General features: G+C 66.7%; 45 protein-coding genes and 1 pseudogene (2 of these 46 only partly in view). 19 read left to right on the forward strand and 27 right to left on the reverse strand.

Annotation, left to right across the window (positions count from 1 at the left end; all coding sequences use genetic code 11):
* The 6 genes from AC1DX5_RS01090 to AC1DX5_RS01115 all read right to left on the reverse strand — a co-directional run.
* On the reverse strand, positions 1-1,517 hold the beginning of the coding sequence (locus tag AC1DX5_RS01090; RefSeq protein ID WP_478013802.1) for an efflux RND transporter permease subunit. 1,561 nt of this gene lie to the left of the window's left edge; only the first 1,517 of its 3,078 coding nucleotides appear in the window; its start codon is at positions 1,515-1,517; its stop codon lies beyond the left edge, outside the window.
* On the reverse strand, positions 1,514-2,551 hold the full coding sequence (locus tag AC1DX5_RS01095) for an efflux RND transporter periplasmic adaptor subunit (protein ID WP_478013803.1): 1,038 nt from the start codon (positions 2,549-2,551) through the stop codon (positions 1,514-1,516). Before AC1DX5_RS01095 ends, AC1DX5_RS01090 begins: the two co-directional genes overlap by 4 nt.
* Entirely contained in the window at positions 2,548-3,894 is a 1,347-nt protein-coding gene (locus AC1DX5_RS01100) for a TolC family protein (RefSeq protein ID WP_478013804.1), read from the reverse strand. The genes AC1DX5_RS01095 and AC1DX5_RS01100 overlap by 4 nt, the downstream gene beginning before the upstream one ends.
* Complete coding sequence (locus AC1DX5_RS01105) at positions 3,891-5,234, reverse strand: HAMP domain-containing sensor histidine kinase (protein ID WP_478013805.1); 1,344 nt, start codon at positions 5,232-5,234, stop codon at positions 3,891-3,893. Before AC1DX5_RS01105 ends, AC1DX5_RS01100 begins: the two co-directional genes overlap by 4 nt.
* Complete coding sequence (locus tag AC1DX5_RS01110; RefSeq protein ID WP_465173871.1) at positions 5,227-5,904, reverse strand: response regulator transcription factor; 678 nt, start codon at positions 5,902-5,904, stop codon at positions 5,227-5,229. Before AC1DX5_RS01110 ends, AC1DX5_RS01105 begins: the two co-directional genes overlap by 8 nt.
* Before the next feature lie 107 nt (positions 5,905-6,011).
* Positions 6,012-7,073: a YncE family protein gene (locus AC1DX5_RS01115; RefSeq protein WP_478013806.1), complete on the reverse strand. Its 1,062-nt coding sequence runs from the start codon at positions 7,071-7,073 to the stop codon at positions 6,012-6,014.
* Positions 7,074-7,420: 347 nt separating this feature from the next.
* Here AC1DX5_RS01115 and AC1DX5_RS01120 point away from each other — a divergent pair, with 347 nt between their 5' ends.
* Positions 7,421-8,500 (forward strand): ComEC/Rec2 family competence protein, encoded by a 1,080-nt coding sequence (locus AC1DX5_RS01120; protein WP_478013807.1) that lies wholly within the window; start codon positions 7,421-7,423, stop codon positions 8,498-8,500.
* Positions 8,501-8,628: 128 nt separating this feature from the next.
* Here AC1DX5_RS01120 and AC1DX5_RS01125 read toward each other — a convergent pair whose 3' ends face one another.
* The gene (locus AC1DX5_RS01125) at positions 8,629-9,876 is read right to left on the reverse strand and encodes a mandelate racemase/muconate lactonizing enzyme family protein (protein WP_478013808.1); all 1,248 of its coding nucleotides are present in this window, start codon (positions 9,874-9,876) and stop codon (positions 8,629-8,631) included.
* 307 nt (positions 9,877-10,183) lie between these two features.
* Between AC1DX5_RS01125 and AC1DX5_RS01130 the strand changes: the two genes are divergently transcribed.
* From AC1DX5_RS01130 to AC1DX5_RS01150, 5 genes and pseudogenes are all read left to right on the forward strand, one after another.
* Positions 10,184-12,934, forward strand: a complete 2,751-nt coding sequence (locus tag AC1DX5_RS01130) for a TonB-dependent receptor domain-containing protein (RefSeq protein WP_478013809.1) — start codon at positions 10,184-10,186, stop codon at positions 12,932-12,934.
* A 131-nt stretch (positions 12,935-13,065) separates the two neighbouring features.
* The gene (locus AC1DX5_RS01135) at positions 13,066-15,714 is read left to right on the forward strand and encodes an outer membrane protein assembly factor BamB family protein (RefSeq protein WP_478013810.1); all 2,649 of its coding nucleotides are present in this window, start codon (positions 13,066-13,068) and stop codon (positions 15,712-15,714) included.
* Between the two features lie 98 nt (positions 15,715-15,812).
* The gene (locus AC1DX5_RS01140) at positions 15,813-16,688 is read left to right on the forward strand and encodes an amidohydrolase family protein (RefSeq protein WP_478013811.1); all 876 of its coding nucleotides are present in this window, start codon (positions 15,813-15,815) and stop codon (positions 16,686-16,688) included.
* Positions 16,689-17,402: 714 nt separating this feature from the next.
* The gene (locus AC1DX5_RS01145; RefSeq protein WP_478013812.1) at positions 17,403-17,846 is read left to right on the forward strand and encodes a hypothetical protein; all 444 of its coding nucleotides are present in this window, start codon (positions 17,403-17,405) and stop codon (positions 17,844-17,846) included.
* Positions 17,847-17,988: 142 nt separating this feature from the next.
* Positions 17,989-18,267: pseudogene (locus tag AC1DX5_RS01150) on the forward strand (hypothetical protein); the annotation flags it as partial.
* A gap of 102 nt (positions 18,268-18,369) precedes the next feature.
* Here AC1DX5_RS01150 and AC1DX5_RS01155 read toward each other — a convergent pair.
* The 8 genes from AC1DX5_RS01155 to AC1DX5_RS01190 form a co-directional block, all read right to left on the reverse strand.
* Positions 18,370-19,776 (reverse strand): M20/M25/M40 family metallo-hydrolase, encoded by a 1,407-nt coding sequence (locus AC1DX5_RS01155; RefSeq protein WP_478013813.1) that lies wholly within the window; start codon positions 19,774-19,776, stop codon positions 18,370-18,372.
* Positions 19,777-20,066: 290 nt separating this feature from the next.
* Positions 20,067-20,378: a hypothetical protein gene (locus tag AC1DX5_RS01160; RefSeq protein ID WP_478013814.1), complete on the reverse strand. Its 312-nt coding sequence runs from the start codon at positions 20,376-20,378 to the stop codon at positions 20,067-20,069.
* A gap of 261 nt (positions 20,379-20,639) precedes the next feature.
* On the reverse strand, positions 20,640-21,905 hold the full coding sequence (locus AC1DX5_RS01165; RefSeq protein ID WP_478013815.1) for an MFS transporter: 1,266 nt from the start codon (positions 21,903-21,905) through the stop codon (positions 20,640-20,642).
* 102 nt (positions 21,906-22,007) lie between these two features.
* The gene (locus AC1DX5_RS01170) at positions 22,008-22,868 is read right to left on the reverse strand and encodes an IclR family transcriptional regulator (RefSeq protein WP_465171939.1); all 861 of its coding nucleotides are present in this window, start codon (positions 22,866-22,868) and stop codon (positions 22,008-22,010) included.
* A gap of 54 nt (positions 22,869-22,922) precedes the next feature.
* The gene (locus AC1DX5_RS01175) at positions 22,923-23,837 is read right to left on the reverse strand and encodes an NHL repeat-containing protein (RefSeq protein WP_478013816.1); all 915 of its coding nucleotides are present in this window, start codon (positions 23,835-23,837) and stop codon (positions 22,923-22,925) included.
* A complete protein-coding gene (gene dmpG, locus AC1DX5_RS01180; protein ID WP_465175760.1) occupies positions 23,837-24,895 on the reverse strand; it encodes a 4-hydroxy-2-oxovalerate aldolase in 1,059 nt (352 codons plus the stop codon). The genes AC1DX5_RS01175 and dmpG overlap by 1 nt, the downstream gene beginning before the upstream one ends.
* Positions 24,892-25,821 (reverse strand): acetaldehyde dehydrogenase (acetylating), encoded by a 930-nt coding sequence (locus AC1DX5_RS01185; protein WP_465171936.1) that lies wholly within the window; start codon positions 25,819-25,821, stop codon positions 24,892-24,894. Before AC1DX5_RS01185 ends, dmpG begins: the two co-directional genes overlap by 4 nt.
* Positions 25,822-25,887: 66 nt before the next feature.
* The gene (locus AC1DX5_RS01190; RefSeq protein WP_478013817.1) at positions 25,888-27,918 is read right to left on the reverse strand and encodes an outer membrane protein assembly factor BamB family protein; all 2,031 of its coding nucleotides are present in this window, start codon (positions 27,916-27,918) and stop codon (positions 25,888-25,890) included.
* Between the two features lie 321 nt (positions 27,919-28,239).
* Between AC1DX5_RS01190 and AC1DX5_RS01195 the strand changes: the two genes are divergently transcribed.
* On the forward strand, positions 28,240-28,566 hold the full coding sequence (locus AC1DX5_RS01195; protein WP_478013818.1) for a hypothetical protein: 327 nt from the start codon (positions 28,240-28,242) through the stop codon (positions 28,564-28,566).
* 123 nt (positions 28,567-28,689) lie between these two features.
* A complete protein-coding gene (locus tag AC1DX5_RS01200; protein ID WP_478013819.1) occupies positions 28,690-31,614 on the forward strand; it encodes a TonB-dependent receptor plug domain-containing protein in 2,925 nt (974 codons plus the stop codon).
* 522 nt (positions 31,615-32,136) lie between these two features.
* Here AC1DX5_RS01200 and AC1DX5_RS01205 read toward each other — a convergent pair.
* The 5 genes from AC1DX5_RS01205 to AC1DX5_RS01225 all read right to left on the reverse strand — a co-directional run bounded on the left by AC1DX5_RS01205 (position 32,137) and on the right by AC1DX5_RS01225 (position 38,604).
* Entirely contained in the window at positions 32,137-34,482 is a 2,346-nt protein-coding gene (locus AC1DX5_RS01205) for a membrane-bound PQQ-dependent dehydrogenase, glucose/quinate/shikimate family (protein WP_478013820.1), read from the reverse strand.
* An 81-nt stretch (positions 34,483-34,563) separates the two neighbouring features.
* On the reverse strand, positions 34,564-35,715 hold the full coding sequence (locus AC1DX5_RS01210) for an L-lactate dehydrogenase (protein ID WP_478013821.1): 1,152 nt from the start codon (positions 35,713-35,715) through the stop codon (positions 34,564-34,566).
* Between the two features lie 115 nt (positions 35,716-35,830).
* Complete coding sequence (locus AC1DX5_RS01215; protein ID WP_478013822.1) at positions 35,831-36,718, reverse strand: amidohydrolase family protein; 888 nt, start codon at positions 36,716-36,718, stop codon at positions 35,831-35,833.
* On the reverse strand, positions 36,715-37,764 hold the full coding sequence (locus tag AC1DX5_RS01220; RefSeq protein ID WP_478013823.1) for a 4-oxalomesaconate tautomerase: 1,050 nt from the start codon (positions 37,762-37,764) through the stop codon (positions 36,715-36,717). The genes AC1DX5_RS01215 and AC1DX5_RS01220 overlap by 4 nt, the downstream gene beginning before the upstream one ends.
* Positions 37,765-37,929: 165 nt before the next feature.
* The gene (locus AC1DX5_RS01225; RefSeq protein WP_478013824.1) at positions 37,930-38,604 is read right to left on the reverse strand and encodes a 4-carboxy-4-hydroxy-2-oxoadipate aldolase/oxaloacetate decarboxylase; all 675 of its coding nucleotides are present in this window, start codon (positions 38,602-38,604) and stop codon (positions 37,930-37,932) included.
* 98 nt (positions 38,605-38,702) lie between these two features.
* Here AC1DX5_RS01225 and AC1DX5_RS01230 point away from each other — a divergent pair, with 98 nt between their 5' ends.
* The 9 genes from AC1DX5_RS01230 to AC1DX5_RS01270 all read left to right on the forward strand — a co-directional run bounded on the left by AC1DX5_RS01230 (position 38,703) and on the right by AC1DX5_RS01270 (position 46,840).
* Positions 38,703-39,911 carry a LysR family transcriptional regulator gene (locus AC1DX5_RS01230; protein WP_465171927.1) on the forward strand — a complete coding sequence of 403 codons (1,209 nt, stop codon included), beginning with the start codon at positions 38,703-38,705 and terminating at the stop codon, positions 39,909-39,911.
* Positions 39,912-39,965: 54 nt separating this feature from the next.
* Positions 39,966-40,916, forward strand: a complete 951-nt coding sequence (locus AC1DX5_RS01235) for an NAD(P)-dependent oxidoreductase (protein WP_478013825.1) — start codon at positions 39,966-39,968, stop codon at positions 40,914-40,916.
* The gene (locus AC1DX5_RS01240; RefSeq protein ID WP_478013826.1) at positions 40,913-41,938 is read left to right on the forward strand and encodes an amidohydrolase family protein; all 1,026 of its coding nucleotides are present in this window, start codon (positions 40,913-40,915) and stop codon (positions 41,936-41,938) included. The genes AC1DX5_RS01235 and AC1DX5_RS01240 overlap by 4 nt, the downstream gene beginning before the upstream one ends.
* On the forward strand, positions 41,935-42,345 hold the full coding sequence (gene ligA / locus AC1DX5_RS01245; protein ID WP_478013827.1) for a protocatechuate 4,5-dioxygenase subunit alpha: 411 nt from the start codon (positions 41,935-41,937) through the stop codon (positions 42,343-42,345). Before AC1DX5_RS01240 ends, ligA begins: the two co-directional genes overlap by 4 nt.
* 1 nt (position 42,346) lies before the next feature.
* Entirely contained in the window at positions 42,347-43,186 is an 840-nt protein-coding gene (locus tag AC1DX5_RS01250; protein ID WP_478013828.1) for a class III extradiol dioxygenase subunit beta, read from the forward strand.
* A gap of 129 nt (positions 43,187-43,315) precedes the next feature.
* Positions 43,316-44,257 carry a Gfo/Idh/MocA family oxidoreductase gene (locus tag AC1DX5_RS01255; RefSeq protein ID WP_478013829.1) on the forward strand — a complete coding sequence of 314 codons (942 nt, stop codon included), beginning with the start codon at positions 43,316-43,318 and terminating at the stop codon, positions 44,255-44,257.
* 1 nt (position 44,258) lies between these two features.
* Positions 44,259-44,642 (forward strand): hypothetical protein, encoded by a 384-nt coding sequence (locus AC1DX5_RS01260; RefSeq protein WP_478013830.1) that lies wholly within the window; start codon positions 44,259-44,261, stop codon positions 44,640-44,642.
* Between the two features lie 18 nt (positions 44,643-44,660).
* Positions 44,661-45,830, forward strand: coding sequence for a 4-hydroxybenzoate 3-monooxygenase (gene pobA / locus AC1DX5_RS01265; protein ID WP_478013831.1), 1,170 nt, complete (start codon positions 44,661-44,663; stop codon positions 45,828-45,830).
* 2 nt (positions 45,831-45,832) lie between these two features.
* Positions 45,833-46,840 (forward strand): aldo/keto reductase, encoded by a 1,008-nt coding sequence (locus AC1DX5_RS01270; RefSeq protein WP_478013832.1) that lies wholly within the window; start codon positions 45,833-45,835, stop codon positions 46,838-46,840.
* 1 nt (position 46,841) lies between these two features.
* Here the strand turns inward: AC1DX5_RS01270 and AC1DX5_RS01275 are convergent, their stop codons facing one another.
* The 5 genes from AC1DX5_RS01275 to AC1DX5_RS01295 form a co-directional block, all read right to left on the reverse strand.
* The gene (locus AC1DX5_RS01275; RefSeq protein ID WP_465171918.1) at positions 46,842-47,240 is read right to left on the reverse strand and encodes a VOC family protein; all 399 of its coding nucleotides are present in this window, start codon (positions 47,238-47,240) and stop codon (positions 46,842-46,844) included.
* 4 nt (positions 47,241-47,244) lie between these two features.
* Positions 47,245-48,144, reverse strand: a complete 900-nt coding sequence (locus tag AC1DX5_RS01280; RefSeq protein WP_478013833.1) for a shikimate dehydrogenase — start codon at positions 48,142-48,144, stop codon at positions 47,245-47,247.
* Positions 48,145-48,231: 87 nt separating this feature from the next.
* Entirely contained in the window at positions 48,232-51,165 is a 2,934-nt protein-coding gene (locus tag AC1DX5_RS01285) for a TonB-dependent receptor domain-containing protein (protein WP_478013834.1), read from the reverse strand.
* Between the two features lie 98 nt (positions 51,166-51,263).
* Complete coding sequence (locus AC1DX5_RS01290; RefSeq protein WP_478013835.1) at positions 51,264-52,538, reverse strand: MFS transporter; 1,275 nt, start codon at positions 52,536-52,538, stop codon at positions 51,264-51,266.
* Between the two features lie 8 nt (positions 52,539-52,546).
* Positions 52,547-52,996, reverse strand: a complete 450-nt coding sequence (locus AC1DX5_RS01295; protein ID WP_465171914.1) for a type II 3-dehydroquinate dehydratase — start codon at positions 52,994-52,996, stop codon at positions 52,547-52,549.
* A 204-nt stretch (positions 52,997-53,200) separates the two neighbouring features.
* On the opposite strand from AC1DX5_RS01295, the gene AC1DX5_RS01300 reads away from it, so the two are divergent.
* Complete coding sequence (locus AC1DX5_RS01300) at positions 53,201-55,084, forward strand: pyrroloquinoline quinone-dependent dehydrogenase (RefSeq protein WP_478013836.1); 1,884 nt, start codon at positions 53,201-53,203, stop codon at positions 55,082-55,084.
* Positions 55,081-56,001: a ThuA domain-containing protein gene (locus tag AC1DX5_RS01305; protein WP_478013837.1), complete on the forward strand. Its 921-nt coding sequence runs from the start codon at positions 55,081-55,083 to the stop codon at positions 55,999-56,001. Before AC1DX5_RS01300 ends, AC1DX5_RS01305 begins: the two co-directional genes overlap by 4 nt.
* Before the next feature lie 142 nt (positions 56,002-56,143).
* Here the strand turns inward: AC1DX5_RS01305 and AC1DX5_RS01310 are convergent, their stop codons facing one another.
* Together AC1DX5_RS01310 and AC1DX5_RS01315 are read right to left on the reverse strand one after the other, a co-directional pair.
* Positions 56,144-57,139 carry an alpha/beta hydrolase fold domain-containing protein gene (locus tag AC1DX5_RS01310; RefSeq protein WP_478013838.1) on the reverse strand — a complete coding sequence of 332 codons (996 nt, stop codon included), beginning with the start codon at positions 57,137-57,139 and terminating at the stop codon, positions 56,144-56,146.
* Between the two features lie 442 nt (positions 57,140-57,581).
* Positions 57,582-57,671, reverse strand: the 3' end of a protein-coding gene (locus AC1DX5_RS01315) for a TetR/AcrR family transcriptional regulator (protein WP_478013839.1). It continues 555 nt past the right edge of the window; the window shows 90 of its 645 coding nt (coding positions 556-645); its start codon lies beyond the right edge, outside the window — the gene reads right to left on this strand; the stop codon is at positions 57,582-57,584.

Raw genomic sequence — 57,671 nt, forward strand, 5'->3', positions numbered from 1 at the left:
GCGCCGGTGAAGCGATCCGCCTTCTCGGCTGCCTCGGCATCCTTTTCGGTGAGCCAGCGATCGGCGATGATCGGCAGCACGAAGCGGGCATAAAGGAGCGAGACGACCAAAGCCGCGGTCATCGTCACCGCCAGCGCCTTGAAGAAGCCGCCGGTGACGCCCGAGATGAAGGCGAGCGGCAGGAACACGACGATCGTCGCCGCGGTCGAGCCGAACAGCGGCTTGGCCATTTCGCGCGCCGCCGCCAGCATCGACGGGCGCTCGTCCCTGTTCTCCGCTTCCTGCAGGCGCCGCATGAGATGCTCCAGCATCACCACCGCGTCGTCGACCACCAGGCCGACCGCCGCGGCCATGCCGCCGAGCGTCATCATGTTGAAGCTCATGTGCAGCGCGTAGAGCGCGAGGCAGGTCGCCGCGAGCACCGCCGGCAGCAGCGCCGCGGTGATGACCATCAGGCGCCAGCTGCGCAGGAACAGGAACAGCACCACGCCGGCCAGCACCGCACCGAGCAGGATGGCGTCGCGCACGGCATTGGCAGCACCCGTCACCAGTTCCGACTGGTCGTAGAAGACGCTGACCTTCACATCGGCGGGCAGCGACGCGCCCTTCAGCCGTTCATCGACCTGTTGCACCAGCTTCACCGCGTCGGCGGTGGGCGTCTGGCGGATATTGACCAGCACGGCGTCAGTGCCGTTCGAGGTGACCTTGGTCCAGGCGGGCGCGGGCGCGCGGCGGATCGTCGCGATCTGACCGAGCGTGGCGACGCCCGCGCCGGGGGTCGTGCCGGCCTTGACCGGGATCGCGGCGATATCGGCTTCGTTGACCAGCCGGTCCTCGACCAGAGCGAGGTAGAGCCGGTGGCGATCCTCGATCTTGCCGACCGCGGCCACGCTGTTCGCGCTGCCAAGCGCGGTGGTGACGTCGGTTATGGTCAGGCCGAGCGTCTGGAGCCGCGCCGGATCGACCTCGACCTCGACCTCGGGGGTCGAGCCGCCCAGCACGTCCACGCCCGCCACGCCGGGCACGGTCGACAGGATGGGCCGAAGCTTGAGCTGGGCGAGCTGCTCGAGCGACACGCCGTCGCGCTTGCTCGACGTCAGCGAGATGCCGAGCACGGGAAAGATCGTGGGGTCCGATCGGCGCACGCTGAAGCGCGTGCCCGCCGGCAGATCGGGCGCGATCGTCGCGAGCGCACCCTGCGTGGCGAGCGTCGCCGCGACCATGTCGTCGCCCCAGCCGAAGCTGATCGCGACCTCGGCCGAGCCGCGGCTGGTGGTCGATCGGATCTGGGTGACGCCGGGGATCGCGCGCAGCGCGATCTCGGCAGGACGGGTGATGTCGGCCGCCATCTGCGCCGCGTCGCGCTCGCCGGCATCGATCGAGACGACGACGCGCGGATAATCGATATGCGGGAACAGGGTGACGGGCAGCCGCGTCGCCGCGACCAGGCCGGCAAGCGTGACCAGGAAGACGCAGAGCCAGATCGACCGGCGATGGCGGTTCAGGACCTCTCTCACTTTGCCGCTCCGCCCTGTTCGGTGACTTTCATGCCGTCCTCGAGCGCGGTGCCGCCCTCCGTCACGACCTTCTCGCCGGGCTGAAGGCCCTTCAGGATCTGGATGCGATCGCCCGCCGAATTGCCGGGCGAAACGTCGCGGCTCTTCGCCACGCCGTTCTTCACGACGAACACATAGCTGCGGCCGCCGTCATCGAGCAGCGCCGCATAGGGGATGGTGATGCCGGTGCTGCTTGCACCGACCTGAAGCGTCGCGCGGAGCGGCTCGCCCGCGCCGAGATGCAGCGCGGCGGGAATGCGGACATAGACCGAGGCGAGTCGGGTGGTCGGATCGATTTGCGGATCGACGCCGACCACGGCCACCCTGGCGGGTGCGCTGCCGTTGATCGTATCGATGCTGATCGGCTGCCCGGGATGGACGCGCTGGGCAAGCACCGGATCCATGCCGAAACGCGCGCGCAGATCACCCTGCGCGGCGACGGTTGCGACGGTCGCGCCTGCCGCAAGCTGGTCGCCCGGCTTGGCGGTCAGGTTGCGCACGGTGCCGGCGATCGGCGCGCGCAGCGCCAGTGCGCCGCCCTTGATGCCCAGATTGGCGCGCGTCGCATTGGCGGTCGCGGCCGCTGCCCGGGCGGTCTCGACATCGGCGTCGCTGACCAGGCCGTCGGCGCGCAGCCGCCGTGCACGGGCATAGGCAGCCCCGGCCGCCGCCGCGTCGCTGCTTGCCTTGGCGATGTCGAGCCGGGTGGTCGGGCTCGGCCGCAGCAGCGCGATGGTCTGCCCGGCGCCTACCGCCGTGCCGGTCGGCGCGACGATCGAGGCGATGATCGCCTCGGCCGGTACCACGACCGACTGTTCGCCGCCGGGGCCGGCCTCGGTCGCGCCATAGACGCTGACGGTGTCGCTCGACGCGCCGGACTCGGCAATGCCGGTGCGGACCTGGGCGACGGCGTCGGGCGCGGCCGCTTCGGGCGCGGCGCCCCCGCCGCAACCGGCGAGCAGGATCAGGGGAATGAGCGGTGCGTAGAACTTCATTTGGTCCATCCTTCGGCGGGGCCGCCCGAGAGCAATTCGAGCGCGATGGTCTGCTCGGCGATCTGCTGGTCGAGCTGGCGGAGGGTGAGGCGACGGTCGCGCAGCGCCTGCGCGGCGGTATCGGCGGTGGCGGGGGCAAGGTCGCCGCGTTTCGCGGCACGCTCGGTGCTGGCGACGAAACGTTCCAGCGCGGGCATCTGCGCGATCAGTTCGGCCTGTTGCCGGCGCATGGTGACGAGCGCACCGATCGCGGCGTCGATCTCGGCGCGGGTCTGGAACAGCCGCGCGTCATATTCGGCACGGAGCTGCTCGCGGGTCGCCCTGGCGATGGCGATGCCGCCGCGATTGCGGTTCCACAGCGGCAAGGTGAAACCGACCGCCGGGCCGACGGTATAATTGTCCGCCGTGTCGCGCGCGCCCGCCACGGTGAGTGAGAGGTTGGGAAACTGGTCGAGCACGGCCTTGTGCAGATCGGCCTCGGCCACACCATAGCCGGCGCGCAGGGCCTGGAGATCGAGCCGGCGTCCGATCGCCTGGGCGACGAGCGCGGCACTATTGGGCGGCACGACCGGATCGGCGGGCGCGGCGAGGCGCAGCTCGGTCTCGGGTGGCAGGCCGAGCATCCTGTTGAGATCGCCCTTCGCCGCGGCGAGATCGCGCTCGGCGACGCGCAGCTTGTCGGTCATATCGAGCAATGCCTGGCGCCGGCTGTCCAGGTCGCTCGCGGCGATATCGCCGCGGCCGGTGGCGCGCTGAGTCGCCTGGAACAGCTTCTCCGCCGCGGCGGCGCTGGTCCGGGCGATGGCGAGCTGGTCGGTCAGCGCAAGCACGCGCACGCCCTGCAATCGCGCCTGCCCCGCCGTCTGCCATTCGGCCCAGGCGAGATCGAGCCGCACCTGGCGCTTGCTCGCCTCACCCGCTTCGCGCGTGACCCGCGCCGTGCGGAGCTGGCCAATGTCGAGCGCGAGCTGCCCGCCGAACGCGTTGAACACGTCCGGCCCCGACAGGATCTTGTCGAAATTCGCCTGGAAGCTCGGATCGGGCAGCAGCCGGGCGGCAAAGGCCTGGGCGTCGGTCACGCCAGATTTGGCCCGCTGCGCCTTGAGATCGGGATTCTCCAGCACTGCGATCACCGCCAGCGCGTTGGGCGTCAGGGGTTGCGACAGGTCGATCGGTTGCGGCGTCAGGAAGGGCCGGTCGATTGTCGCGGCATCGGCCGAGAGGATCGCGGGGTCGGGTGGCGCAAGCACGTCGGACGGCGCAGACAGCGGCGCGGCCCGATAGGTCTGGCAGCCCGAGAGCAGGCTACCCGCCAACAACAGACCAAGCGAGGCACGCTTCATCGCAGCCTCCGCGGCAGGGTCACCATGAATGTCACTCCGGGATGATTGTCCTCGAGACGCACGGTGCCGCCGTGCGCCCTGGCAATGGCCGCCACCAGGCTGAGGCCCAGGCCGTGGCCGGGCGTGGTGCGGCTGCTCTCCAGCCGCGCGAACCGGGCGAATACGCGCTCGCGTTCCGTTTCGGGAATACCGGGCCCATGATCGCTGACCGCCAGACGCACGCTGTCCTGGTCGGCGGACAGCGCGATGCCGATCGCGGTGCCGGGCGGCGTGTGGCGCAGGGCATTGTCGAGCAGGTTCACGACCAGCTGCGCGATCAGTTCGCGATTGGCCTCGAGGGTGATGTCGGGCGCGATATCGCGCGAAAAGGGCCGCCCGGCATCCTCGGCCGAAAACTGATAGGAATCGGCGAGATCAACCATCAGCCCGCTCAGGTCCAGCGGCGCCATGCGCACGACCGCGCCGCCCGCCTCGACCTCCGAAATGCTGAGGATCGCGGCGAACAGGTCGAGCATGTCCTCGCTCTGCTCGATCGCCTGCCGCATCGCGGTGCGCAGCGCAGGTGCATCGGCATTGCCGGTCAGCGCGATGTCGAGCTTCTGGCGCAGTCGCGCGAGCGGGGTCCGCAGGTCGTGCGCGATATCGCCCGAGACCTGGCGCAGATTGTCGAGCAGCCCGGCGATCCGGTCGAGCATCTGGTTGAGCGTCTCGGAGAGGCGGTCGAACTCGTCGCCGGTGCCCGACAGCCGCATGCGCTGCGAAAGATCACCACCGATGATCGCATCGGCCGTCCGGTTGATCGCACCGAGCCGGCGGCCGAGCGCACCGCTCAGCAGGAAAGCGCCGAGCACGCCGATCGCCGTGATCAGGCCGAAGGCGACCGCGAACAGCGGGATGATCCGGCCGTCCAGCTCCTCGATCGCCTCGGGATCGGCGCCGACGATCAGCGTGCCGCCATCGGCGGTGCGCGAGGTATAAGCGCGGGTATCGTCGAGCTCGCCGTGCCAGAAGAACGTCATGTTGGACCAGCCCGGGGCGGGGATCGCGGTGACTCTCCACCCGGCCCGCAGCCGGCCGGCCCGGTCGAGCAGGGCGTAGCGCATGTCGCCCCGTTCCCGCGCGGTGCGATCGGCGATGACATCGATCAACCCGCCGGCTCCGGGCGTGGCGGCCTCGCGCAGCACCGCGATGCGTTCCGTAACCACGCGCTGCTCGAGCTCATAGCGCAGCTCCTGCCGGATCGCCCAGTACATCGCCGTGCCCAGCGCCAGGATCAGGATGGTGAAGGCGAGGCTGTAAAAGGCCGCGAACCGGAAGGCGGTCGAGGAGGGCCTAAGCATCGGCGTCGAACAGATAGCCGGCGCCGCGCACCGTAAGGATCCGGTCGCGGTCCGACCCGGCATTCAGTTTCGAGCGGAGCCGGCTGATATGGGTTTCGACGATGTTGGTCTTGGGATCGAAGTGAAAGCTCCAGACTCGTTCGAGCAGCATGGTGCGCGTCACCACCCGGCCGGCATTGCGGATCAGTTCCTCGAGCAACGCGAATTCGCGCGCCTGGACATCGATGCGCTGGCCGCCGCGTCGCACTTCGCGCTTCAGCAGGTCCATCTCGACATCGCCCGCGCGCAGCACCGTCTCCGCCGCGACCGCCGCGGGCCGGCGCGCCAGCGCGTTCAGGCGCGCGGTCAGCTCGGTAAAGGCGAAGGGCTTGACCAGATAATCGTCGGCACCGGCCTCGAGCCCTTCGACTCGATCCTCGACCCGGGCCAGCGCCGTCAGCAGCAGCACCGGCGTGGAGATGCCGGCGGAACGCATCGACCGCAGGATCGTCATGCCGTCGATCACCGGCAGCATGCGATCGAGGATGATCGCGTCGAACGGTTCCCCGGTCGCCAGGAACATCGCGTCACGGCCATCGGCCGCCACGGTCACGACATGGCCAAGCTCGCGCAGGCCACGCTTGATATAGGCGCGCGTATCGTCGTCATCTTCCGCGACCAGGATCTTCAGCACTGGCTCCTCCTGCTTCGGCCATCGCCCTTTTGCACCGTGCGGGATTGGTCGCCCTTTTCCCAAACTATACAATGAGCCAATGTTCGGGCGCGGCGGAGGAAAGTCTATTTTTCCGCGACCACCATCAGCCGGAACGTGCCCGGCTTCGGCGTGGGTGAAGGCTTGCCGCCGGCGACGGCCGCCGGCCAGACCAGATCGGCGGTCGAGCTGAAGGCGCGGTGAGTCCTGGGGTCGACCGCCACCGTCTTGGCGTAGTCGTCGATCGGGAGGGTCTGGTCGAGCGCGTAATGCGTCTTGTCGATCTGGTCGAGGATGGTCCAGCCGCCCTTGCGGTTGGCGACGAAGATCCGGTCCTTTGCGTCGTCATAGGCAATGCCGTCGGGGTCTTCGCCGACCTTCGCCGTCGCGACGATCTTGCCGCTGTCGGCATCGACCACCGCGAGGACCGAATTGCCGGCGCAGCCGCTGAACAGCAGCCGATCGGTCGGGTCGAACGCCAGCGGACCGGGGCCCTCGCACCCGTCAAGCTTGATCGTCCGCGTCAGCGTCAGGGTTCTCGTATCGATCTCGGCGATGGCATTGCCCTCCTCGAGATTGACCCAGACCTTGCCCTGGCCGTCGGCCTGGGAGAATTCGGGTCCGTTGGGCAGCTTGATCGTCTTGATGACGACTGCCTTGGCGGGATCGATCACGCTGACGTCAGCCGAGTCGCCGTTAAAGGCGAAGATCATGCCCGATGCCGTATCGTGCACGATCGAATCCGGCTTCTGGCCGGCGGGGATGGCCTTGATCGCCTTGCCGGTGGCGAGATCGAACATGATCACCGCATTCTGCCCGCCATCGGTAACGAAGCCATGGCCACGTGCCGGATCGAGCGCGACGCCGTGCGCCGTCTTCAGCCCGCTCACCGCGAACAGCGGCTTCAGCGTGGCGAGATCGAGCACATGCACCGCGGCCGAATGCGTGACGTAGAGGCGGTTCGCGTCGCTATCAACCAGCAGATAATCGCCGCGACCGTCGCCGGGCAGCGGCACCTTGTCGATCTTGAACGCGGTAGGGGCAGCCGGCGTCGCCGCATTGCCCGCCGGCGCGGAATCGTTGCCGACCGGTGGGTGACAGCCGGCAAGGGCGATCGCAGCGAGCGAACAAGCAAGTAAACTACGCATCAAACCTCCAGATTCCAGTATAGATACCTTGTCCGACGAATGATTACTGCGCCCCGAAACAATAGAAGCAAGACACGTTGATCACTTTGCCCAATGCTACCTCCATCATCTCGTATTCCACGAAATGCCGTCGCCTTTTCGGCTCATCCCGGGGAATATCAAGTTACATATATGTAATGTTTTTTTCTGTAATCTGGCTGTCATCTGAAGGCAGCACGGCCCAGCGCCGTCGCGATGGAACGCCTTCCAGACACGGTGATGGTCACGCCACCTCTCGCCTGTTGAGCGAGGCGAATTGGGATCCGGAAACGACGCGCTATCATCCGCCGCGACAAAGGGAGGATGACGTGCAAGGGCTGAAGACCGGAGCCATCATGGCGATTGCGGCGCTCTGCGGCAGCGCGAGCCCTGCCGCGCGCCAATCCGGAGCCCCCTTGCGGATGGTGCTGATCGACATGGAGGGCGGCGGCGGCGCGCTCTACGTCACGCCAGAGGGCAAATCGCTGCTGATCGATGCCGGCTGGACCGCCGGCATGCCCGACGAAGCCCCGGCATCGCCGACCAGCGCGGCGCGCGTGGTGAAGGCGGCGCGGGCGCTGGGCGTGCGCAGGATCGACATGCTGATCGTCAGCCATTTCCATGCCGACCATGTCGGCGGCGTTGCCGAATTGCTGCGCAGCATGCCGGTCGGCACGATCATCGATTATGGCGCCAGCGTGGAGCCGAAACGCCCCGGCAGCAATCCGCGCGTCACGCCGGACGACCTGTTCAAGGCCTATCTCCCGGTGGTCGCCGGGCGAAGGCGTGTGCTGGCGAAACCCGGCGATCATTTCCAGCTCGGCAGCCTGCGGATCGACATCGTCAACGCCGCGGGACGGGTGATGGCCGGGGCGCTCCCGGGTGGCGGCCAATCCGTGCCGGGCTGCGCGACGATGCCCGATCGCGGCGGCCCGGCCACCAACGAGAATGACGCCTCGATCGGCGTGGTGGCGAGCTTCGGCAAGGCGCGCATCCTCAACCTGTCCGACTCGACCTGGAAGATCGAGAAACGGCTCGTCTGCCCCGTCAACAGGCTTGGCCGTATCGACCTGATGCTGGTGTCGCACCACGGATCGTCGCTCAGCAACAGCCCGCAACTCTACGAGGCGGTGCGGCCGCGCGTGGCGCTGCTCGGCAATGGCGAGACCAAGGGCGGCGACCGCCAGGTGCTGGAGACGCTCGCCGCCGCGCCCTCGCGACCGGCAGTGTGGCAGCTGCATAGCGCGACGCGCTCGCCCGAGCTGGACGTTCCGGCGGCGCGGATCGCCAATCCCGCGGGGCGCCCGGATGGCGCTTATGGCCTGGAGGCGCGCATTTCGGCGAACGGCACGATCCGGATGACGAACCAGGGGTCCGGGTTCAGCGTTACGTACGGACCGAGGCGGTAGCTTTCCTCACTTCGTCATGCTGAACTTGTTTCAGCATCCATGCGCGGTCAGTTGATCCAGGAGCGGCGTCCCTGTGATTCCTGGCCGCGCATGGACCCTGAAACAAGTTCAGGGTGACGGCTATTCGCCTACCAGTTGGTATAAGACCCGTCCGTCCGCTCGCGCACCGGGATCGGTGTGTAGCGTTCCTTATATTCGGCCATCATCTCCAGCTTGGTGAAATCCGCCTCGCAGCCATGGCCGGGCCGGTCGTTGATCAGCATGCGCCCCTTGTCGAAGTCGTAATGGCTTTTGAGATAGGGCCAGCCGCGCCGCCCGGCCGCGCTCATCTCCATCAGCGCCGGCACCGACAGCGCGGCGTTGCAATGCACCAGAGTCGCGGTGGCGATCGGGCCGGTGAAATGCGGGATCATGCCGATATGGTGCGTCTCGCACATCGCGGCGATCTTCATATATTCGGTCACGCCGCCGACATTGGGGATGGTCACCCGGCCATAATCGATCAGGTCGCCCTCGATCAGATGCGCCCAGTCCCATTTGTTGCCGAGCACCTCGCCCACTGCGACCGGCACGTTCACCTTCTGGCGGATGAGCCGGTAGGTATCGAGATTGTCGCTGCGGACCAGATCCTCGACGAAATAGGGGCGCAGCGGCTCGATCATGTTGGCCAGCGCGATCGCGTCGTTCTGGTCGAACTCGCCGTGAAAATCGATCGCCCAGCCGCCGTCGCGGCCACAGCCCTCGCGCGCCTCGCGGCACAGCCCGGCCATGCGCGGGACCTGCTCGAACCGGTCGAACACCGGGCCCTGCGCCGGATCATGGATGCGATAGGTGTGGAAACCCGCTTCCATGCAGGCGCGGGCGCGTTCCCTGTTGCTCGCATTGGGCTGGCCGGGAATGGTGAAACCGGTCGCATAGCATTCGATATGGTCGCGCGATCGGCCGCCGAGCAGCTGGTAGAGCGGCACGCCCAGCGCTTTGGCCTTGATGTCCCACAAGGCCATGTCGAGCGCGCCCAGCGCATGAGTCTTTTCACGGCCGGCGGGGTAGAAATAGGCGCGGTGCATGGTCTGCCAGAGGCGCTCGGTGCGGAACGGATCCTCGCCGATCAGCTGCCCGGCGAGCTGCTCCATCACGTCGGGCGCACCGCCCTCGCCGATGCCGGTGATGCCGGCATCGGTCTCGATCTGTACGATATGCGTGCTCTGGTTGAAGGTCGGCTGATGGACGTTTGGGCGCCCCGCCGCGTCGGTCGGCGTGCGGAAATAGCGGATGCGGGTGATCTTCGCCTTGGGCAGCGCCGCGAGCGCGGGAATGGGAAAGGCCGCCGCGCCGATCGCCCCGGCCGCCGCCATGATGAATTGCCGCCTGTCCACACCATCCTCCGGAACCGCTTGTTATCGGCAAGGTGATGCCCCCAAGGGCGCGCGGGCACAAATGGGCGCGTTGCCTGCCGCCGCGCGATGCTCAACAGGTGAGACCTGCCGCCTCCCGTCTCATTTCCTGAGAGCCATCACCGGGGCTCGTTTGACACCGGGAGGCCATGTTTCCCATTCGTGAGAGGCCAAGAACAAACAGGCCGTCCAGGAAAAAAGCGGGTTCGCCACGGGTGAGCGCCCCTCTGAGGCGGTCATGGGGGACCGGAATAGACCGCAAGACGCGGCCGACATTTGGGGAGGATTTATGTCTAGAAGTTCCACTGCCACGACGCGTTTCGCCGTCTCGCTGCTGTCAGGCGCCGCCCTGCTGGCCTTGGCGACGCCTGCATTCGCCCAGACCGTAGCGGCACCCGCCGATACGTCGCCCGAGGCGGGCGCGCAGGATGACAGCCTGCCCGAGGACATCGTCGTCACCGGCTCCAGCATCCGCGGCGTGCCGCCGACGGGGTCCAACCTGATCCAGGTCGGCGCCGAGGAAGTCGTCAACACCGGCGCCTCGACCACGCAGGAGCTGCTCGCGACCATTCCGCAGCTCAGCACCTTCAACACCGCGCCGCGCCCCGACCAGCGCTCGAACGGCATCATCTCGACCGCGCCGAACATCCGCGGCATCGGCCAGGCGCAGACTCTGGTGCTGATCAACGGCCACCGCCTGGTCGGCGTCGGCCATCTGCAGAACATCCCCGACCCCTCGATCATCCCGCCCTCGGCGATCCAGCGCGTCGAGGTCGTCGCTGACGGCGCCTCCTCGGTCTATGGCTCGGACGGCATCGCCGGCGTGGTCAACGTCATCACCCGCAAGGATTATGACGGGCTCGAAGGCACGTTCCGCGTCGGCTATGGCGACAGCTACAACACGATGAACGCCAATGCGGTCGCCGGCACCAAATGGGATGGCGGCGGCGTGATGATCGCGGGCGAATATTCCAAGACCAGCCGGCTGCGCGCGGTCGACCGCGATTATCTGACGCAGGATTTCACGTCGACCGGCGGCCGCGACAACCGCGCGACCGGCAATGCCTGCCTCTCGCCGACCTACCGCGTCAACACCACGGCGACCGGCGGTCCGACCGGCAACTTCATCCAGCCGGCGACCGGCGCGGTCAGCCCGCGCTGCGACAATATCCGCGATCTCGATCTCTATCCGAGCCAGGAGCGGCTGAGCTTCCTCGCGGCGGGCCATCACCAGGCGGCCGACAATATCGAGCTGTTCTTCGACGCCTTCTATTCGCGCACCCAGACCGACGCCTATCGCGAGTCGCTCTACACCACCAATGTGATGACGCGGAACAACCCCTATTTCCCGACCTTCGTCGCGGCGAACGTGCCGTCGATCAGCGTGACCTATAACGTCAACGCGCTGGACGGCGTGCGCGAGCGCGATACCCAGGACCTGAGCGTCTATGGCGGCACCGTCGGCGCGGGCGTGGATTTCGGCCGGTTCAAATGGACCACCTATGTCACCGGTTCGCGGTCCTCGACCGATCTGCGCGAAGGCAGCTTCAGCCCGGTCGCGGCCGGTGCGCTGATCCAGTCGAGCGACCCGAATACAGCGATCGACCCGTTCGGCGGCCGCACCAGCCAGCAGACCAAGATCACCCTGGCCGACTGGGAGCAGAGCTACCGCTCCAAGCAATATATCTGGGAGGTCAACACCAAGGTCGACGGCCCGCTGTTCCACCTGCCCGGCGGCGACGTGAAGATCGCGGTCGGCGGCGTGCACCGCCAGGAATGGTTCGACGGCCTGTTCACCAACGGCCGCATCAACGCGCTCGAGGGCGTCGGCGCGCAGACCGGCCTGCGCAAGGTCTGGTCGGGCTTCGGCGAATTGTTCGTGCCGATCTTCAGCGGCGACAATGCAATGGGCGGCTTCCAGCGGCTCGATCTCTCGCTGTCGGCGCGTCACGACAGCTATAGCGACTTCGGCAGCACCACCAATCCGAAGGTCGGCGTGAACTGGGAACCGCTCAAGGGCTTCACCCTGCGCGGCAGCTTCGGCACCTCGTTCCACGCCCCGGCCCTGCCCGATCTCTATGGTCCGGATACGCGCGCGGGCTATCTCAGCAATGGCCTCGCCCCTCCCGGCTTCCAGTCGGCCGACGTCCCGGGCGGCATCTTCATCGCCGGCGGCAACCCCAATCTCGACGCCGAAAAGGCGACCACCTGGTCGCTCGGCGTGGATTTCCAGCCGACCTTCCTGCCCGGCTTCAAGGCGAGCGGCACCTATTACAATGTGAAGTTCAAGGGCCGCGTCGCCTTCCCGTCCTCGTCCTTCTTCTACCGGGATCCGGCGTTCAACCAGTTCTTCGTGTCGAACAATGTCTGCACCACCGGCACCTACAACCCCGCCGCGCCCGACACGGTCAATTGCCGGCCGCAGCCGATCCCCTCGGCGCAGGTCTGGTCGATCGTCAAGGACCTGCCGCTGCAGAACTTCCCGACCACGGTGACCGGCCCGAACGACCTGCCGCCGATCTACAGCATCACCATCCTGCGGCGCGCCAACCTGGCCGAGATCGATACCGACGGCATCGATTTCGACATGAGCTATCGCTGGAGCATGTCGGACGTTCAGCTGAGCGCCTCGGTTTCGGGCAATTATGTCCTCAGCTACGACCAGAAGGCGATCGAGGGCGCCGTGCCGATCGACCAGTTCCCGTTCGGCCAGGCCAAGTTCCGCGTCCGCGGCCAGCTCGGCGCGGTGACGGGCCCGGTCACCGCCGTCGCGATGCTCAACTATAGCGACAAGTACAAGAACCAGTATTTCCTGCCGACCAACGTGCAGGCGACCGAGACGATCGACGCCTACACCACGCTCGACCTGCACTTCGGCTACAAGCTGCCGGCGGTGAGCGTGCTGGAGGGGACCGAGCTGGTGCTCGACATCGACAATCTGTTCGATGCCGATCCGCCCTTCGCCCGCGCCGGCAACGGTTATGGCAACGGCAATGTGCTCGGCCGGGTGTTCACCTTCGGCGTGCGCAAGAAGTTCTGATCCCGCCCGCTCCCTCTTCCCGGGGAGCGGCCCCTCGGCCGGCGGGACGATCGCACCCTGCGATCCTCCCGCCGGCCTTTTATCCTTGTTGCACCATGCCGCCACCGGCATGGTGATGGGCGGAGAGTGACATGGGTCCTACGGCGTTGCGGCGTTTCTTCGGGCCCTCGGCAGTGTTTGCCGCCGCCCTGCTGGTTGCCTCCGCGTCGATCGGGGCGCGCATCGCGGCGCCGACCGCGTCACCCGCTCCGGCTGGCTCGACCAACCCCTCCCCGTTCGCCCTGAGCTTGTCGAAGGGCTGTTCTTTCTTCTGCGGAAGCGAAGAGCAGGGCTTCGACAAGCTCAGCCCGAACGGTGGTGGGGGGACGGCTCAGCCCGAGAGCGCCTCGGCCCAGGCCGCGCCACCTGCGGACCTGACCGCGACCGCCGCGAAATTCGAACAGACCTGTGCCGGCTGCCACGGCGCCGGCGGCATCAGCGGCGACCGCGCACCCGCGCTGGCCAACAGCGCCAGGCTGCGCGCGCTGAGCGATGCCGAGATCGGTGCGATCATCCGCAACGGCACCCCGGGCGGCATGCCGCCCTTCGGCTTCGACGATGCCGAGCTCGGCCGCTTCGTCGCGCTGATTCGATCGAAGAACCAGGTCGCCAAATCCGACGCGACCGCTGAGCAGATCGCAGCAGGCGAGGCCCTGTTCCACGGCGAGGGCGATTGCGCGAGCTGCCACATGGTACGGGGGCAAGGCGGCAGCACCGGCCCCGATCTCAGCATGGTCGCTGATCGCTCGACCGTCGCCGACATGGGCCGGATGCTCGACGATCCCAGCGCGATGATGGGCGCGCGCACCACCGCCTCCTGCCCCGGCTGGGCCTTTTGCCCCGATTTCCAATGGTCCGTCGTCAACGTGACGATGAGGGACGGCTCCACCCTGCGCGGCTTCGCCCGCAACGAGGCCGAGCACAGCCTTCAGCTCCAGACGCTCGACGGCCGGATGCTCGCGCTGAGCGATGCGCAATATGCGTCCTACGCCCGCGAGCCACGCTCCTTCATGCCGGCGTTCAAGGGCAGCGCGGCGCAGCGCACCGCGTTGCTCGCCTATCTCTCGACCCTGAAGGGCCAGCGCCTCGGCCCGATCGCGCGCCCGACCATGCCGGCCCCCTCCCCGGCCGAGATCGCCGCGGTGCTGCAGCCGGCACGCGGCGAATGGCCGTCCTATAACGGCACGCCGACCAGCAACCGCCACAGCCCGATCGACCAGATCGACACGGCCAATGTCGGCCAGCTCAAGCTCGCCTGGAGCTTCGCGCCGGGCGGCGTCGGGCTGGAGACCACGCCGGTGGTGATGGACGGCGTGATGTACGTGACCGGCGCCAAGCTGGTCTGCGCGCTCGATGCGAAGACCGGCCGCAGCTTCTGGTGCGCCGCGCGCAACGCGCGCCAGCCCTTGCCCGCGGGCGGCATCGCCGAGCAGCAGCGGTCCGGCACCAACGAGCCCTCCGCCGCGGTCGGCCCGGCCAATGCCGCCCGCCCCTCGGCCGGCGTGGCGAGCGGCAACGGCCCCAATCGCGGCGTCGCGGTGGTCGGCAACCGCGTGATCTTCACCTCGGACGACGGCTATCTCATCGCGGTCAACCGGCTGACCGGCGGGGTGATGTGGACGGTACCGCTGACCGACCCCAAATTCGGCGGGCGCTATTATGCCACGCCGGCGACTCTGGTCATCGGCGACCTGGTCATCTCCGGCGTGTCGGGCGGCGATTCCCCGACGCGCGGCTTCCTGGCCGCGTTCAAGGTCACCACCGGCGAGCTTGCCTGGCGCTTCTGGACCGTGCCCGCGCCCGGCGATGCAGCGGCCAAGACCTGGCAGGGCCCCGACATGGCCACCGGCGGCGCCGCGACCTGGATGACCGGTTCCTATGACAAGGAAACAGACACGGTCTATTGGGGCGTCGGCAATCCCTATCCCTCGACCGACGGATCGGGCCGGCTCGGCGACAATCTCTACGCCAATTCGATGATTGCGCTCGACGCGAAGACGGGCAAGTTGCGCTGGCATTACCAGTTCACCCCGCATGACGTGCATGACTGGGATGCGACCGCGCCGCTGCTGCTGGTCGACGAGGTGTATCAGGGCAAGCCGCGCAAGCTGGTGATGCAGGCCAATCGCAACGGCTTCTTCTATGTGCTCGATCGCACCAACGGCCAGTTCCTGTTCGCCAGGCCCTTCGTCGAGAAGATGAACTGGGCGAGCGGCATCGACGCCAAGGGCCGCCCGATCCTGATCCCGGGCCGCGAGCCGACCGAAGCGGGCGTGTTCGCCTGCCCGGCGGTGCGTGGTGCTACCAACTGGTTCTCGACCGCGTACAGCCCGCAGACCAAGCTGTTCTACCTGATGGCGGCCGAGGATTGCGGCGTGTTCCGCACCAAGGGGCGGATCTACGGCGCCAATGTCGATGTGAAGAGCCCCGGCCAGCGCTTCCTCCGCGCGATCGACCCGCAGACCGGCCGGATCGTGTGGGAAAAGCCGCTGACCGGATCGCATGAAGCCAATTATTCGGGCGTGCTATCGACCGCGGGCGGGCTCGTCTTCCACGGCGAGACCGCGGGCGGTTTTGCGGCGGTCGATGCGAAGACGGGCAAGACGCTGTGGTATTTCCCGACCAACGATGCGTGGCGCGCCTCGCCGATGACCTACATGGTGGAGGGGCGGCAATATGTCGCGGTGGCGGCGGGGTCGAACATCATCTCGCTGACCCTGCCGGAGCGCGCGCCGCAATGAGCCAGGACCTTAGCCGCCGCACCCTGTTGGGAGGCGCCCTCGCCGCCGCTGCTGCATCCAGCCTGGAGGCCGCGGCAGCTCCGTCAGGGCGGGGGGCAATGCCGATGGTGGACACGCATATCCACCTGTTCGACCCCAACCGCCCCCAGGGCGCGCCCTATCGCGGGCCGAAGACCAGCCCGGTGTCGAAGACCGGATCCTTCCCCGCGACCTATCGCAAGGCGCTGCACCGCCACCCGATCGTCGCCGCGATCCATGTCGATGCCAGCCCCTGGATCGAGGACAATCTCTGGGCGCTGCAGACCGCCGAGAGCGACCCGATCATGGTCGGCGTGATCGGCAATTTCCGGATCGAATCCCCCGACTTCCCGGAGATCTTCGCCCGCCACGCGAAGAACCCGCTGCTGCGCGGCCTGCGCTACGGCAATCTGTGGCGCTACGACATCGTCGCGCAATCCCAGCGGCCGGAATTCATCGCCGGGCTGAAGCTGGTATCGGATGCCGGGCTGGCGCTCGACACCGCCAATCCGCGGGTCGACCTGCTCCAGGCAGTGCTGCGGATCAGCGACCGGCTGCCCGATCTGCGCATCGTGATCGACCATCTCTGCAAGCTCGACCCGAAGCCGGAGGAACAGGCGGCCTATGACACGGTGCTACGCGAGATTGCGGGGCGGCCGAATATTTTCGTGAAGCTCTCCTCGAGCCTGCACGAAGGCAATGTCAGCCCCCGCCTGGCCGACCACAAGGCGCGGCTCGATACGCTGTTCGGGACGTTCGGGGCGGACCGGGTGCTGTTCGCGAGCGACTGGCCGAATGTGGAGGGCGATGGGCCGGTGGATGTCGCGGTGGCGATTCTGCAAGAGTATTTTGCGGGGAAGACGCTGGTGGAGCGGGAGAAGTTCTTCTGGCGGAATTCGATTGCGGCTTATCGCTGGGTGGCACGGACGGCGGGGCAGCGGGTGTTGGTGGGATGACCGGGCACAATGTCGGGCTCTGCGGCATGCCGGGCGCTGCGGCGGTCTTGGGCCATTAGCAGAATGGCTGGTTAGGAAGCCGGCGGCAATTGCGGTCGTTAGACCGAGCGATCTCGTTCATTTAACTGGAACTAATGGCCCAGGACGGTTCACATCAGGTGGGTTATTTCGAGCCCCCACCGACTGTTCGACCCGCGGTGCTTGCTATCGTTGATTTGTCCCGATGGGCTCTCGACTAGACCCGGGAGCGTGGTGCTTCTCCCACCCTTCAGCGATGCCGCATTGGCGAGTTAGACGTACCGAAAGAACCTGCTCAATCGGGGGAGCTTGGTTTGTTCGGGTCCGCGCCTGCACCCACGCCGGATGAAAAAGTGACGTTGCCCAACGCACGTTTGGTGTGTGCACAATGGCTCATCGCCGCAGCCAAGTCGCCCTCATCAAAAGGTCGACCATCGAGCGGGAGAAAAAACGAATTACGGTGACAGTGCATTAATTTCAATCTGCTCTGCGCCTCCACCCTTCTAGAATTACGGTGACAGTGCATTAATTTCAATCTGCTCTGCGCCTCCACCCTTCTAGATGTCAGGATTGAATGCCCTGTTACGCAGTCGCTATATGATGCCGCTGATACCCGCCGAGGTGGAAAGCAGAAATTAGCCTCTTGCCGCTACCACATCGCCCATGCGGCTCTCAAAATCGGTCTTCGCACAGGGCATGGCGCTGGTACTCAGCCTGGTTGGCGGCCTGTTATTCTTTCAGCATGTCTGGCCGAGGGCGCCTTGGGGGCAGGCGCATCTGCTGACTGCGGGAACGCCGGCCTTCGCCTGGCTGCCCCCGTTCATCGTCTATATCTCCTGGTCAAATTGCAGGAAACCGCGCCTATTGTGCTCGCTTGGAAATGCCCTGCTGCTTGTCATCTATTTTTTGGCGTTGAACCGCCTGCGTCACGCACAGGAACAACGGTTCTGGAGCCATGCGGATGCGTGCCGGCGTAGCACCGCCTCGGCCTGTCCTGCCGGCTCGTTGATCGCCGACCCGCCGCAACCGCCCGTACATTGGGAGTGGGCCGCGGCCGCCTATTTCATCGCACTTTTTGGATTATATGTCCTCTTGCTCTTCTTGAAGCGAGCACCGGAGCGACAATCGGCCCGTTACTGACGCGCAGGACGAATGAAGGTGGCCAGCCCTACGCCCTCAAAAGCCATCTACCATTAAGCACCACCTCAAGCACATCCTCGGACCCGTTCCTCACCCGGCGAGTTGAATGCCCGTCACCGCACGACGCGACAAGGAGCACCCCATGAGAGTCCGCAAATTCGCCACCGCAGACGCCTCATTCGAGCGCTCGCCCGGACAGGACGCAGACGTGTTCGCCGGCAATGTGGTCGATCAGCGCCATGGCGGGCCGATTACCATCGGCTATGGCAAATACGGGCCGGACCAGAGCCTCGCGGAGACGCTCGCGGTCGACGACGTCATGATCGTGCTGGAGGGGCGGCTATCTGTGTCGAGCGACGCCTGCACCGTCACGGCCGGTCCGGGCGAGATCGTCTATATGCCCAAGGGCGACAAGGTCACCATCCGCTCGCACGATCAGGGCGCGGTCACTGCCTATGTAACTACCCGCACTGGCAGGAGGCGCTTGACTGAGCGCCGCCGCTGCCGATCGGCGCGAACGGTCCTACCGACGCGACCGCGCGTCCGGCGCCTCGGCCGGCGCGTCCGCCGCCAGCTTGCGGAAATCGACGTCGCTATAAGCCGTCGCGTGCAGGAACGCCGCCCAGATCGCCACATTCTGGTTCAGCTTTAGCGGGTCCACCTTGTCCAGCGTGTCGTCGGCCGAATGGTGCAGGTCCATATAGCGCAGCACGCTGTTGCGGAACTCGACCACCGGGGCGCCCGCGCGCACCATCGCCGAGACGTCCGATCCGCCCTGCGTCGCCGGGGTCAGGTCGCTGACCACGCCGAGCGGCGCCAGCGCCAGGCGGAACGCGGCCATCGCCGGATGCGCGTCGGCGCCCTTGGGCAAAGCGGCGTTGTAGACGGTGTCGGCGCCGTCGTCGCTCTCGCCGACCACGACGATCTTCGGCAGTTCGTCCTTGTGCGCGGCGGCATAGGCGGCGCTCGATCCGCCCTGTTCCTCCGATCCCCACAGGACGACGCGGATGGTGCGGCGCGGCTTGCCCTGGCCCGCGGTCGCCAGCTTCGCCGCCGCCATGGTGATGGCGATGCCCGCGCCGTCGTCGATCGCGCCCGTGCCCGGATCCCAGCTGTCGAGATGGCCGCCGAGGATGATCAGCTCGTCGGTCGTGCCGGGGATCTCGCCCGAGATATTATAGGCGGTGGAGGCCGGGTTGGTGGTGGACTGGGTATCGATCCGCACCGTCACCGGCTTGCCGCGCGCCGCCATCCGCTCCAGCAGGTCGGCATCGGGCTTGGACAGCGCGACCGAGGGGATGCCGCCGTCCGCGCCGCCGCCGGTGTGCGGCAGGCGGGTGTCGTCGGTCGACAGCGATCGCATCATATAGCCGATCGCGCCGCGCTTCGCTGCCTCCGCCGCGCCCCGGCTGCGCTGGGCGTTGATATTGGCATAGCCCGAAATGTCCTGGGTCTTCGCCATCACCTGCGTGACGACGGCGATCTTGCCCTTCAGCGATCCTTCCGGCTGGTTGAGGAACGCCTGGTAGCTCCTGAACAGCGCGATCTCGCCGGTGAGCCCGCCCGGCGGCGTCGAGGCCGACCGCCCCAGCGCCAGGATGTGCAGGGGCTGCGGATAGGGGCTGATCACTTCGGCGGTGTCGATCCCGGTCCGGGTCCAGGTCGGCGTGGTGAAGGTCTCGACCTTCACCTTCTGGAAGCCCAGCGCCTTGAGCTTGGCCACGCCCCAGTCGCGCGCGCGGTCCATCGCCGGCGTTCCGACCGGCCGCGGGCCGACTTCGGTGGTCAGCGATTCCAGCACGTCCCAGGCAGTACCGTCGCTCAACGCCCGGTCGCGCACCGCCGCTGCGCCCGCCACCAGATCCTGGGCCTGGGCGGCGCCCGCGAGCGCAAGGACCGCCGCGGCGGCCAGAATGGCTTTGACTGTCACGAGCGCCCCCTCGGAAAAATGCATGGATCGAGCATCGCTCGATATCAAAACCGGAGGCGCTGTCCACCAAATGGGGCGCTACGACGGGGCTTTATCGATACGGTGATCGCCTACGGCTCTGTCTGGCGCCGGCACACCTCTCCCCGTTCGCCCTGAGCTTGTCGGGCCGAAGGCGAGCGAAGCTCAACGGCTGTCTTTCTTCCGAGGAAGAGAAGAGCAGGACTTCGACAAGCTCAGTCCGAACGGAGGTAGTGGATCAATCCAGCTCAAAAACACGCTATGTCATCCGCTCACGCCACCTTTCGCGACGCATCCACCTTGAGACACAGGAGTGCCCCAACCACCGCCAGCCCGGAGATCACGAAGAACGCGCTGTTCCACCCGCTATGCGCGACGATATACCCGGTCGCCACCGCAGTGATCGCCCCCATCGTTCGGGCTGAGCCTGTCGAAGCCTTGTCCTTCTCTTCGGCAGAAGAAAACAACAGCCGTCGGTCTGCGCGCCACGCCCCGACAGGCGTCGACCGGATGTGCCTTTCCGCGCGGCTTGATTCAAACCTGCCTGAAGCGCCGCTACCGTCCACCATGGCCATGCTGAACATAACGCGTCTCGCCCGCCCGGAAACGGCTCGGAGTACCACGCCCGCCGCCCGCGCGCGATCGAGGCGATTTCCCTGTTCCGCTCGACCCAATTCCCTGTTCCGCGCCGCGAAATTCCCTGTTCCGAGGTATCAGGGAATCGATCTACAAGCTGTTGATTTCCAGCCGAAAAATCGCACGAAAAACGCTCATGAGCTCCCGAAAAAAGTAAAATTCCCTGTTAATTCGCTGTTATTACCGCAGGAACAGGGAAATTCGGTCGCTCACGCCACCTTCCGCGACGCATCCACCTTGAGACACAGGAGCGCGCCAACCACCGCCAGCCCGGAGATCACGAAGAACGCGCTGTTCCACCCGCTATGCGCGACGATATACCCCGTCGCCACCGCGGCGATCGCGCCGGCCAGGTTGCCGAAGGTGTTCATCACCGCCGAGACCGAGCCGGCATATTCGCCGCCGATGTCGAGCGTGATCGCCCAGGCGACGCCGACCACCAGTTCCAGCCCGAACACCGCCAGCCCGAACCAGGCGATCGCGACGATCGGGTCCGCGCTGAGCGCGGCGAGCGGCACCGCCACCGCGGCGATGGTGAAACCCACGAAGATCACCACCCGCCGTGCCCAGGCGATCTTGCCGCTGCGGTGGAGCAGCCGATCCGAGATCCAGCCGCCGGCCAGGTCGCCCGCCACGCCGGCGATCAGCGGCATGCTGGCGCCCAGGCCCATCGCCGCCAGCTCGAAGCCGCGCGCGTCGTGCAGATAGGTCGGGAACCATTGGAGGAAGGTGACGATGCCCCAGCCGTAACAAAAATACATCAGCGACAGCAGCCACATCTGCGGCGAGCGCAGGATCCCGGCCCAGGGCACCGCGCCGCGCTCGCGCTTCGCCGCGCCGACCGCGCCTTCGATCAGCGCCAGCTCGGCGGCGTTGACGCCCTGATGCTCGCTCGGCGAATTGCGGTAGAACAGCCACCACGCGGCGGCCCAGCCGAGGCCGACCAGCGCGAACAGCAGGAACGGCGCGCGCCAGCCGAAGCTCGCGATCAGCAGCGCGACGAGCACGGGCGTGACCGCCCCGCCGAACCGCGATCCGGCATGGGTGACGCCCTGCGCCCAGCCGCGCTCCGAAGGGAGGATCCAGCGCGACAGCGATCGCGTCGCGATCGGGAAGGCGCCCGCCTCGCCCATGCCGAACAGGAAGCGGCAGACGATCAGCGACCCGGCATTCCAGGTCAGCACCGTGGCGGCGGTGAAGGCCGACCACCAGGCGACTACCCCGGTCAGCGCCGCGCGCGGCCCGAACTTGTCGCCCAGCCACCCGCCGGGAATCTGGAACAGCGCATAGGAGATCTGGAAGGCACCGAGGATCCAGCCCATCGTCTCCTTGCTCAGGTCGAACTCGGCGCGGATCGAGGGCGCCGCGGTGGAGATGACCACCCGGTCCATATAGGTGATCATGTACGCGAGCACGGTCATCCACAGCACGGCATGGCGAACCCGGGTGGGGCGCTGCGCCGTCGCCGTCGTCATTCCGGATGTCGCCATGTCGTCATGCACCGTTCGATCGAGCTTCGGGAAAATCCCGCCCTGGCCCCGGTTGGAGGGGCAGGGCGGTGGCAGGCCAGTGTCGGATCAGTGCGCGCGGCTGCTGCCCACGACCTCGTAATATTTGCGCGCGCGCGGCGGCGTCACCGCCGCCGGCCCGGCCGCGGGAAGGCGAAAGGGCGACGGGCCGCTGGTGCGGAACACCTGGGTGCCGATCGCCTCGGCGGCGAAGGTCAGCGCCTCGCGGATCTCGGCGACGCGCTCCTCGCTCATCAGGCCGGCGCAGTCGGACGAGGAGATCGCGGCAATCGTGCGGCCGGTGGAATCGCGCACCGGCACCGCGACGCAGCGCAGGTCGCTGTCGATCTCGCAATTGTCGATCGCCCAGCCCCGCCGCCGCACGCGCTCGATCTCGGCGCGGAAGGCATTGGGCTCGGTGATGGTGTTCGGGGTCAGCGCGACCAGATCGCCCTCGACGATGAACGCCTCCAGCTCGCGCAGCGGCAGCGAGGCGAGCAGCACCTTGCCGAGCCCCGAGCAATAGGCCTCGAGCTGCGTGCCGACCTTGGTATGCACGTTGAAGCGCTCGTTGCGCCCGGCCTTGGCGACATAGGTCACCATGCCGTCCTCCAGCACGCCCATATGGACGATCAGGTCGAGCTCGGCGGCGAGATCCTCCAGGATCGCGCTCGCGGCGCTCTGCAGCAGCCGGTCATGCGCGACATAGCGCGAGAGCGAGATCAGCAGCATGCCCGGGCCGTAGCGCCCCCGCCCGTCCTGGATCACCGCGCCGATCTCCAGCAGGGTCTGGATCAGGCGATAGCCCGACGCCTCGGGAAAGCCCGCGCGGCGGCTGAGTTCCGCGCTGGTGAGCCATTCGTCAGGCTCGTGAAAGGCCCTGAGCATCTTGAAGGCCTTTTGCACCGACTTGTTCTTTGGCGTTGCCATAATCTCTCTCCTAGGGGCGCCGAGGGGCCTCTGGCGGGCCCCTTCGGCAGGCACTCAGAACCGCACGCGATTCATCCACCCGACATCGTCGCACATGTACATATACCCATTATGGAGCTTCGCGCCGTGAATGATCGGAGAGCCCGCGGGAAGGTTGACGCGCTCCAGGATCCGGCCCGTCGCCGCATCGTGCAGGAAAAAGGCGTTGAGGTTGGAATCGGAGCACCACAGCTTCGTCTTTTCCGCATTCGCCCATGCCATGTCGTGCGGCCGGTCGCCGGCCGTCGGGAAACTCAGCTGCACTTCCCATGTCGTCTTGTCGATGGCGAAGATCGCGCGGGCGGGCGGCACGTCGACATACAGCAGATTGCCCTTGGGCAGCGGGCAATGCGCGCCGGTGCCGACCGGGCCTTCGGTCGCGGTGATATCCTGCTTGCCGGCGCCGCGACGGCCCGACGGGCCCGCCGGCGGGGGCGGCGGCCAGGCGGGCTTGAGCGGGGTGCGCGCGCCCTTAACGTCACCCTTTTGCGAGTAGATCTGGCCCGCGCCGGGCGTGCTGTATTTGGCGATCGCCTTGCCCGTCTTCGCGTCGCAGGCGACGATCAGGCGATTATAGGTCGATCCGATCCACATCACGCCTTCATCGTCGATACAGATGCCGCTGGAGCGGAACACGCCCTCGCACTGGATCTCGCGCAGCACCTTGCCGGTGTCGACATCGATCAGGGTCGCGTAATTCTCGTCGATCTGATGGATGATCCACATGCCTTCCGGGCTCATCCACAGGCCGTTGGGGCCGTAATGCGGCGCCTTGTAGATCATCGCCTCGACCGGCCCGGTGGTGCGCGTCTTGACCTTCGACAGGTCAGGCGCGGGCATCGCCATCAGGTCGCGCGGCAGCGCGGCCATCGCCGCCATCAGCGCGGCGCCGCCCAGCATCTGCCGGCGCCCCAACATCATGTGATTCATCAGACCTCTCCTGTCTTTATCGTTGAATCGGGCGCCAGGCCGGCGCGTTTCTGCAGATCGAGCGCGACATCGACGATCATGTCCTCCTGCCCGCCGACCATCTTGCGGCGGCCGAGCTCCATCAGGATGTCGCGCGTGTCGATGCCGTAGTCGCGCGAGGCGCGCTCGGCATGGCGCAGGAAGGACGAATAGACCCCGGCAAAGCCGAGCATCAGCGTCTCGCGGTCGACCTGGACCGGGCGGTCCTGCAGCGGACGGACCAGCGTCTCGGCCGCGTCCATCAGCTTGAACAGGTCGGTGCCGTGCTGCCAGCCCTTGCGCTCGGCCGCGGCGATGAACACCTCGAGCGGTGCATTGCCCGCCCCTGCCCCCATGCCGGCCAGGCTCGCATCGACGCGCAGCGCGCCGGTCTGCACCGCGACGATCGAATTGGCCACGCCGAGCGAGAGATTGTGATGCGCATGCACCCCGCGCTCGGTCTCGGGCTTGAGCACGCGGTCATAGGCCAGCAGCCGCTCGCGATAGCCGTCCATGTCGAGCGCGCCGCCGCTGTCGGTGACGTACACGCAGTGCGCGCCATAATCCTCCATCAGCTTGGCTTGCGCGGCGAGCGCATCGGGCTCGCTCATATGGCTCATCATCAGGAAGCCGGACACGTCCATGCCCATGTCGCGCGCCGCCATGATATGCTGGCGGGAGATATCCGCCTCGGTGCAATGCGTGGCGATCCGCACCGAGGTCACGCCGAGCTTGTGCGCGTGGCGCAGCTCCTCGATCGTGCCGATGCCGGGGATCAGCAGGGTGGTCAGCCGCGCATGTCTGACCACATCGGCCGCCGCCTCGATCCATTCCCAGTCGGTATGCGCGCCGAGACCATAGTTGAAGCTCGAGCCGTTGAGGCCGTCGCCATGCGCGACCTCGATCGCGTCGACCTTCGCATCCTCGAGCGCGGCGGCGATCGCGCGGACATGGTCGATGCTGTAGCGGTGACGGATGGCATGCATGCCGTCGCGCAGGGTGACGTCCTGGATGTAGAGCTTCTTGCCGCCCGGGGTCATGCCGCCACTCCCGTCAGGCGCCGCTCGGCGATCTTCTCGGCGGTGCGCAGCGCGGCCGAGGTCATGATGTCCAGATTGCCGGCATAGGCAGGCAGGTAATGCGCCGCGCCCTCCACCTCGATGAAGATCGAGGTCTTCAGCCCCTCGAAACTGCCATAGCCGGGGATGACCACCGGGTTGTTCGACCCGAACCGTTCGAACTGGACCTTCTGCTTCAGCCGGTAGCCCGGCACATAGGATTGCACCTTCGCGACCATCGCTTCGACCGCCTCGGTGATCTCCGCCTCGGTCCCGCCGCTCGACAGGGTGAAAATCGTGTCGCGCATGATCATCGGCGGTTCGGCGGGATTGAGGATGATGATCGCCTTGCCGCGCGCCGCGCCGCCGACCTGTTCGATGCCGCTCGACGTCGTCTCGGTGAATTCGTCGATATTGGCGCGCGTGCCGGGGCCGGCCGATTTGGAGGCAATCGACGCGACGATCTCGGCATAATGGACCGTCGCGACCGAAGAGACCGCCGCGACCATCGGGATCGTCGCCTGCCCGCCGCAGGTCACCATGTTGACGTTGGGCGCGTCGAGATGATCCTCGCCGTTGACGACCGGGATGACATAGGGGCCGATCGCCGCCGGGGTCAGATCGACCATCACCTTGCCCGCGGCACCGGTGATCTCGTTGTGGCGCTGGTGCGCGCCCGCCGAGGTGGCGTCGAACACGATCCCGATCTCGGGCCAGACCGGCAATTGCGTCAGGCCGTCCATGCCTTCATGCGTGATCGCCACGCCCATGCGCTCGGCGCGCTTGAGGCCGTCCGATTCCGGATCGATCCCGACAAACGCACCCATTTCCAATATGTCCGATGTTCGCATGATCTTGATCATCAGATCGGTGCCGATATTGCCCGATCCGATGATGGCCACTTTCATTTTCGGTCTGCTTGAAGCCATCGTCCTCAGTTCCTGGTGCCGCCGACGGTGCCGGCGCGATTTCGGTTATCCGGGCAGGCGATACGCCACGAGTTCGCCCGGCTCGCCCGGGTTGGTCGTCGCGATCACGAGATATTGCTTGCTGCCCATCGAATAGGTCATCGGCGATCCGGTCGCCCGCTTCGCCATGCGAACGCGGCCGACCTCGGCACCGGTCTTCTTGTCATAGGCCTTGAGCCAGGCGCCCTTGACGCCGTTCAGCGTCGTCGCCGTGCCGTCGCCGGCGATCACCAGCGTCTTGGTCACCAGCGTGCCGACCTTGCCGATGCTGCCCGTGGTCGGGATCGTCAGGCCCTTGAGGTCGGGATGGTTGCGCACCTCGTCGGGCGTCTCGCCATGCGGCACCTGCCAGGCGATCTCCCCCTTGTTGAGGTCGATCGCGGTGATCCGGCCATAAGGCGGCTTGAGCAGCGGCAGGCCCCTTATGGTGAGCCGGGTCGGCCGCCGCCCCGCTTCGTCGGGGGCGGAGACCATGCCCGGCACCATCGCCTGGTCGGTCACCTTGGGGTCGGCCGGCTTGTTGGCCAGGCCGCCATAGGACAGGTTGGAAAAGACGTAGAGCATGTTGGTTTCGGGATCGAGCGCCCCGCCCGGCCATTGCCCCGCCCCGTCGCCGTACGGCGTGACGAGCGACGCGCGCGGTCGCGGCCACTGGCTGAAGGTCGGCGGCAGGAACGGCCCGCCCTCGCCATAGCGGTAATCCTGGATCAGCTTGGTCGCCTCGGCGCGCAGCTCGGGCGTGAAGTCGATCAGCTCGTCCACCGTCACCGTCTGGCGATCGAACGCCGGCGGCTTCGTCACATGGGGCTGAGTCGGCGCATACCATTCGGTCGGGACGTCGCCCTTGGGCACCTTGCGCTCGGGGATCGGCCAGACCGGCTTGCCGGTCACCCGGTCGAGCACATAGACCCAGGCCTGTTTGCTCGGCTGGGCGATCGCCTTGATCTTGCGGCCGTTGACAGTGATGTCGGCCAGGATCGACGCGCAGGGCACGTCATAATCCCACATGCCGTGATGGACGAACTGGAAGTGCCAGCGGCGCACGCCGGTCTTCACATCGAGCGCGACCAGGCTTTCGCCGAACAGGCCCGCGCCGGGCCGCGACCCGCCATACCAGTCGCCGGTCGGCAGCTCGACGCCGACATAGACCAGCCCGAGTTCGGGATCGGCGCTCATCTGCGCCCAGCTGCCGGCATTGCCGGTATAGACTTCCGACCCGTTCAGCCAGGTGTCGTTGCCGAACTCGCCCTTTTGCGGGATGGTGTGGAAGATCCACAGCCGCTTGCCGGTGCGGACGTCATAGCCGCGGATCGCGCCCTTGATATGCTTCTTCATCGGCGTCGAGGACGGCAGATGCGCCGCGCCGACGACGATGATGTCGCCCACCACCAAAGGCGTGGCGTGAAGCCCGATATCGGCGCCGACCAGATCGACATCGTCCTGGTCGAGCCCGGTCTTCAGGTCGACGACGCCCTGGTCGCCAAAGCCCGGTATGGGATCGCCGGTCGCGGCGTCGAGCGCGATCAGCCGGTATCCCGGCGTCACGTACAGGATCCGCTTCTCCCTGCCGTCGGTCCAGTAGCTGAGGCCGCGGCCGCTGCCCGGGCGCACGGCCTTCTCGCCGCGGGCGCCCTCGTCGATATTATATTTCCACAGCATCTCGCCCGTCCGCGCATTGAGCGCGACCGCCGCGCGGCGCGATCCGGCGGTGAGGTACAGCACGCCGTCCACCATCAGCGGCGTCGCCTGGAGATTGGGGTCGGGCGATGGGCCGAGATTGTCCGGGCGGAAGCGCCAGGCGACTTCGAGCTTCGAGAAATTGGCCGCACTGATCTGGTCGAGCGGCGCATAGCGCGTGCTCGACAGGCCACCGCCATAGGTGCGCCATTCGCCCTTGTCGGTACCGGCGGACAGATCGGGGTTGCCGGGTACCAGCGGCGCGCCGAGACCCTGCGCCAGCACGGCCGGCGCCCGCGCCGCCAGGACGAGCGCGATCCCGGTCTGGCAAAGCTGGCGGCGGGTGAACCCCTGCGTCATGCGATCCGTCTCTCCTCGGCCCCAGGCCGTTTTTTCGTTCTTCACGGGTGAATGAACCTGTCGTCAGCACGGCTTCGCCTCGCCGACATCATGCCCCCGGGGCGCTGCTTCACGCCGTCGTCATGCCCCCAAGCGTCCGGTCGAGCGCCCAAAGTGTCAACGCAACCATGGCATATCCTCTCATGTATTGAGAGCAGGTGGAGCCCGTTCATTGGAGCGCCAGCGGGGCTGGGATAGCTGCCGGATCGCAAATGCCGTTCAGCCCTGATGCACCCGCCCGAGGCCAGAAGAGGCGAAGAACCAGTGAATAGGAAGAGTTGGATGCAGGGTATCGGTCGCAAGACATTCACGGTTTCAGCCGGCCTGCTGGCGTTCGCCGTGCTCGGCACCGGTGCGCTGGCCCAGGCCGATCCCGCACCGGCGGCAGAACCGGCGATCAAGCCCGTGGTCGAGCAGACCTGTGCGAGCTGCCATGTCTTCACTCAGGTGAGCGCGCAGCGGAAGACGCCCGATCAATGGGCTCTCACGGTCGATCAGATGATCGGTTACGGCGCAACGGTGTCGGACGAGGATTACCCGAAGTTCGTCGACTATCTGAGCAAGACCTATCCCGCCCAAAGCGGTGGCGATAAGCCCGCGGGACGCTGACGCTCAACAGTTGAGAGGCAATTGATCGCCCTTCTCATTGCTTGAGAAGCCGGGCGCCACTGACTTTGACGCGTAGAGCTCAATACTATCCTCTCCCCCTCATAACAAAAAGGGGAGCGGATCATGGCGACTTCGCGAATCATGGTGTCATGGCGGGCCTGTCTATTGGCGCTTGCCACCGGCCTTTCGATTATTTCAATACCGGCTCTTGCCCAACAGGCCGCGCCGCCGGCATCGCTTCCCGTCGAGACTGCCGATGCGGCCGAGCAGGAAGACATCGTCGTCACCGGCACCAGCATCCGCGGTGCCGCGCCGGTCGGGTCGAACGTCGTCGCGGTCGGCCGCAAGGAGATCGAATCGACCTCCGCCCAGACCGTGCAGCAGATCCTGCGCACCATCCCCTCGATCACTGGCTCCGGCGCGACGCCGCAGGGCGGCAATCCGGGCAATTCCTTTTACGCGCCGACCATCCACAGCCTCGGGTCGAGCTCGTCCAACTCCACCCTGGTGCTGATCGACGGGCATCGCATCTCGCCGGGCAGCCAGCAGCAGACGCTGACCGATCCCAACATCGTGCCGCCGATCGCGCTGGAACGAGTCGAAGTGCTCGCGGAAGGGGCGTCCTCGGTCTATGGCTCCGACGCAGTCGCCGGCGTGGTCAACTTCATCACCCGGCGCAACTACAAGGGCTTCGAAGTCACCGGCCAGGCCGGCTTCGGCGATGGCTATCGCACCTATAATGCCGGGGCGCTGTGGGGCACGCGCTGGGACGGCGGCTGGGCGATGCTCGCCTATAACTACTCCAACCGCAGCGCCCTCCAGTTCGCCGACCGCGATTTCCTCAACCGCGACCATCGCCCACAGGGCGGCACCAATTTCGGCTCCTTCTTCTGCTCGCCGGCATCGATCCAGCCGGCCGGCGTGTCGGGCATCTATGTCTCGCCGACCGCGACCGCCGCGATCGCCAACACCGCGGCCAACTCGCCCTGCCAGCTCACCGCGCTCGGCGACATCTTCCCGCGCGAGGAACGCCATAATGCGATGGTCAAGTTCAACCAGGAGATCGGCGACAAGCTGACGGTCGGGCTGGATATGGTCTATTCGCGCGTCACCAACCGGCAGCAGACCTCGCGCGGGACGATCACCTCGACCGTGTCGCGCACCGGCGCCCAGGCCAATCCCTTCTATGTGAACCCGCCGGGCGTGCTGCCGGGCACGGCCGCCGGCGACAAGCAGACCATCCGCTTCAACGCCGACGACCTGCTCGGCCCGGGCGCCTATAACGACAATAACGCGACCGATTATTACGGCGCGCTCAACCTGGAATATAAGCTCGACGGCAATTTCCGGATCACCGCGCTCGGCCTGTACGGCCGCGAGGACAGCTTTGTCGGCAACAAGGGCCAGATCTGCGCGAGCTGCGCCAATCTCGCGCTCAACGGCACCACCAACAGCAGCGGCAGCCTGACCACGCCGTCCATCCCCGGCACCAATATCATCGTCACGGAGCTGCCGCTGACCGCGGACAACGCGCTCGACGTCTGGAATGTCGGTTCGGCCAACCGCACTTCGGCGGCGGTGCGGGCGCGGCTGATCGACAACGAGACTCGCTCGATGTGGTATTATTCGCTCGCCCAGGCGCGGCTCGGCATCGACGGCACGCTCTTCTCGATCGGCGGCGGCGACGTGCGCATGGCGATCGGCGGCGAGTTCGCGCGCTACGGGCTGGAGATGAACCGCAACCGGCCGAACAATACCGGCCCCTCGTCACGTGGCTCGGAAGCCTTTTACCTGTTCCTCAAGCGCAACGTGAAATCGGCCTATGCCGAACTCAACATCCCGCTGGTCGGTGCGGGCAACGAGATGCCCTTTGTCCGCCGCTTCGACATCAGCCTGTCGGGCCGGGTCGACGATTACAGCGAGATCGGCACCACGACCAATCCGCGCGTCGCGCTGGGCTGGGAACCGACCCAGGGCATCCGCTTTCGCGGCAATTACTCCCGCTCCTTCGTCGCCCCGCAGCTGACCAGCGTCGGCGACGTGACCCGCAACGGCCTGACCAGCTTTTCGGGTTATGGCGGGTCGAACCAGTCGCTGATCAACATCCCGGTGTCGCGTTTCCCGCAGGTCGCGCTGGTGCCCGGCGTCACCTGCTCCGGCGGCTTCTGCACCGTGCCGAGCACGGTCAACGGCATCACCGTCAATGGCGGCCCGCCCAATCCGGAACCAGGCCGCGGCATCAGCTGGTCGATCGGCTTCGACCTCACGCCGCCCTGGCTGCCGGGTTTCCGGGCGGGCTTCACCCTGTTCAACACCAAGCTGATCAACCAGATCACCGGCACCAGCGCCTCGAACGCGATCAGCAGCGACGCGCTGGCCGACCGGCTGCAATTCTTCCCGAACGGCGCGACTCAGGCGGATATCACGGGCGTGGTCGGCGATTTCCCGCTGTCCGCGCCGGTCAACACACCGACCTATTACATCTTGTCGGTGCGCCAGGGGAATGTGCTCAACCTCGACATCCAGGGCATCGACGCGAATATCGATTACCGGATCGAGGCGGGATCGGCCGGCGCCTTCCGGGTGGGCGGATCGATCTCCTATTTCACCCGGTTCGACCAGAAGCTGCGCGGCGGCAAGACCTTCAGCGTGCTCAACACCACCGGCTTCAACAACACCTTTCCGTCGATCCAGACTCAGGCGCGCGCCAATCTCGGCTGGGATATCGGGCCGGTCTCGACCACGATCTTCGCCAATCATGTCGGCAGCTATCGCAACTGGTCGGGCTCGACCGTCGCGCCGATCGTTACGGTGGACGGCCTGCCCTCCAGCGGCGGCGACAAGGTGCGCTCGAACACGACCTTCGACCTCAACCTTACCTATACTCTGCCCGGCTCGGGATCGCTCGGCGGCAGCCAGATCTTCGTCGACGCAACCAATCTCTTCGATCGCGAACCGGCCTTCTACAATGGCGCCAATGGCTATGACCAATATTCGGGCAACCCGATCGGCCGGGTGATCACGATCGGGCTCCGCGCGAAATTCTGACCCCCCGAGCCGGGTATCCGACCTGGCCCGTGGCGGCGACGGCATCCCCCGTCGCCGCTTTTTTTGGGCTCAGGAGCCGGCGACGACATTGCTTATCGACCAATTGGGTCTCCCCAAATGTCCCACGTCAGGCACCGCGGGGTTCGTATGCAGAAAATTAAATAGCTGATATATAATGACTTATTTCACACTGTCGCCGTGACGGCCAGAGATATGGGACATGCTGGTGTCCCATATCTCCGGGCACTGGCGGGCGTCGATTCAACCGTGAGATTGGATCTGGCAGATCATCCCTTGCCGGGCGTGGACCGGCTCGCTCCTTCTTATCGTCGAAAGCAGGATTGTCGGAGGACGAGCGCGAAGGCGTCGGCTTAGCTTCCAATCGCTCGCCTCTTCTCCCTTTCGAACCACTCTTCTGTCCCCGCGAAGGAGTGACCCAGACTGGGCTCCCGCCTTTGCGGGAGCACAAGGAGTCGTACAGCGCTTCGACAATTGCTTATTCGAAAGGGCCGTTCACGCCCCTCAGCGCTTCAACCGATAGGCGATGACATAATCCCCCGGCCGGTCGCGCAGCGATCCGCCGCCCGCCGCGATCACGACATATTGATGCCCGTCGCGCCCGCGATAGCTCATCGGGGTGGCGTGGCCAGATACCGGCAGCTTGTCCTGCCATAATATCTTGCCCGTACCCGTATCGACCGCGCGGAACATCTCGTCCTGGGTCGCGGCGATGAAGATCAGCCCGCTCGCCGTCGCGATCGATCCGCCGATGTTCGGCGCGCCGAGCGGCAGCGGCAGGCCGAGGCCGAAGCCCCAGGGCCCGCTATTGCGGGAATCGCCGAGCGTGCGCATCCACAGGATCTTGCGCGTCTTCAGGTCGATCGCGGTCAGATAGCCATAAGGCGGGCGCTGGCACGGCACCTGAAGGCCGGATACGAACGGCCCCCAGTGAATCGCATAGGGCGTGCCCTCCATCGGTGCGCCCGGCGCCGAATGGGTCCTTGGGTCGCTCTTCACCACCAGCCCCTCGGCCTTCGCCTGGGCGCGCGTGATCAGTTCGTCGCGGTCGGCCATATGATTGGAATTGACGATCAGCAGCCCGCGGCTCTCGTCCACCGAGACGCTGCCCCAGTCGATCCCGCCCAGCTCGCCGGGATAGCGCAAGGTTGGCCCAAGCCGGGGCGGGGTGAACATCCCCTCATAATGCGCGCGGCGGAACTGGACACGGCACCAGAGCTGATCGAACGGGGTGAGGCCCCACATGTCCAGCTCCTCGAGCGGCTTGCCCGCGACATCGGGCATGCCGACGGCAAAGGGCTGGGTCGGCGAACCGCGCTCGCCCGGCAGGGTCGATCTGGGGACCTGGCGCTCCTCCACCTTGATCAGCGGCGTGCCGGTGCGGCGGTCGAGCACGAACAGCTGGCCGGTCTTGGTCGGCAGGATCAACCCGGGTGTGGTGCCGTTGCCGGTCGGAAAGTCCACCAGCACCGGCTGGGCGGCTAGGTCATAATCCCACAGATCGTGCCGCACTGCCTGGAAGGTCCAGCGCACCGCGCCGGTCGCCGCGTCGAGCGCCACCAGCGACGAGGTGACCCGCTCGGTCTCCGGGCTGCGCTGGCCGCCGACGAAATCGGGGCTGCCATTGCCCATCGGCACATAGACGAGGCCGAGCGCATCGTCGCCGCTGAACAGGGTCCAGCTATTGGGGGTCGAGGGCGTGTAGCTCTGCCCCGGCGGCAGCGGCCTCGTGTCGTTGGGCCGGCCCGGGTCGAACGCCCAGCGGATCTTGCCCGTCACCGCATCATAGCCGCGGATCACGCCCGGCGGCACCTTGGTCGCCTGGTTGTCCGCGACATAGGCGCCGATCACCGCGACGCCGCCCACGATGGTCGGCGGCGAGGTCGGGTGCGACCAGCGTTTCGGGAAATCGCCGATGCCGTCCTGCAGGCTGGTCGCGCCGCCCTCGCCGAAGCTGGTGCAGGGCCTGCCGGTCTTCGCATCGAGCGCGATCAGGCGGTTGTCGATCGTGCCGAGGATCAGCCGTGTCGGGCATTCCGCCACGCCCGCCGGCGCGCGGAAAAAGGCGATGCCGCGGCAGGCCGGATGCCCGCCCGAATTCTCGGCGAGCCTGGGGTCATGACGCCATAATTGCTTGCCGGTGATCGGATCGAGCGCGAACACGCTGCTGAACGCGGTGCAGCCATAGAATATGCCGTCGACCATCAGCGGCGTGACCTGCAACCCGCCCTTGCGCTTGCCGCCGGGCATGGTCAGGCCCGACCGGAAGGTCCACGCCCGCTCTAGCCCGGTGACATTGGCGGGCGTGATCTCGGCCAGCGGTGAGAAGCGCGTGCCGCCCAGCGAATTGCCGTAATGCGCCCAGTCGCCGTTCGCGGTGACCGCGCGCGGCTGGCCGCTCCACTGCGCCGGCCCCGCCTCGAACGGCGAATGGAGAGCCCAGGCGAGGAGGAAGATGGCCGTCGCCGATCCGATGCATATCCATAGCACCCGGCGCTCCGCTCGCGACGAGGCGCAGATCAGCGCCACCACCACGCCGCCGACGATCCAGAAGACCAGCCGCGGCATCAGCGCCCAGGGATCGAGCCCGACTTCCCACAGCCCCCAGAAAGTCGTGCCGAGCAGGATGACGGCATAGAGAAGCGCGACCGCTGGTTTGCGCAGCGCCGCGAGTATGGCCGTGCCGATCGCCGCCAGCCCGGCGATCGCATAATAAGCCGAGCCGCCGATGCCCAGCAGCGCGAGCCCCGGCACCAGCAGCGCCAGACCGGCGGCCAGCAGGATCAGCGCGACGGGATAGCTGAGCCAGCGCGATCCAAGCTTGCGCGCCCCGTTCGATGCTCCGGCCATCTCCATCCCCTCAACGCGTCTTGTTTGCGTGAGAGCATAGCGCAAGCCCGCCGCCCGCGATGACCATCAGCGTTCGGGCGCTCATGTGTTGAGAGGCAGCAGGATGTCGGGCGAAAGATCGGCGATGCTGGTCTGGCCGGTCAGCGCCATCGCCACCGCCATCTCGTGCCGCAACAGGTCGAGCATCGCCGCCACACCCGCCTCGCCCCGCGCCGCCAGCGCAAACGCCCAGGGCCGGCCGAGCAGCACGCCCTTCGCGCCGAGCGCCAGCGCGCGCAGCACATCCACGCCGGAGCGGATGCCGCCGTCCATCAATATCTCGGCCCGTCCGCCTACTGCCTTCGCCACCGCCGGCAGCGCCGCGATCGTCGACGGTGCGCCATCGAGCTGGCGGCCGCCATGGTTGGAGACGATGATGCTATCGGCGCCAGCATCGCAGGCCGCCAGCGCATCGTCGGGGTCGAGCACGCCCTTGATCACCAGCCGCCCGCTCCAGTGCTGGCGGATCCAGTCCAGATCCTTCCAGGTGATCGAGGCATCGAAATTGCGCCCGACCCAGGCGAGGAACTGGCTCAGCCCCGCGCCCTCCTTCATCACCGGCGCGAAATTGCCGAGCGTATGCGGCCGGCCGCGCACGCCGACATCCCAGGCCCAGCCCGGCCGGAGCGCGATCTGCGAAAAGCGGCGTAGCTGCGTGTCGAGGCCCTGCACCCCGGCCAGCCCCGACCGCACGTCGCGATAGCGCGCGCTCTGCACCGCCAGGTCGACCGTCAGCACCAGCGCATCCACCCCCAGCGCTGCGGCGCGGCCCAGCAGGTCGCGCATGAAATCCCGGTCGCGGATCATGTAGAGCTGGAGCATCACCGGCCCGGTCACCGCGCCCGTCACTTCTTCCAGGCTGCAGCACGACACCGCCGACAGCACGAACGGCACGCCCTTCGCCTCGGCCGCGCGCGCCGCCTGCACTTCGCCGCGCCGCGCATTGAGCCCCGCCAGCCCGACCGGCCCTAGCGCGATCGGCAACGCGACCTCGCGGCCCATCATCCTGGTGGAAAGGTCGATCGCGGAGACGTCCCGCATCACCTGCTGGCGCAACTTCAGCGCCTGCATGTCGGCGACGTTGCTGCGCATCGTCGCCTCGGAATAGGACCCGCCATCGATATAGTCGAACAGGAAGCGCGGCAGGCGCGCCTTTGCCAGCACGCAGAAATCGTCAAGGCACGCGKCGATCAAAATACGCTCCTATCCGGCAAGGGGCGCAACCTGATCGCGAAACGGCTGCGGGGTAAAGCGGATATCCCGCCGATCCCCTCATCTTCTGAGAGGGCCGGCGAGATCGGGCGCGAGCTTATGCCTCTTCGGGCCAGTAGAGCCGCATCGGATTGGCCACGAGCAGCTTGTGCTGAAGCCCCGCGGTCGGGGCGATGCGCGGAATCACGTCGACCAGCCCGCCATCGTCGGGGATGCGATGCTCCATGTTCGGGTGCGGCCAGTCAGTGCCCCACAGCACCCGGTCCTGATAGTCCTCGACCAGTGGCCGCACCGCCGCGACGAAATCGTCATAGGGTTCGCCCATTAGCGACAGCCGGTCGGGGCACGTCACCTTGGTCCAGATATCGTCGCGGCTGTCGAGCAGCGCGCGAAAGGCGCGCATGTCCGCGCCGTCGGGTCCCTGGGTAACGTCCGGCCGGCCCATATGGTCGATCACGATCGGCACCGGGATGGCGGCGAGGAACGGCTTCATTTCCTCCAGGATATCCGCCTCGAAATAGACCACGACATGCCAGCCCTTGGGCAGGCGGGCCGCCACGTCGAGGAACTTGTCCTTGGGCGCGTTGTCGACCAGCCGCTTGAGGAAGTTGAAGCGCACGCCGCGCATGCCGCCGTCATGCAGCGCCTGCAGCTCGGCGTCGGAGATCGCCGGATCGACCACCGCCACACCCCGCGCCTTGCCGTTCGACCTGGCGATAGCGTTCAGCGTGGCGGCATTGTCGGTGCCGTGACAGCTCGCCTGGACGATCACGTTGCGCGCGAAACCGAGACGGTCGCGCAAGGCGAACAGCATGTCCGGCCCGGCATCCTGGGGCTGATATTTGGCAAGCGGGCTGAACGGGAAGTCGGCCGCCGGACCGAACACATGGCAATGCGCATCGACCGCGCCGGGCGGCGGCACGAATTGCGGCGTCGAGGGATGCTCGGTCCAGCTGCGGATACGGCCCTGTTCGTCCGTGCTCATGCGAACACCACTCCGTCCATCAATTTGCGCGCGGTACGCAGCAAGGCCGCAGTCGCGACCTGCCCGTCGGCGTCCAGGTCGAGCACGCAGCTCATCTCGCCGGTCGGATGCTCGACCGACAGGGTCTTGCGCTTGCCCTCGGGAATCTCGGCGACCTCGGCCGCCGGCGAACCCGCGATCAGACAGGCCGTCGCGACGCTGACCGCGCCGAGCACGCCGATCGTGGCGTGCGCGCGGTGCGGGATGAAACTGCGCACCGTCACCGCCCCGCCATGCGCGGGCGGGGCGACGAGCATCATCTTGGGTACGGACTTTTCGGTGACGTCGCCCAGGTTCATCATCGGCCCGGCCTTCAGCCGGATCGCCTCGATCCGCGCCTTGAGCTCGGTCGCTGCGTCGAGCGTGTCGCGATCCTCATAGCCGGTCGCGCCGACATCCTCGGCCTTGAACACCACGCAGGGCATGCCGTTGTCGATCAGGGTGCAGGCAACCCCGTCGATCATGTCGACCGCATTGCCGGTGGGCAGCAGCGCGCCGCACGACGATCCGGCGGTGTCGCGAAATTCGAGCGGAATCGGCGCCGCGGTGCCGGGCACCCCGTCGATCCGCGCCTCGCCTTCATAGATCGGCACGCCCCCGGGCGTCCGCACCGTGGCAACCGCGACCTGACCGGTATTGACCATGAAGATCGCCACGCGCGTTTCGTCGCCTGTCGCAGGAAACAGCCCGCGCTCGATCGCGAAGGGGCCAACGCCGGCGAGCATGTTGCCGCAATTCTGCGCATCGGTGACGATGGCCTGATCGACGAACACCTGGAGGAAGAGATAGTCGACATCCACGCCCGCGCGGACGGATTTCGAGACGATGGCGACCTTGGAGGTCAACGGATCGGCCCCGCCCATGCCGTCGATCTGGTTCGGATCGGGCGATCCCATCACGCGGAGCAGGAACGCGTCGCGTTCGGCTGTGTCGGCGGGCAGATCGTCGGCGAGGAAGAACCCGCCCTTCGACGTGCCGCCCCGCATCCACATGCAGCGAGCCTTCATAATTCCTCCCCCAGGAACTGGGGGAGGGGGACCATTTGCCTCTTCCGGCAAATGGTGGAGGGGGCCTTGCCCCGAACGCTGCGTCTGCGGCGAGGCCCCCTCCACCACGCGCTGAAGAAGCGCGCGGTCCCCCCCCCCCGCTGCGCGAGGGAGGAATGAAGAACGTCACTCATAACTCAACCCCAGCTCCGCCAGCTTCCCGCGCATGTCATAGATGTCGAGCCCCAGTTCCCCCGCCGCCAGCCGCTGTCGTTTCGACTCCTCCGCCGCTTCGCGCGCCTGCGCCTTTTGCAGCACCGCCGCCGCATCCGCGCGCTTGACCACGCATACCCCGTCGTCATCGGCAACGATCACGTCGCCCGCCTCGATAGACGCGCCCGCGCAGACGATCGGGACATTGACCGAGCCGAGCGTCGCCTTGATCGTGCCTTGCGCGAACACTGCCTTCGACCACACCGAAAAGCCCATCTGGGTCAGGTCGCGCACGTCGCGCACCCCGGCATCGATCACCAGCCCGCGACAGCCCCGCGCCATCGCCGAGGTCGCGAGCAGGTCGCCGAAATAGCCGTCCTCGCATGGTGAGGTGGGCGCCAGCACCAGGATATCGCCCTCGCGCAATTGCTCGATCGCGACATGGATCATCCAGTTGTCGCCCGGCGGCGCCGAGATGGTGACCGCTGAACCGGCGATGCGGGCGCCAGGATAGATTGGCCGCAGCCGGCTGGCGAGCAGCCCGATCCGCCCCTGCGCTTCATGCACCGTCGCGACACCAGCGGCACCAAGTCCGTCGATCACCGCCATCTCGGCGCGCTCGATTGAACGAATGACTCGACCCGCCATGCTGACCTCCTGCGTGAAGCGCCCGCCCTAGGCAGCGCGTGCGCGCCGCCCCAATCACAATTGCACGCGCCCGATAAGTTTTTGCTATAGGTGCGTTGATGGTCACCCCCTTCGACATGAACCTGCGTCATCTCCGGTCGCTCTCGGCGATCGCCGCGCATCGCAGCATGAATGCCGCGGCACACGCCGTGAACCTGTCTCAGCCGGCGCTCACCCAGGGCCTCGCCAAGCTCGAACGGCAGCTCGGCACAGCCCTGTTCGATCGCCATCCCGACGGCGTCACCCCGACCGAGGCCGGTGTGCTGATGGCGGATCGGGCGAGGACCGCTTTCGACTATCTGACGGTCGCGACCAGGCCGGCGCTGCGGCGCGGCGGGCGGGGATTCGCCCGGCCGGAACAGCTCATGACGGCGAGCCAGCTTCACGCCTTTCTCGCGCTGGCCGATGCCGGCAGCTTCGTCGCCGCCGCGACGGCGACCGGCCTGTCCCAGCCCGCGCTCCACCGCGCGGTCCGCGATCTGGAGCAGATCTGCGGCGTGGCGCTGGCCGAGCGGCGCGGGCGCGGTGTGGTCCTGACGACGATGGGACGGCGGCTCGCGCGGGGGGTAAGGCTGGCCGCGACTGAGCTGGCGGCCGGCATCGCTGAAGTGGCCGGCGCGCAGGACAGCGGGCGGATCGCGATCGGGGCGATGCCGCTGTCGCGCGCGCTGATCCTGCCCGCCGCGATCGCCGCCTTCGTCCAGGGATCGCCGCGCGCGCTGGTCGATGTCGCCGAAGGATCGTGGCGCGAGCTGGTCGAGCCGCTGCGCGACGGCGTGATCGACCTGATGATCGGCGCGCTGCGTGACGAGACGCCGCCCGGTCTCGATCAGCGCGCCCTGTTCACTGACCGGCTGGCGGTGATCGGCCGCGCGGAGCACCCGCTTGCCGCCAGGGTCGAGGTGACGCTCGACGACCTGTCGCATTATGGCTGGATCGTCGGCCAGGCCGAAACGCCGCTGCGGGGCCATTGGGACACCCTGTTCGCCGGGCGCACGGCGCCCGAGGCGCCGATCGAGTGCGGGTCAGTGATGGTGATCCGCGGCATATTGCGCGCCAGCGACCTGCTGACCCTGTTGTCGCCCGATCAGGTGGCGATGGAGATTCAGGGCGGTATCCTTGCCCAGGTCGGTCGGCCGCTCGACCAGGGTGTCCGCACCATCGGCATCACCACCCGCACCGGCTGGCGCCCCACCGCCGCCCAGCGCCGCTTCATCGCGTTGCTGGAAATCGCGGTCGCCGACACAAGAATTCGGGAAAACCAATAAGCCGGTCGACAATTGGATTGGCACAGGGCTGCGCGCGTCACCTACCCCGGCCTCATGGATGCGGCATTCGCCTTTATCGGGTTTGGGGAAGCGGGCGCGGCCTTTGCCGGCGGCGCCCCGGCGCGCGGCTATGATCGCAAGACCGACCAGCCCGGCCTGCGCGCCGCCAAACTCGACGATTTCGCCCGAGCCGGCGTCATCGCCTGCACGGATGCCGCCGAAGCGACCGGGCACGCACGCGCGATCTTCTCGCTGGTTACTGCCGACCAGGCGCTGGCTGCCGCCCGGACCGGTGCCGGGTCGATCGAGGCAGGCGCCTTCTGGTTCGACATGAACAGCGTCGCCCCGGACACCAAGCGCGACGCCGCGACGCTGATCGCGGCCGCCGGCGGCCGCTATGTCGATGTCGCGGTGATGTCGCCGGTCCACCCCGCCCGGCGCGCCGTGCCGTTGCTGCTCAGCGGACCGCATGCCGAGGCCGGCGCGGCGGCGCTGGCCGAGTTCGGGTTCACCAATGTCACGATCGTGGCGGGCCCGGTCGGCGCGGCCTCCTCGATCAAGATGATCCGTTCGGTGATGGTGAAGGGGCTTGAGGCGCTGACCGCCGAATGCTTCCTCGCGGCGGACAAGGCCGGCGTTTCGGCGGAGGTCGCCGCCTCGCTCAACGCGAGCTGGCCCGGCATCGATTGGGCCGACAAGGCCGATTACAATCTCGACCGCATGATGGTCCATGGCCTGCGCCGCGCGGCAGAGATGGAAGAGGTAGTGAAGACGCTCGATGCGCTCGGCACTGGCTCCGCGATGACGCGCGGCACCGTGGAACGCCAGCGCGCGATCGGGGCGTTCGGGCTGGCGCCACCGCAAGGTCTCGCAGCCAAAATCGCTACCCTCTCCCCGTTCGTTTCGAGCGCAGTCGAGAAACAGGCGTCGGGCGCAGGTTTCTCGACTGCGCTCGAAACGAACGGAGATTCCACAATCCCAGACCGACAGGCGGACGCCGCATGACCCTGATCATCGATTGTCACGGCCATTACACCACCGCGCCGCCGCAGCACGATGCGTGGCGCGACGCGCAAAAGGCGGCGTTCAAGGCCGGCGAGACGCCGCCGCCCTACCCCGCCATCTCCGACGACGAGATCCGCGAGACGATCGAGGCGAACCAGCTCAAGCTCCTCAAGGAGCGCGGCGCCGACATGACGATCTTCAGCCCGCGCGCCTCGACCATGGGCCATCATATCGGCGACGAGGCCGTGTCCAAGGCCTGGGCACGCGTCTCGAACGACCTGATCGCCCGCGTCGTCGGCCTCTATCCCGAGACCTTCGCCGGCGTGTGCATGCTGCCGCAATCGCCCAAGGCCGATTTGCAGGGCTCGATCGAGGAGCTCGAGCGCTGCGTCACCGAGCTCGGCTTCATCGGCTGCAACCTCAATCCCGATCCGGGCGGCGGGCACTTCGCCTTCCCCGCGCTGACCGACCGCTACTGGTATCCCTTCTACGAAAAGATGGTCGAGCTGGACGTCCCGGCGATGATCCACGTCTCGGGCTCGTGCAACCCGGCGCTCCACGCGACCGGCGCCTTCTACATCGCCGCCGACACCATCGCCTTCATGCAGCTGATCCAGGGCAATCTGTTCAGGGACTTCCCCGCCCTGCGCTTCATCATCCCGCATGGCGGGGGTGCCGTGCCCTATCATTGGGGGCGCTATCGCGGTCTGGCCGATATGCTCAAGCAGCCGGACCTCGACACGCATGTGATGAACAATGTGTATTTCGACACGTGCGTCTATCACCAGCCCGGTATCGATCTGCTCGCCGAAGTGATCGACACCAGGAACATCCTGTTCGGCAGCGAGATGGTCGGCGCGGTGCGGGGCATCGACCCGCAGACCGGGCATTATTTCGACGACACCAAACGCTATGTCGACGCACTGCCCGTGAGCGCCGAGCGGAAACATGCCATCTTCGAGGGCAATGCGCGGCGCGTCTTCCCGCGCCTCGACGCCAGACTGAAGGAAAGAGGCCTGTGACCGAGCCCCGCGACATCCACGCCTATCTCGCCGAATTCGACGACATCCCCGGCACGCGCGTCTTCACCGCCGCGCGGGCGCGCCAGGGTTATCACCTCAACCAGTTCGCGATGAGCCTGATGAAGGCGGAGAATCGCGAGCGGTGGAAAGCCGACGAGCGCGCCTATCTCGACGAATGGAAGCTCACCGACGCGCAGAAACAGGCAGTGCTCGATCGCGATTACAACCGCCTGCTCGATCTCGGCGGCAACATCTATTTCCTCGCCAAGGTCTTCTCGACGGACGGCCAGAGCTTCCTCCAGGCGGTCAGCACGATGAGCGGGATGAGCCTCGACGACTATTCCGCGATGATGATCGCCGGCGGCCGGTCCCCCGACGGCGTCCGCTCGATCAAAAAGGGTAATTGAGATGGCGCGCATCACTGCCGGCGTGGCGACCAGCCACATTCCCGCGCTCGGCGCCGCGATCGATCTCGGCAAGACCGGCGAGGACTATTGGAAGCCTGCCTTTGCCGGTTACGACTGGACCAGGGCGTGGGAGAAGGAGGCGAAGCCCGATGTCGTGATCCTGGTCTACAACGACCATGCCTCCGCCTTCGACATGAAGATCATCCCGACCTTCGCGATCGGCTGCGCCGAGGAATTCCAGCCCGCCGACGAAGGCTGGGGGCCGCGCAAGGTGCCGGTGGTCGAGGGCCATCCCGATCTCGCCTGGCACATCGCGCAGAGCCTGATCCTCGACGAATTCGACATGACCATCGTCAACGAGATGGACGTCGATCACGGCCTGACCGTGCCGCTGTCGATGATGTTCGGCCAGCCCGATGCCTGGCCGGTCAAGGTCATCCCGCTCGCGGTCAACGTCGTCACCTACCCGCCGCCCTCCGGCAATCGCTGCTGGGCGCTGGGCGAGGCGATCGCGCGCGCGGTCGAGAGTTTCCCGGAGGACCTCAACGTGCAGGTCTGGGGCACCGGCGGCATGAGCCACCAGCTCCAGGGCCCGCGCGCCGGCCTGATCAATCCGGCATGGGACAATGACTTCCTCGACGGGCTGATCGGCGACAGCGATCGCCTGCGCCACATCCCGCACATCGAATATCTGCGCGAGACGGGCAGCGAGGGCATCGAGATGGTGATGTGGCTGGTGATGCGCGGCGCGCTCGGCGAGGCGACGCGAGTCCTGCACCGGCATTATCATGTGCCCGCTAGCAATACGGCGGTCGGGCATATCGTGCTGGAGCCTGCTTAGTTTCTCCCCTCCCGCTTGCGGGAGGGGCGGGGGTGGGCTCGCGCTCTCCTCCATCGACACCGCCCGCGGTGAGCGGGCGCCCACCCCTGCCCCTCCCGCAAGCGGGAGGGGGTGAAGAAGGATCTGGACATGAAAATCGCCCTGGCCGGAGCCGGCGCCTTCGGTGAAAAACATCTCGACGGCCTCAGGCTGATCCAGGGTGTCGAGGTCGTCTCGCTGGTCGGCCGCCGCCTCGAGCCGACCCAGGCGATCGCCGACAAATACGGCATCGGCCACGCCACCACCGATCTCGCGGACAGCCTCGCGCGCGACGATGTCGACGCCGTGATCCTCTGCACCCCCACGCAAATGCATGCCGACCAGGCGATCCAGTGCATGAATGCGGGCAAGCATGTCCAGGTCGAGATCCCGCTCGCCGATAGCCTCGCCGATGCCGAGGCGGTGCTGGCGAAGCAGCAGGAAACCGGTCTGACCTGCATGGTCGGCCACACCCGCCGCTTCAATCCGAGCCACCAGTTCATCCACAACCGGATCGTGGCGGGCGACTTCAACATCCAGCAGATGGACGTCCAGACCTATTTTTTCCGCCGCAAGAACATGAACGCCAAGGGCGAGGCGCGCAGCTGGACCGACCATCTGCTCTGGCATCACGCCGCGCATACCGTCGATCTGTTCGCTTATCAGGCCGGCCCGATCGTCAAGGCCAACGCGATCGAAGGGCCGATCCATCCCGAGCTCGGCATCGCGATGGACATGTCGATCCAGCTCAAGGCGGAAAGTGGTGCGATCTGCACGCTGTCGCTCAGCTTCAACAATGACGGGCCGCTCGGCACCTTCTTCCGCTATATCGGCGACACCGCGACCTATCTCGCCCGTTACGACGATCTCTTCACCGGCAAGGACGAGCAGATCGACGTGTCCGCAGTCGATGTCTCGATGAACGGCATCGAGCTGCAGGACCGCGAGTTCATCGCCGCGATCCGTGAGGGCCGCGAGCCCAACAGCTCGGTCGCCCAGGTCCTGCCCTGTTACCGCGTGCTCGACGCGCTCGAACAGCAGCTGGCAGCGTGACATGCCCGATTTCACCCCCCTTTCCCGCGAACTGACCGCGCTCGAGGCGATCCAGGCCGAACTGGCCAGCATCGCTGACCGGACCGACGACGCACGGCGCCACGACCTGATCCGCTTGCGCCGCGATCTCTCGCTCCGGATCGCCGAGGTCGGCAAGATCGCCGAGCCGATCTTCGGCGCGGCGGAGGCCGGCATGGCCCAGGAATATCGCGGCAAATTCTCGCGGATGCGCTCGGCCGCGGCGCTCCATCAGGCCAATTGGCCCGCCGTGCGGCTGGGCGAGGACGTCGAGCAATATCGGGCGTCCGCCCAAGGGGTACGCCAGGCCAACAAGGAGTTCGTCGCCTGGGTGCGCGGCGCGCTCGATCAACTTCGGAAAGACTGACCTTATGCGAGCACGGACATGAAGACCGGCGTTGCGATCATCGGCGCCGGCCCCGCCGGGCTGTTGCTCGGCCATCTGCTGCGCGCCGAGGGGATCGACTGTGTCATCCTCGAGCGCCAGACCCAGGCCTATGTCGAGAGCCGCATCCGCGCGGGCGTGCTGGAGACGGTGACGACCGATCTGATGAGCCGCCTTGGCGTGGACGCGCGGATGAAGGCCGAAGGGCTGATCGAGGAGGGCTTCAACCTCGCCGATGGCGAGCGGCTGATCCGCATCGACATCACCCGCCTCACCGGCAAGCATGTCATGGTCTATGGCCAGACCGAGCTGACCCGCGACCTGTTCGCCGCCGCGCCGGAGCGCGGGCTGGACATCGTGTTCGAGGCGAAGGACCTCGCGCTGCACGATGTCGACAGCGATCATCCCTCGATCAGCTACACCAGGGATGGAGAGACGGTCACGATCCAGGCCGACTTCATCGCCGGCTGCGACGGTTTCCACGGCCCCTCGCGCAAGGCCTTCCCGGCCAGCGTCGCCCGCGACTTCGAGCGCGAATATCCGTTCGGCTGGCTCGGCATCCTCGCCGATGTGCCGCCCTGCCATCACGAGCTGATCTATTCCAACGGCCCGCGCGGCTTCGCGCTCGCCTCGATGCGCTCGGCGACGCGCAGCCGCTATTATGTCCAGGTGCCGCTGACCGACACGGTAGAGGACTGGCCCGAGGACCGGCTATGGGACGAGCTCGCGCTGCGCTTCGACTCCATTTCGAGCCGCGGCGTCACGCGCGGCCCGGCGCTGGAGATGTCGATCGCTCCCTTGCGCTCCTATGTGTTCGAGCCGATGCGCCACGGCCGCCTGTTCCTCGCCGGCGATTCCGCGCATATCGTGCCACCGACCGGCGCCAAGGGCCTGAACCTCGCCGCCTCGGACGTCGCCTATCTCGCCGACGCGCTGATCGCGCACTACCAGCGAAGCGACGAGGCCGGCCTGGCCGGCTACCAGGCCAAGGCGCTCGCCCGCATCTGGAAGGCGGAACGGTTCAGCTGGTACCTGACCAAGCTGATGCATCGTTTCCCCGAGGACGGTCCGTTCGAGCATCGCATGCAGATCGCGGAGCTGGACTATGTCGCCTCGTCCGAGGCAATGCAGACCGCGATCGCCGAAAACTATGTGGGATTGCCGCTCTAGCCATGCCCCTGCCCGTCCGCCGCATCGGCCCGTTTTCCGTCTCCGCCATCGGCCTCGGCGCGATGGGGCTCAGCCACGCCTATGACGTGGCGCCCTCGGCGGAAGACGGCGCGCGCCTGCTCAACCGCGCGCTCGATCTCGGCGTCACGCTGATCGATACCGCCGCGCTCTATGGCGGCGGCCGCAACGAAACGCTGATTGCCGGTGCGATCATGCACCGCAAGGCCGAGTTCACCCTGGCGAGCAAATGCGTGCTCGACATGATCGACGGCAAGCGCACCCTCGACGGCTCGCCCGACGCGATCACCCGCTCGGTCGACCGTTCGCTCGGCCGCCTCGGCACTGACCATATCGACCTTCTCTATCTGCATCGCCCCGACCCCGATGTGCCTGTCGAGGACTCGGTCGGCGCGCTCGTCCGGCTGAAGGAAGCGGGCAAGATCGGCACGATCGGCCTGTCCGAAATGGGCGCCGAAACCATCCGCCGAGCCCAGGCGGTCCACCCGATCGCCGCGGTCCAGACCGAATATTCGCCGATCGTGCGCAACCCCGAAGTCGCGGTGCTCGACACCTGCCGCGAGCTCGGCATCGCCTTCGTCGCCTTCTCGCCGGTCGCGCGCGGCATGCTCGCCGGCGCGATCCGTGACGATCGCTACCCGGCGGGCGATATCCGCGCCCATATGCCGCGCTTCGTCGAGCCCCATCTCTCGCACAACCTCCAGGCGGTCGCTGCCTTCGACACGCTGGCGGCCGAAATCGGGCTGACCCCGGCCCAGCTCGCCCTTGCCTGGGTGCTGGCGCAGGGCGACCATATCGTGCCGATCCCGGGCACGCGCGATTCGGCGCATCTGGAAGAGGATGTGAAGGCGGCGACCGTCACGCTCGGCACCGACACGATCGCCCGGGTCGACTCGATCTTCGCGCCCGGCGCGATCCGCGGCGCCCGCTATGCCGCGCCATTGCAGGCCCAGGTCAGCACCGAGCTGCTGCCCGGCGAGGAGCTCGCCTGATTCAGTCCGCCAGCCGGACCAGCTCATGCCCGAAGGTCAGCTCGACCCGCACGCCGTTCGGGTCGTGCAGGTTGAACTGCACCAGCCCCGGCACCCGGGTCTCGATCTCGGTATGGGGAATGCCCTCGCGCTCGAGCAACGCGGCCATCGCGCCGCGATCGGGGCAGTTGAACGCGATATGGTCGAGGCAGGTGCCGCCGCCCGCGACCACGGACTCGCCCGGCCGGAACACGTTGACGTGAACGCTCGGATGGCCTGCCGCATCGGCCAGCCAGAGATTGCGCGAAGGATCGGGATTGGTCGCCGCGGTCACGCGCCGGAAACCAAGGATCTTCTCGTAAAAGGCGCAGGTCTCGTCGAGGCGGGTGGTGCGGATATTGACATGGCCGAGCGTGATCATCGCCTCAGGCCGCACGCACCGCCGGGGCACTGACGAAATCGACGAAGCTCTTCAGCATGCGCTCGCGATCGGCGGTCACCCCGGTGAAGATGTCGAACGCCGCCGCCGCCTGGAACACCACCATGCCGCTGCCGTCCAGCGTGCGGCACCCGCGCCGCCGCGCTTCGCTCAACAGCATCGTCTCGAGCGGGAAATAGACGATGTCGGCAACCCAGTGACTCGGCCGCAGCAACTCGACCGGGATCGAGGTGCCCGGATAATTCACCATGCCGATCGGCGTCGCATTGACGATACCGTCCGCGCCGGCGATCGCCGTCTCCAGGTCGGTCCCCTCGACCGCGCGCCCGTCGCCGAAATCGCGCCCCAGCTTCTCGACCAGCGCCCGGCGTCGCGCGCTGTCGACATCGAAGATCTGCAGCTGCGCCACGCCGAGATCGAGCAATGCATGCGCCGTCGCGAAGCCGGCGCCGCCGGCGCCCATCTGCACCACGGACTCGATCGCCGCATCGGGCAGGCCGTGGCGGAAGCTCTCGCCGAACCCGGTCACGTCGGTATTATGGCCGATGCGCTTGCCGTCGACGAAATGCACCGTGTTGACCGCACCGATTCGCCGCGCCCCTTCGGACAGGCCGTCGAGATAGTGCACGACTGCCTGTTTGTAGGGGTGAGTCACGTTGAGGCCGGAAACCCCGACCATTGCCGCTGCGTCGAGCAATGTCGGCAGGTCGCTCTCGTCCCACCCGCGCGCGGCGAAATCATAGAGCGAATAGACCAGCCGCAACCCCTGCGCATCGGCTTCGCGCTCGTGAAGCCAGGGCGAGCGTGATGCCAATATGTCGCGGCCAAGCAACCCCGTCAGGAAGGACCGTCGCTGTTCCGGAAAAGGGGAAGCTTCACTCGTCAAATCACACGCTCCGTACGCGCCACGCGGTCCTGGTCGAGACCACCGGCAAAAAGGGCCCGCCCACGATCGGCACGCGGGCCCCGGTCATCAGAATTTGGTCCTCAGGCCGATCGTGGCCACGCGCCCGATCGGACTGGCATTGATGTTATCGTAGCCCGCCGAGACATTGTAGAAAGGCGGGTCGCGATCGAACAGATTGGTCACGTCGACGAAGATCTGCGCTTCCTTCAGGAACACGTCCTTGATCTTGTACGACAGGTTGAGGTCGACCGTGGTGTTCGGCTTCACCCGCGCCCCGCCGCCGGTCGGGAAACCATTGGTGCGGGTGATCGGCACCTGGCTCGATCCGCTCCAGTTCCGATAGGCACCCAGATAGTTCAGATAGACATTGGCGCTGAAGCCCGCGAGCGACCAGCCGATGTTCGCGCGGCTCTCGAACTTCACTGACGGGAAGGTCGTGTTGAAGCCCGCCGTGCCGAGCACGCTGAACTTGGTGCCGTTGGTGCCGAAGAACTGGTCGAACTTGGTCTTCAGCGTACCGCTGGCGCCGAAATTGAAGTCGCCGAAGCTGGTGCTGGTCGCATAATTCACGCTGGCATCGATACCGGCCACATCGAGGTTGAGCACATTGCGCTGGCGATAATCATAGATGAAATAGGTCGTCGCGTTGAGCGCACCGGTCTGCGGCAGGCCGGCGGTCGCAGTGCCGATCTGCGCCGGCGTGGCGCCGGCCGGATAGAGCTGGAGCAGATAGGCGAGGTCGGCCGCGCCCAAAGCGAGCGAGGGGACCGGCGAGGTGATGCCGCCGCGCAGCTTGTTGTTCCAATAGGTCACGCTGACCCGCAGGCCCGGCGCGAAGGTCGGGGTCAGGTCGATACCGATGCTGAACGCCTTGCCCGTCTGCGGCTTGAGGTCGGCATTGCCGCCGGTCAGCAACAGGCCGGTCACGCCGCTCCCGATCGTGCAGGTGGTCGATCCCGCCGGACAGCCCGGCAGGCCGATCGCCCCGGGAAAGGCCGAGGTGGAGACGGTGAAGGTACCGCCCGGCACGCTGCTGCCATTGGCGCCGGCAAAGCCGGATTCGCCGGTCAGGCCGACCGCGTTGGTGCCGAAGCTGGTCAGTGCCGGGGCGACGAAGGATTCGGCCCAGTTGCCGCGGATCTTCACGCCCTCGACGATTTCCCAGTTCGCCGCGATCTTCGGATTCTTCGTCTCGCCGAAATCGCTATATTTGTCGTAGCGGCCCGACACGATGACGTCGAACTTGCGCACGCCCGGAATGCCGGTGTCCGGCCCGACCAGCGGCAACAGCACCTCGACATAAGCCGATTTCACATCGCGGTCGTAACGCAGGTTGAGCGTCGACGATCCGGTCGAGGCCGGGCCGGTCGCATTGGGCCGGGTGATGTCCTGGTCGATATGATATTTGGTATATTCGCCGCCCAGCGCGACGCGCACCGCGCCGCCCGGCAGGTCGAACAACGCCCCGTCGACCTTGGCATAGATGTTCGTCAGCGTCTGGCGCGTCGCCAGGGTCTGGTTGTTGTCGATCAGCTTGGCGAGCGTGGCGGCGGACGAGCGGTTGCCCGGGACCCGATAGGGGTCGAACGCGTTCGCCGTCGTCAGCGGTGTGTTGAGGATGATCGTCGTCGAGCCCGGGATCGACGGCGCGGTGGCGTTGCCCCCGCCATTGGTCGTGCCGTTGACCGCGAGGTTATAGGCGCTGGCGTTGAGCTGGCCCGAATTGAACTGCCGCGACGAGTCGCGCCCCGCCACGGCACCGACATTCAGGTTCCACGTATCGGTGATGCGATACACGCCGTCAGCCGCGACGTAGAAATTCTCCGCGCCCGAATCGATATAGGCGCCCGGGCCGAACAGGGCGTCGGCGTCGAAATTGACCGTCTCGGAGGTCGCGACGACGCCGGTCGGCAGCGTGAAGAACGGATTGATCTGCGCGGCATTGGCCGAACCCGGCCCGAAGATCGTGGCGCTGGCCGATCCACGCGCGACCGTCTGATGGTTCTTGCGGTTCGAATAGACGACGTCGACCGTGCCGGTGAACTTGTCGCCGATCTCCTGGCGGATCGTCGCGATCACGCTGTGGCGCTTCTCCGACGGGATCAGGTCGGTCAGGCCGGTGAAGTCGCACACGCCGTTGGCCGCCGCATTGTTGGGCAGGCCGGCGGCGGTATAGGGTGAATAATAGATCAGGCCGTTGGCGGTCACCGTCGCGGGCGAGCAGCCATAGCCGGCGAAGTTGGTGCCGCCCTGCGGCCGGTGATCCGCCTTGGTGAAGGCACGGTCGCCCGCCAGCAGGTTCGACCGGTCGGAATAATTGTAGGAGACCAGCGCGGAGCCGCTATCCCATTTGGTGCCCGCGAGGATACCGGCGTTGAAGGTGCGATATTCGTCGCCGAAGCCGGCCTGGGCCGTCGCCTCGATGCCGCTATAGCTGCGGCGGGTGATGAAGTTGATGACGCCCGCGACCGCATCCGAGCCATAGACCGAGGACGCACCGTCGGCGAGCACCTCGACGCGCTCGACCGCCAGCGGCGCGATGATGTTGGGATCGCCCAGCGCATGGTTCAGGCCGGTCAGCGGGAAACGATGGCCGTTGATCAGCACCAGGGTGCTGTTCGAGGCGGAGGCGCCCAGGCCGTGGATCGTCGGGGCGTTGGTGCCGGCGCCGTCGAAGCTGCCATAGGCGCCCTGCCCGGCGCTCTGCGATCCGACGACCGAGGGCACCGTCTTGAGCAGCTGCTGCGCGGTCTGCGGCGCGATGTCCTCGATCTGCTCGCGCCCGACCGTGACGAGATTGGAGCCGACCGGCGCGACGCCGCGCAGGCTCGATCCGGTGACGATGATGTCCTCGATGCGCTCGCCATTGTCATCCTCGACCTGAGTCGCCTCGGCCGGCGACGGTGTCGCCGGCACGGCCTGGCCGAAGGCGGATTGAGCAGTTGCGAGCATCAGGAATGGAATGGCGGAAACACTCAATGTCAGACGTGCGCTCTTCATGGCATCTTCCCCTTTTTATATGTCGTGCTTTTTGCACTAACTGTTTCGTTACTTAATGAACGGACTGGTACATGTCAAAACATTCGAACCGGATCGACTCAATCGATCGAGACGCGCTCGACCGGTCCCAGAATGACGATATAGGCGGCCGCGCCGACCAGCCCGAGCGCGCCGATATAGACCAGCGCACCGTAGAAACTGCCGGTCCCGCCGACCACGAAACCGACTACCAAAGGCGTCACGATCCCGGCCAGATTGGCGCAAAGATTGAACAGCCCGCCGGTCAGCCCGATCATCGGCTTGGGCGCGACGTCGGACAGCAGGGTCCAGCCCAGCCCCGCCATGCCCTGGCCGAAAAAGGCGATCGACATGATCACGATGACGAAGGCATTCGAGTCGACGAAATTGGCGGTGACCATCGTCGCGCAGAGCAGCAGCCCGGCGACGATCGGCAGCTTGCGGCCGATGCTCGGCGAACCGGTGCGGCGGATCAGCCAGTCGGAGACGACCCCGCCCAGCATCACCCCGACCGAGGCCGCGATATAGGGCAGGGACACGGCGAAGCCGGTCTTGATGAAGTCCATGCCGCGTTCCTCGGCGAGATAGCTCGGGAACCAGGTGAGGAAAAAGACCAGGGTCGAATTGCTGCAGAACTGGCCGATCGACGCGCCCAATATCTGGCGCTTGCGCATCAGCTTGCCGACATTGGCCCAGGTGAAGGGGATCGCGGCGCCCGCCGCGGCCAGCCCGCCGCCGGCGGCGATCAAATCCAGCTCGGCCTGATTGACTCGCACGCTATGCTCGGGGTCGCGGTAGAGCCGGTACCAGACCAGGGCAAAGACGATGCCCAGGGCGCCGACGATGAAGAACAGCGAGCGCCAGCCCCAGGTCGCGACGATCCAGGCGAGCACCGGGATGAGCAGCCCGAGACCGATATATTCGCCGACGGTATAGACGCCGGTCGCTCGGGCGCGCTCCGATTGGGGGAACCAGGTGCTGAGGATTCGGCTGTTGGCCGGGAAGCACGGCGCCTCGGCAATGCCCAACGCCATACGCGCCGTCACCAGCCCCATGACGCTGGTCATGAAGCCATGGACCAGGGTCGCCAGCGACCACAGGCCGAGCGAAAAGGCATAGGTGACGCGCGTGCCGAGCTTGTCGAGCACGATACCGCCCGGGATCTGGGCAATGGCATAGGTCCAGGAAAAGGCCGAGAAGATCAGGCCCATCACTTCGGGCGAGATATGCAGATCCTTGACCAGCTCGGGCTTGGCCACGCCCATCGCCGAGCGGTCGAGATAATTGATCGCGGTGGCGATCGTGATCAGCACCAGCACGCCCATACGCGCGCGGGTCGCACGGGGCGCACCCATCGCGCCGCTCATTGCTCGCGGCTCCGCAGCCAGGCGATATGCCGGATGGCCAGCGGATAGCCGTTGACGCCGAGCCCCGAGATGATCCCGGTCACGACCTGAGTCATGATCGATTTCGACCGCCACTCGGCCTCGCGTCGGTGGATGTTGCTGATATGCACTTCGACGATCGGGCAGTCGCACAGCTTCAGTGCATCGAGCACCGGATAGGCGGCATACGTGAACGCCGCGGGATTGATCACCAGCCCGGCCGACCCCTTGCGTGCGGCCTGGATCCACTCGACCATCTCATGCTCGGCATGAGTCTGGCGGAACACCAGGTCGAAACCCGCCGCATCCGCCTCGACGCGACACATCGCCTCGACATCGGCCAGCGTGTCATGGCCGTAGATATGCGGCTCGCGCTCGCCCAGCAGGTTGAGATTCGGTCCGTTCAGGACATGGACTGCGCGTGCCAATCATTCTCTCCCGGGCATGCCGATGTCCGCCATGCGGCATCGATTTCGTCCCCGATACCGAAAGCGTCTTGCGTTGAAAAGGGAAATGTACGAACCAGTTCATATATAAGCGCCCAGCCAGAAAGTGACCGGCGCGGAGCAAGGGGTTGGATGATGAGGCTAGGTGCTGCGGCGCTCCTGTGTTCGGTGCTTTCGTCGGCGGCCATGGCGGCCACGGATGGCGACTGGGCCACCTATGGCCATGACAAGGGCGGCCAGCGCTTCTCCCCGCTGACCGAGATCACCCCGGCCAATGTGAAGGACCTCGCGCCCGCCTGGGTCTATCATATGAAACCTGCGGCCGACCCGTCGCTCACGCCGGAAGCGGCCGATGCGGCACAGCGCGCGGCCGAGGCAGTCGGCCCGCCACGGGCGCAACGCTCGCGCTTCGCCGGATCGCAGGTCACGCCGCTCGTGATCGGCGGGCGCATGTACATCACCACCCCTTATGGCCGCATCGTCGCGCTCGATCCGGCGACCGGCAAGGAGATCTGGGTCTCGCTGCTCGACCGCGGCCAGCCTTCGGTCCGGGGCCTCGACTATTGGCCGGGCGACACGGCCACGGCGGCGCGCCTGTTCTTCGGCACGCGCGACGGGCGGCTGCTCGCGCTTGACGCCGCGACGGGCAAACCGTCCGCCGGCTTCGGCACCAACGGCGCGGTCGAGATGAAGACGCCCGAGATCATCGGCACCGGCAATGCCCGCTTCTACGGCATGACCTCGCCGCCGCTCGTCTATGGCGACCTGATCATCACCGGCGCCGCCGTGCAGGAATTCCCCGCGATCGGCGCGGCGGGTGACGTCCGCGCCTGGGATGCGCGCAGCGGCAGGCTGGTCTGGACCTTCCATTCAGTGCCGCGCAAGGGCGAGCCCGGCTATGCGACATGGGCGCCCGGCAGCGCCGAGGGCCGCTCGGGCGTCAACGCCTGGGGTTTCCTCACCGTCGATGAGGCGCGCGGCATCGTCTATATGCCGTTCGGCGCCCCCGCCTTCGATCGCTATGGCGGCGACCGCAAGGGCGACAATCTCTACGGCACGTCGCTCGTCGCGGCGGACGCGAAGACGGGCAGATATCTCTGGCATTTCCAGGTCGTGCATCACGACATCTGGGACAATGATCTCCAGGCGCCGCCCTTGCTGTTCGACGCCAAGGTCGGCGGCAAGACGGTTCCGGCGGTCGCCATCACCTCGAAGAACGGCCTGCTCTTCATCCTCGACCGGGCGACCGGCAAGCCGATCCTGCCGGTCAGGGAGAAGCCTTTCCCGGCAAGCGACGTGCCCGGCGAGGCCGCCTCGCCGACTCAACCGATCCCGACCGCGACGCCCCCGCTCGCCCGCACCAGCTTCACCATGGCCGATGTCGCCGACGTGACGCCCGAGCTGAAAAGCTGGTGCGCGAACTGGATCACCAGCAACAGGATGGTGTCCGGCGGGCTCTATGTGCCGGTGCGCCTCGAACAACCGACGATCAGCTTCCCCGGCCTGCAGGGCGGCGGCAACTGGAGCGGCAGTGCCTATGATCCGCGCTCCGGCCTGCTCTTCACCAACACCAGCGACCTCGGCCAGGTCACCTCGCTCGTCCCGTCGAAAGGGCCGCTGCCCTATGAACGTGGCACCTTGAGCGCCCGCTTCCAGCAACCCGACACGAAGATGATGTGCCAGAAGACGCCCTGGGGCCGGCTGAGCGCGGTCGACACCAGGACCGGCAGGATCGCCTGGCAGGTGCCGCTCGGCATCACCGACAGCCTGCCCGAGGACAAGCAGCGCACCGGCCGTCCCAATATCGGCGGCGCGATCGCCACGGCCTCCGGCCTCGTGTTCATCGGCGCGAGCGACGATGCCCGCTTCCGCGCTTTCGACTCCGCCACCGGCAAGGAGCTCTGGACGGTGAAGCTCGACGCCGCCGCGCACGCCACCCCGGTCAGCTATCTCGCCGGCGGCCGCCAGTTCGTCGCGGTCTCCGCCACTGGCGGCAGCTTCCTCGACAGCCCGCTCACCGGCGATACCATCACTGCCTTCGCCCTGCCGCCCAAGGGAACCGCCCAATGAAGATCCACCTCCGCACTGCCCTCTCGATCGCCGCGCTCGCCTTGGCCGCCACCTCTTCCGCGCAGGTCACGCCCCCGCCCGCCGACCGGCGTCCGCCGCCGGGCTACGAGGATGCCTATGCCGGCAAGAAGCGCCTGCTGGTCATCGCCGACATCTCGACCGGCAACCAGACCGCGCACAGCGCGCTGTCGCATGCCGCCTCGGTGATCGAGCAGATCGGGCGCGAGTCCGGCGCGTACGTCACCTTCATCCGCACCGACACCGACCTGATCACCAAGGGGGAGGTCTGGGGCAAGTTCGATTATGCCAAGGGCGGCAAGAAACAATCGCGCGGCCGCAACCTCGATTATTACGACGCCGTGCTGTTCTACACCAATGGCGAAACCAGCATGTCGCCGCAGCAGAAGCAGGACCTGCTCGATTTCATCGCGAAGGACGGCAAGGGTTTCATCGGCGTCCACACCGCCACCGCGACCGGCTATACCTGGCCCGAATATGGCGAGATGATCGGCGCCTATTTCGACAATCACCCCTGGATGATCACGGATGCGAAGATCATCGTCGAGCGCCCCGGCTTCCCCGCGATGAAAGCGTTCAAAACCGGCATGATGGTCAAGGACGAACATTATGAGATGACCGCGACGCCCTATGCGCGCGACAAGCTCGACGTGCTCGCGCGGATCGACCCGGCCAGCGTCGACCTGACCAACCCCAATGTCCACCGTACCGACAAGGACTTTCCGCTCGCCTGGATCAAATCTTACGGCAAGGGCCGCGTCTTTTATTCCGACCTCGGCCACACCGACGCCAGCTGGGACGATCCCCGGGTGCGGACCATGTATCTCGAGGGGATCAGATGGGCGCTGGGCGGCGGGACGGACCAGCCGAAACCGCATCCGATGGTCGCGGGGAAATAGCGGAGGCCTATCCACCCACTCCCGTCACCCCGGACTTGTTCCGGGGTCCATGCCTCCGCAAACGCAGCGCCCGATTATTGCCGCTGCACCCAGCCGCAGAATGGATGCCGGAACAAGTCCGGCATGACGCAAGAGGAGGGGCTCACCGCCCCTTCAACTGCACCCCGAAAAAATCGAACGTCGCATTCACCGCCCTGAGCGTCGCGACCCGCGTCTCGACCGGCGTCTTGCCGATGAAACTATGGTCGATCCCCGGCATCAATATCTCGTCGACCTTCACCCCCGCCGCATTCATCTTCGCGAACGCCTCCTTCGACTGCGTCACCGAAACGGTATGATCGTCCTCGCCATGGATCAGCAAAAACGGTGGATCGCTCGGGTCGAGATAGGTCAGCGGGCTCACCGCCCTGATCCGGTCGACCGGGCACGACGCCGCATCGGCACATCCGATCAGCGCGATCGGTGACCCTTCCGCCCGCGCCACGATCGGCGCGAAGTCGAACACCCCGTACCAGATCGCCGCCGCCTGCACGCATTCCGACCCCGCCGGCTGCGGCTTGGCATCGAGCCCCGGCGCCCCGCAGGACAGGGCAGCAAGCGCCGCGAGATGCCCGCCCGCCGACGCGCCCCAGATACCCACCCGGCCCGGATCGATCCCGTATTTCCCGGCATTGCCCTTCAGAAAGCGGATCGCCGCGCGCACATCGTCGAGCTGTGCCGGAAACCGCGCTTCGCCCGACAGCCGATATTCGACCGAGGCGACCACGAACCCCTCCGCCGCCAGCGACGCCAGCGCCTTGGGGAAATCGGCCAGCGCCCCGCCGGCGCGGGTATGCCCGCCGACCCAGCCGCCGCCATGGACATAGATCACCAGCGGCTTCGGCGCTGCCGCCTTGCCGTTGGGCGGCATATAGATGTCGAGGATCATCGGGCGATATCCCGGGATCACGGAGTAGACGACGTCCGCCAGACTGGTCACGCCGCCCAAAAAAGCCGTCACGCGATCGGGATAGGGATCGGCCGATGGCGGCCGCTCCGCCGTCGGAAACACCCGCTGCCCCGGCGCCGCGGCACCTGCGGACCCCGCCAGTGCCAGCGCCAGACACACGCCCGCGATGCGCCCCGTCGAGCCGATCATCCACCCCTCCATCTTTTATCTAACTATTTAGTACATAACCGGAGAGAGGGTCCACCGCAAGCGTGCTGCGGCTTGATACGAGGCCTGCTATTATGAGGTTCGCTCGATCACATACTGCTCCCCGGCGAAGGCCGGGGCCCAGTCGGGGGACGCCCATGACTCGCGTCGCACACCCCAATATCAGCCTTCCCACCTGGGCCCCGGCCTTCGCCGGGGAGCGGCCATGCTGTAGATGGGGCGATAAGGCCGCCGAGTTTCGACAGCAGGAACATTGTACAACTTCTCGTACAACGTTCCGCAAAAACGTCAGTGACCCTCATGACATTTTGCGGGCGACGGCCGCGCTCGATTCAACCGCGCCGCACCTCGCGCTATCCGCCAACCGCCACGGGAAACCGCCGCATCTTTCTCATCGCCGGCTAAATAGGATCAACGCCGCGCCTCAGCGCCGGACATAAGCCAGGATCGCTTCGACCACCTGCTCGCGCCGCTTGGTGCGCGTCTTGGCCACCGAGGTGTCGATGCCGAAGAT

The sequence above is a fragment of the Sphingomonas sp. P2_B6 genome, from assembly GCF_056404755.1.

Coding starts and splice junctions, on each gene's coding strand:
- AC1DX5_RS01190 (WP_478013817.1), bottom strand. CDS start 27,918: ATGACGCAGGGGTTCACCCGCCGCCAGCTTTGCCAGACCGGGATCGCG.
- AC1DX5_RS01260 (WP_478013830.1), top strand. CDS start 44,259: ATGCCCGATTTCACCCCCCTTTCCCGCGAACTGACCGCGCTCGAGGCG.
- AC1DX5_RS01100 (WP_478013804.1), bottom strand. CDS start 3,894: ATGAAGCGTGCCTCGCTTGGTCTGTTGTTGGCGGGTAGCCTGCTCTCG.
- AC1DX5_RS01205 (WP_478013820.1), bottom strand. CDS start 34,482: ATGGCCGGAGCATCGAACGGGGCGCGCAAGCTTGGATCGCGCTGGCTC.
- AC1DX5_RS01095 (WP_478013803.1), bottom strand. CDS start 2,551: ATGAAGTTCTACGCACCGCTCATTCCCCTGATCCTGCTCGCCGGTTGC.
- AC1DX5_RS01250 (WP_478013828.1), top strand. CDS start 42,347: ATGGCGCGCATCACTGCCGGCGTGGCGACCAGCCACATTCCCGCGCTC.
- AC1DX5_RS01130 (WP_478013809.1), top strand. CDS start 10,184: ATGTCTAGAAGTTCCACTGCCACGACGCGTTTCGCCGTCTCGCTGCTG.
- AC1DX5_RS01300 (WP_478013836.1), top strand. CDS start 53,201: ATGGCGGCCACGGATGGCGACTGGGCCACCTATGGCCATGACAAGGGC.
- AC1DX5_RS01225 (WP_478013824.1), bottom strand. CDS start 38,604: ATGGCGGGTCGAGTCATTCGTTCAATCGAGCGCGCCGAGATGGCGGTG.
- AC1DX5_RS01200 (WP_478013819.1), top strand. CDS start 28,690: ATGGCGACTTCGCGAATCATGGTGTCATGGCGGGCCTGTCTATTGGCG.
- pobA (WP_478013831.1), top strand. CDS start 44,661: ATGAAGACCGGCGTTGCGATCATCGGCGCCGGCCCCGCCGGGCTGTTG.
- AC1DX5_RS01270 (WP_478013832.1), top strand. CDS start 45,833: ATGCCCCTGCCCGTCCGCCGCATCGGCCCGTTTTCCGTCTCCGCCATC.
- AC1DX5_RS01145 (WP_478013812.1), top strand. CDS start 17,403: ATGGCGCTGGTACTCAGCCTGGTTGGCGGCCTGTTATTCTTTCAGCAT.
- dmpG (WP_465175760.1), bottom strand. CDS start 24,895: ATGACCCCGGGCGGCAAGAAGCTCTACATCCAGGACGTCACCCTGCGC.
- AC1DX5_RS01165 (WP_478013815.1), bottom strand. CDS start 21,905: ATGACGACGGCGACGGCGCAGCGCCCCACCCGGGTTCGCCATGCCGTG.
- AC1DX5_RS01175 (WP_478013816.1), bottom strand. CDS start 23,837: ATGAATCACATGATGTTGGGGCGCCGGCAGATGCTGGGCGGCGCCGCG.
- AC1DX5_RS01195 (WP_478013818.1), top strand. CDS start 28,240: ATGCAGGGTATCGGTCGCAAGACATTCACGGTTTCAGCCGGCCTGCTG.
- AC1DX5_RS01255 (WP_478013829.1), top strand. CDS start 43,316: ATGAAAATCGCCCTGGCCGGAGCCGGCGCCTTCGGTGAAAAACATCTC.
- AC1DX5_RS01105 (WP_478013805.1), bottom strand. CDS start 5,234: ATGCTTAGGCCCTCCTCGACCGCCTTCCGGTTCGCGGCCTTTTACAGC.
- AC1DX5_RS01290 (WP_478013835.1), bottom strand. CDS start 52,538: ATGGGTGCGCCCCGTGCGACCCGCGCGCGTATGGGCGTGCTGGTGCTG.
- AC1DX5_RS01310 (WP_478013838.1), bottom strand. CDS start 57,139: ATGATCGGCTCGACGGGGCGCATCGCGGGCGTGTGTCTGGCGCTGGCA.
- AC1DX5_RS01220 (WP_478013823.1), bottom strand. CDS start 37,764: ATGAAGGCTCGCTGCATGTGGATGCGGGGCGGCACGTCGAAGGGCGGG.
- AC1DX5_RS01135 (WP_478013810.1), top strand. CDS start 13,066: ATGGGTCCTACGGCGTTGCGGCGTTTCTTCGGGCCCTCGGCAGTGTTT.
- AC1DX5_RS01160 (WP_478013814.1), bottom strand. CDS start 20,378: ATGTTCAGCATGGCCATGGTGGACGGTAGCGGCGCTTCAGGCAGGTTT.
- AC1DX5_RS01305 (WP_478013837.1), top strand. CDS start 55,081: ATGAAGATCCACCTCCGCACTGCCCTCTCGATCGCCGCGCTCGCCTTG.
- AC1DX5_RS01285 (WP_478013834.1), bottom strand. CDS start 51,165: ATGAAGAGCGCACGTCTGACATTGAGTGTTTCCGCCATTCCATTCCTG.
- AC1DX5_RS01115 (WP_478013806.1), bottom strand. CDS start 7,073: ATGCGTAGTTTACTTGCTTGTTCGCTCGCTGCGATCGCCCTTGCCGGC.
- AC1DX5_RS01170 (WP_465171939.1), bottom strand. CDS start 22,868: ATGGCAACGCCAAAGAACAAGTCGGTGCAAAAGGCCTTCAAGATGCTC.
- AC1DX5_RS01215 (WP_478013822.1), bottom strand. CDS start 36,718: ATGAGCACGGACGAACAGGGCCGTATCCGCAGCTGGACCGAGCATCCC.
- AC1DX5_RS01230 (WP_465171927.1), top strand. CDS start 38,703: ATGGTCACCCCCTTCGACATGAACCTGCGTCATCTCCGGTCGCTCTCG.
- AC1DX5_RS01240 (WP_478013826.1), top strand. CDS start 40,913: ATGACCCTGATCATCGATTGTCACGGCCATTACACCACCGCGCCGCCG.
- AC1DX5_RS01140 (WP_478013811.1), top strand. CDS start 15,813: ATGCCGATGGTGGACACGCATATCCACCTGTTCGACCCCAACCGCCCC.
- AC1DX5_RS01235 (WP_478013825.1), top strand. CDS start 39,966: ATGGATGCGGCATTCGCCTTTATCGGGTTTGGGGAAGCGGGCGCGGCC.
- AC1DX5_RS01185 (WP_465171936.1), bottom strand. CDS start 25,821: ATGAAAGTGGCCATCATCGGATCGGGCAATATCGGCACCGATCTGATG.
- AC1DX5_RS01275 (WP_465171918.1), bottom strand. CDS start 47,240: ATGATCACGCTCGGCCATGTCAATATCCGCACCACCCGCCTCGACGAG.